The 56,628-nt window shown below is 61.4% G+C and carries 52 protein-coding genes and 4 pseudogenes (1 of these 56 only partly in view); 21 read left to right on the top strand and 35 right to left on the bottom strand.

Features of this window, described 5'->3' with window-relative positions:
- Nucleotides 1-19: 19 nt before the first annotated feature.
- Together HAV21_RS13560 and HAV21_RS13555 are read right to left on the bottom strand one after the other, a co-directional pair.
- Entirely contained in the window at nt 20-2,476 is a 2,457-nt protein-coding gene (locus HAV21_RS13560) for a phosphoketolase family protein (protein WP_166842074.1), read from the bottom strand.
- Between the two features lie 7 nt (nt 2,477-2,483).
- Nucleotides 2,484-3,638 carry an acetate/propionate family kinase gene (locus HAV21_RS13555; RefSeq protein ID WP_166842073.1) on the bottom strand — a complete coding sequence of 385 codons (1,155 nt, stop codon included), beginning with the start codon at nt 3,636-3,638 and terminating at the stop codon, nt 2,484-2,486.
- Between the two features lie 170 nt (nt 3,639-3,808).
- Here HAV21_RS13555 and HAV21_RS13550 point away from each other — a divergent pair, with 170 nt between their 5' ends.
- The 3 genes from HAV21_RS13550 (at nt 3,809) to HAV21_RS13540 (ending at nt 7,945) form a co-directional block, all read left to right on the top strand.
- Entirely contained in the window at nt 3,809-4,603 is a 795-nt protein-coding gene (locus tag HAV21_RS13550) for a universal stress protein (RefSeq protein ID WP_208096845.1), read from the top strand.
- 215 nt (nt 4,604-4,818) lie between these two features.
- Entirely contained in the window at nt 4,819-7,419 is a 2,601-nt protein-coding gene (locus HAV21_RS13545) for a cation-transporting P-type ATPase (protein ID WP_166842071.1), read from the top strand.
- Nucleotides 7,420-7,486: 67 nt separating this feature from the next.
- The gene (locus tag HAV21_RS13540; protein ID WP_142939382.1) at nt 7,487-7,945 is read left to right on the top strand and encodes a universal stress protein; all 459 of its coding nucleotides are present in this window, start codon (nt 7,487-7,489) and stop codon (nt 7,943-7,945) included.
- On the opposite strand, the gene pta is transcribed toward HAV21_RS13540, so the two are convergent.
- Nucleotides 7,942-10,017, bottom strand: coding sequence for a phosphate acetyltransferase (pta, locus tag HAV21_RS13535; RefSeq protein WP_166842130.1), 2,076 nt, complete (start codon nt 10,015-10,017; stop codon nt 7,942-7,944). The genes HAV21_RS13540 and pta overlap by 4 nt on opposite strands.
- 209 nt (nt 10,018-10,226) lie before the next feature.
- Between pta and HAV21_RS13530 the strand changes: the two genes are divergently transcribed.
- Nucleotides 10,227-10,649 (top strand): pyridoxamine 5'-phosphate oxidase family protein, encoded by a 423-nt coding sequence (locus tag HAV21_RS13530; protein WP_142939383.1) that lies wholly within the window; start codon nt 10,227-10,229, stop codon nt 10,647-10,649.
- Here the strand turns inward: HAV21_RS13530 and HAV21_RS13525 are convergent.
- Genes HAV21_RS13525 through HAV21_RS13515 form a run of 4 tightly spaced genes read right to left on the bottom strand, consistent with a single transcriptional unit; the run spans nt 10,588 to nt 14,212 of the window.
- A complete protein-coding gene (locus HAV21_RS13525; protein ID WP_166842070.1) occupies nt 10,588-12,522 on the bottom strand; it encodes a heavy metal translocating P-type ATPase in 1,935 nt (644 codons plus the stop codon). The genes HAV21_RS13530 and HAV21_RS13525 overlap by 62 nt on opposite strands.
- A 9-nt stretch (nt 12,523-12,531) precedes the next feature.
- The gene (locus HAV21_RS13520; RefSeq protein ID WP_166842069.1) at nt 12,532-13,599 is read right to left on the bottom strand and encodes a zinc-dependent alcohol dehydrogenase family protein; all 1,068 of its coding nucleotides are present in this window, start codon (nt 13,597-13,599) and stop codon (nt 12,532-12,534) included.
- Nucleotides 13,596-13,727, bottom strand: coding sequence for a hypothetical protein (locus tag HAV21_RS22490; RefSeq protein ID WP_279539016.1), 132 nt, complete (start codon nt 13,725-13,727; stop codon nt 13,596-13,598). The genes HAV21_RS13520 and HAV21_RS22490 overlap by 4 nt, the downstream gene beginning before the upstream one ends.
- 14 nt (nt 13,728-13,741) lie before the next feature.
- A complete protein-coding gene (locus HAV21_RS13515; protein ID WP_166842068.1) occupies nt 13,742-14,212 on the bottom strand; it encodes a pyridoxamine 5'-phosphate oxidase family protein in 471 nt (156 codons plus the stop codon).
- A gap of 148 nt (nt 14,213-14,360) precedes the next feature.
- Between HAV21_RS13515 and HAV21_RS13510 the strand changes: the two genes are divergently transcribed.
- Complete coding sequence (locus HAV21_RS13510; protein ID WP_166842067.1) at nt 14,361-16,076, top strand: GAF domain-containing sensor histidine kinase; 1,716 nt, start codon at nt 14,361-14,363, stop codon at nt 16,074-16,076.
- Between the two features lie 3 nt (nt 16,077-16,079).
- Here the strand turns inward: HAV21_RS13510 and HAV21_RS13505 are convergent, their stop codons facing one another.
- Complete coding sequence (locus tag HAV21_RS13505) at nt 16,080-16,775, bottom strand: response regulator transcription factor (RefSeq protein WP_166842066.1); 696 nt, start codon at nt 16,773-16,775, stop codon at nt 16,080-16,082.
- Between the two features lie 254 nt (nt 16,776-17,029).
- Here HAV21_RS13505 and HAV21_RS13500 point away from each other — a divergent pair, with 254 nt between their 5' ends.
- Together HAV21_RS13500 and HAV21_RS13495 are read left to right on the top strand one after the other, a co-directional pair.
- A complete protein-coding gene (locus HAV21_RS13500; RefSeq protein WP_166842065.1) occupies nt 17,030-18,415 on the top strand; it encodes an MBL fold metallo-hydrolase in 1,386 nt (461 codons plus the stop codon).
- 99 nt (nt 18,416-18,514) lie between these two features.
- On the top strand, nt 18,515-19,378 hold the full coding sequence (locus tag HAV21_RS13495) for a universal stress protein (protein WP_166842064.1): 864 nt from the start codon (nt 18,515-18,517) through the stop codon (nt 19,376-19,378).
- A 91-nt stretch (nt 19,379-19,469) separates the two neighbouring features.
- On the opposite strand, the gene HAV21_RS13490 is transcribed toward HAV21_RS13495, so the two are convergent.
- A complete protein-coding gene (locus HAV21_RS13490; RefSeq protein WP_166842063.1) occupies nt 19,470-19,913 on the bottom strand; it encodes a universal stress protein in 444 nt (147 codons plus the stop codon).
- Between the two features lie 125 nt (nt 19,914-20,038).
- Nucleotides 20,039-21,241 carry a GAF domain-containing protein gene (locus tag HAV21_RS13485; RefSeq protein WP_308196346.1) on the bottom strand — a complete coding sequence of 401 codons (1,203 nt, stop codon included), beginning with the start codon at nt 21,239-21,241 and terminating at the stop codon, nt 20,039-20,041.
- Between the two features lie 384 nt (nt 21,242-21,625).
- Between HAV21_RS13485 and HAV21_RS13480 the strand changes: the two genes are divergently transcribed.
- From HAV21_RS13480 to HAV21_RS13440, 9 genes are all read left to right on the top strand, one after another.
- Complete coding sequence (locus HAV21_RS13480; RefSeq protein WP_142939393.1) at nt 21,626-21,955, top strand: DUF3040 domain-containing protein; 330 nt, start codon at nt 21,626-21,628, stop codon at nt 21,953-21,955.
- The gene (locus tag HAV21_RS13475; RefSeq protein WP_142939394.1) at nt 21,952-22,419 is read left to right on the top strand and encodes a flavodoxin domain-containing protein; all 468 of its coding nucleotides are present in this window, start codon (nt 21,952-21,954) and stop codon (nt 22,417-22,419) included. The genes HAV21_RS13480 and HAV21_RS13475 overlap by 4 nt, the downstream gene beginning before the upstream one ends.
- A complete protein-coding gene (locus tag HAV21_RS13470; protein WP_142939395.1) occupies nt 22,419-22,865 on the top strand; it encodes a universal stress protein in 447 nt (148 codons plus the stop codon). The genes HAV21_RS13475 and HAV21_RS13470 overlap by 1 nt, the downstream gene beginning before the upstream one ends.
- Nucleotides 22,862-24,268 (top strand): DUF4389 domain-containing protein, encoded by a 1,407-nt coding sequence (locus HAV21_RS13465; protein ID WP_243753289.1) that lies wholly within the window; start codon nt 22,862-22,864, stop codon nt 24,266-24,268. The genes HAV21_RS13470 and HAV21_RS13465 overlap by 4 nt, the downstream gene beginning before the upstream one ends.
- 203 nt (nt 24,269-24,471) lie before the next feature.
- On the top strand, nt 24,472-24,942 hold the full coding sequence (locus HAV21_RS13460) for a pyridoxamine 5'-phosphate oxidase family protein (protein WP_166842061.1): 471 nt from the start codon (nt 24,472-24,474) through the stop codon (nt 24,940-24,942).
- Nucleotides 24,943-24,966: 24 nt separating this feature from the next.
- A complete protein-coding gene (locus HAV21_RS13455) occupies nt 24,967-25,923 on the top strand; it encodes an ABC transporter ATP-binding protein (RefSeq protein WP_166842060.1) in 957 nt (318 codons plus the stop codon).
- A gap of 20 nt (nt 25,924-25,943) precedes the next feature.
- Nucleotides 25,944-27,098, top strand: a complete 1,155-nt coding sequence (locus HAV21_RS13450; protein WP_166842059.1) for an ABC transporter permease — start codon at nt 25,944-25,946, stop codon at nt 27,096-27,098.
- Nucleotides 27,095-28,261 carry an ABC transporter permease gene (locus HAV21_RS13445; RefSeq protein WP_166842058.1) on the top strand — a complete coding sequence of 389 codons (1,167 nt, stop codon included), beginning with the start codon at nt 27,095-27,097 and terminating at the stop codon, nt 28,259-28,261. The genes HAV21_RS13450 and HAV21_RS13445 overlap by 4 nt, the downstream gene beginning before the upstream one ends.
- Nucleotides 28,258-28,626 (top strand): DUF5655 domain-containing protein, encoded by a 369-nt coding sequence (locus HAV21_RS13440; RefSeq protein ID WP_166842057.1) that lies wholly within the window; start codon nt 28,258-28,260, stop codon nt 28,624-28,626. The genes HAV21_RS13445 and HAV21_RS13440 overlap by 4 nt, the downstream gene beginning before the upstream one ends.
- A 14-nt stretch (nt 28,627-28,640) precedes the next feature.
- Here the strand turns inward: HAV21_RS13440 and HAV21_RS13435 are convergent, their stop codons facing one another.
- The 10 genes from HAV21_RS13435 to HAV21_RS13390 all read right to left on the bottom strand — a co-directional run bounded on the left by HAV21_RS13435 (nt 28,641) and on the right by HAV21_RS13390 (nt 41,034).
- Nucleotides 28,641-29,489, bottom strand: a complete 849-nt coding sequence (locus HAV21_RS13435; protein ID WP_166842056.1) for a pyruvate, water dikinase regulatory protein — start codon at nt 29,487-29,489, stop codon at nt 28,641-28,643.
- Nucleotides 29,490-31,892: a phosphoenolpyruvate synthase gene (gene ppsA / locus HAV21_RS13430; protein WP_166842055.1), complete on the bottom strand. Its 2,403-nt coding sequence runs from the start codon at nt 31,890-31,892 to the stop codon at nt 29,490-29,492.
- Nucleotides 31,893-32,288: 396 nt separating this feature from the next.
- The gene (locus tag HAV21_RS13425) at nt 32,289-33,323 is read right to left on the bottom strand and encodes a sugar phosphate isomerase/epimerase family protein (RefSeq protein ID WP_166842054.1); all 1,035 of its coding nucleotides are present in this window, start codon (nt 33,321-33,323) and stop codon (nt 32,289-32,291) included.
- Nucleotides 33,324-33,349: 26 nt separating this feature from the next.
- The gene (locus tag HAV21_RS13420; RefSeq protein WP_166842053.1) at nt 33,350-34,846 is read right to left on the bottom strand and encodes a sugar ABC transporter ATP-binding protein; all 1,497 of its coding nucleotides are present in this window, start codon (nt 34,844-34,846) and stop codon (nt 33,350-33,352) included.
- Entirely contained in the window at nt 34,843-35,697 is an 855-nt protein-coding gene (locus HAV21_RS13415; RefSeq protein ID WP_166842052.1) for a sugar phosphate isomerase/epimerase family protein, read from the bottom strand. The genes HAV21_RS13420 and HAV21_RS13415 overlap by 4 nt, the downstream gene beginning before the upstream one ends.
- Nucleotides 35,690-36,541 carry a sugar phosphate isomerase/epimerase family protein gene (locus tag HAV21_RS13410; RefSeq protein ID WP_011774583.1) on the bottom strand — a complete coding sequence of 284 codons (852 nt, stop codon included), beginning with the start codon at nt 36,539-36,541 and terminating at the stop codon, nt 35,690-35,692. Before HAV21_RS13410 ends, HAV21_RS13415 begins: the two co-directional genes overlap by 8 nt.
- Nucleotides 36,542-36,618: 77 nt before the next feature.
- Nucleotides 36,619-37,608, bottom strand: coding sequence for a sugar ABC transporter substrate-binding protein (locus HAV21_RS13405; RefSeq protein WP_166842051.1), 990 nt, complete (start codon nt 37,606-37,608; stop codon nt 36,619-36,621).
- 65 nt (nt 37,609-37,673) lie between these two features.
- A complete protein-coding gene (locus HAV21_RS13400; protein ID WP_166842050.1) occupies nt 37,674-38,813 on the bottom strand; it encodes an ABC transporter permease in 1,140 nt (379 codons plus the stop codon).
- Between the two features lie 44 nt (nt 38,814-38,857).
- Nucleotides 38,858-39,901 (bottom strand): Gfo/Idh/MocA family oxidoreductase, encoded by a 1,044-nt coding sequence (locus HAV21_RS13395; protein WP_166842049.1) that lies wholly within the window; start codon nt 39,899-39,901, stop codon nt 38,858-38,860.
- Complete coding sequence (locus HAV21_RS13390) at nt 39,898-41,034, bottom strand: Gfo/Idh/MocA family oxidoreductase (protein WP_166842048.1); 1,137 nt, start codon at nt 41,032-41,034, stop codon at nt 39,898-39,900. Before HAV21_RS13390 ends, HAV21_RS13395 begins: the two co-directional genes overlap by 4 nt.
- 250 nt (nt 41,035-41,284) lie before the next feature.
- Here HAV21_RS13390 and HAV21_RS13385 point away from each other — a divergent pair, with 250 nt between their 5' ends.
- Together HAV21_RS13385 and HAV21_RS13380 are read left to right on the top strand one after the other, a co-directional pair.
- Nucleotides 41,285-42,535 carry an ROK family protein gene (locus tag HAV21_RS13385; RefSeq protein ID WP_166842047.1) on the top strand — a complete coding sequence of 417 codons (1,251 nt, stop codon included), beginning with the start codon at nt 41,285-41,287 and terminating at the stop codon, nt 42,533-42,535.
- Nucleotides 42,536-42,724: 189 nt separating this feature from the next.
- Nucleotides 42,725-43,753 carry a helix-turn-helix domain-containing protein gene (locus tag HAV21_RS13380; protein WP_166842046.1) on the top strand — a complete coding sequence of 343 codons (1,029 nt, stop codon included), beginning with the start codon at nt 42,725-42,727 and terminating at the stop codon, nt 43,751-43,753.
- Between the two features lie 107 nt (nt 43,754-43,860).
- On the opposite strand, the pseudogene trxA reads toward HAV21_RS13380, so the two are convergent.
- From trxA to HAV21_RS13325, 11 genes and pseudogenes are all read right to left on the bottom strand, one after another.
- Nucleotides 43,861-44,288 (bottom strand): annotated as a pseudogene (trxA, locus tag HAV21_RS13375) (thioredoxin).
- Nucleotides 44,285-46,921 carry an ATP-dependent chaperone ClpB gene (clpB, locus tag HAV21_RS13370; protein ID WP_166842045.1) on the bottom strand — a complete coding sequence of 879 codons (2,637 nt, stop codon included), beginning with the start codon at nt 46,919-46,921 and terminating at the stop codon, nt 44,285-44,287. Before clpB ends, trxA begins: the two are co-directional and overlap by 4 nt.
- Nucleotides 46,918-47,235, bottom strand: coding sequence for a chaperone modulator CbpM (locus tag HAV21_RS13365; RefSeq protein ID WP_166842044.1), 318 nt, complete (start codon nt 47,233-47,235; stop codon nt 46,918-46,920). The genes clpB and HAV21_RS13365 overlap by 4 nt, the downstream gene beginning before the upstream one ends.
- Nucleotides 47,232-48,172 (bottom strand): annotated as a pseudogene (locus HAV21_RS13360) (J domain-containing protein). The gene HAV21_RS13365 and the pseudogene HAV21_RS13360 overlap by 4 nt, the downstream one beginning before the upstream one ends.
- Complete coding sequence (locus HAV21_RS13355; protein ID WP_166842043.1) at nt 48,165-48,707, bottom strand: nucleotide exchange factor GrpE; 543 nt, start codon at nt 48,705-48,707, stop codon at nt 48,165-48,167. The pseudogene HAV21_RS13360 and the gene HAV21_RS13355 overlap by 8 nt, the downstream one beginning before the upstream one ends.
- An 8-nt stretch (nt 48,708-48,715) precedes the next feature.
- Nucleotides 48,716-49,813, bottom strand: a pseudogene (locus HAV21_RS13350) (Hsp70 family protein); the annotation flags it as partial.
- On the bottom strand, nt 49,719-50,234 hold the full coding sequence (locus HAV21_RS13345) for a TMEM175 family protein (protein WP_347877654.1): 516 nt from the start codon (nt 50,232-50,234) through the stop codon (nt 49,719-49,721). The gene HAV21_RS13345 and the pseudogene HAV21_RS13350, both read right to left, overlap by 95 nt.
- Nucleotides 50,235-50,298: 64 nt before the next feature.
- Nucleotides 50,299-50,610: an antibiotic biosynthesis monooxygenase gene (locus HAV21_RS13340; RefSeq protein WP_166842042.1), complete on the bottom strand. Its 312-nt coding sequence runs from the start codon at nt 50,608-50,610 to the stop codon at nt 50,299-50,301.
- Between the two features lie 261 nt (nt 50,611-50,871).
- Nucleotides 50,872-51,666: an aldo/keto reductase gene (locus HAV21_RS13335; RefSeq protein ID WP_347877653.1), complete on the bottom strand. Its 795-nt coding sequence runs from the start codon at nt 51,664-51,666 to the stop codon at nt 50,872-50,874.
- A gap of 266 nt (nt 51,667-51,932) precedes the next feature.
- Nucleotides 51,933-52,196, bottom strand: coding sequence for a hypothetical protein (locus tag HAV21_RS13330; protein WP_166842040.1), 264 nt, complete (start codon nt 52,194-52,196; stop codon nt 51,933-51,935).
- 226 nt (nt 52,197-52,422) lie between these two features.
- Nucleotides 52,423-52,626 (bottom strand): annotated as a pseudogene (locus tag HAV21_RS13325) (GMC oxidoreductase); the annotation flags it as partial.
- A gap of 113 nt (nt 52,627-52,739) precedes the next feature.
- On the opposite strand from HAV21_RS13325, the gene HAV21_RS13320 reads away from it, so the two are divergent.
- Entirely contained in the window at nt 52,740-52,946 is a 207-nt protein-coding gene (locus tag HAV21_RS13320; RefSeq protein WP_166842039.1) for a hypothetical protein, read from the top strand.
- A gap of 49 nt (nt 52,947-52,995) precedes the next feature.
- Here HAV21_RS13320 and HAV21_RS22595 read toward each other — a convergent pair whose 3' ends face one another.
- The 4 genes from HAV21_RS22595 to HAV21_RS13310 form a co-directional block, all read right to left on the bottom strand.
- Nucleotides 52,996-53,235, bottom strand: a complete 240-nt coding sequence (locus tag HAV21_RS22595; RefSeq protein WP_347877652.1) for an ANTAR domain-containing protein — start codon at nt 53,233-53,235, stop codon at nt 52,996-52,998.
- The gene (locus HAV21_RS22590; protein ID WP_347877651.1) at nt 53,196-53,456 is read right to left on the bottom strand and encodes a GAF domain-containing protein; all 261 of its coding nucleotides are present in this window, start codon (nt 53,454-53,456) and stop codon (nt 53,196-53,198) included. The genes HAV21_RS22595 and HAV21_RS22590 overlap by 40 nt, the downstream gene beginning before the upstream one ends.
- Before the next feature lie 81 nt (nt 53,457-53,537).
- On the bottom strand, nt 53,538-53,771 hold the full coding sequence (locus HAV21_RS22585; RefSeq protein WP_347877650.1) for a hypothetical protein: 234 nt from the start codon (nt 53,769-53,771) through the stop codon (nt 53,538-53,540).
- Between the two features lie 214 nt (nt 53,772-53,985).
- The gene (locus tag HAV21_RS13310; protein WP_166842038.1) at nt 53,986-54,927 is read right to left on the bottom strand and encodes a LysR family transcriptional regulator; all 942 of its coding nucleotides are present in this window, start codon (nt 54,925-54,927) and stop codon (nt 53,986-53,988) included.
- 119 nt (nt 54,928-55,046) lie between these two features.
- Between HAV21_RS13310 and HAV21_RS13305 the strand changes: the two genes are divergently transcribed.
- Complete coding sequence (locus HAV21_RS13305) at nt 55,047-56,039, top strand: DUF1852 domain-containing protein (protein ID WP_166842037.1); 993 nt, start codon at nt 55,047-55,049, stop codon at nt 56,037-56,039.
- Nucleotides 56,040-56,059: 20 nt separating this feature from the next.
- Nucleotides 56,060-56,628: the 5' portion of a methionine synthase gene (locus HAV21_RS13300; protein ID WP_166842036.1), read on the top strand. It continues 478 nt past the right edge of the window; 569 of the gene's 1,047 nt are visible here — the first part of the coding sequence; its start codon is at nt 56,060-56,062; its stop codon lies off the right edge, out of view.

Below are 56,628 nucleotides of genomic sequence, written 5' to 3'. Positions count from 1 at the left end.
TCCAGCCGGATGCTGAGCGCTATTCCAGGGTTTGTGATGGATGCATTCCCAATGCCTGGTGGTGATGACTCCGCTGCTGCGTCCACACCCAGTCCCTGATTTCAGGGAGGTCCTCAAAGTGCTCGCGGATATACCTGGCGTGGTCCTCCAACTGCGTCCGGCAATGCTGCAGCAGTTGGTCTGCCCCTGCAAACTGCCCATGTGCCCGGCGTAGTGCTTCCATCACCAAGTGGTACCGGCTGACCTTGTTAAGGACCACCATGTCGAACGGAGTGGTGGTGGTGCCTTGCTCGTTGTAACCACGAACATGGAACCGCTCGGGGTGCGGGCGGCCGTGCAGGAGTTGATGCAGGGCCCTCGCGTAACCATGCCACGCCATCACAACGTCCACGTCGGCGGTGAAGAGTTCCTCGAACTTTTCCCCTGCCAGCCCATGCGGATGCGTGTCCGGAGGTGGCAGGACCATGGCATCCATGACGTTGACTACCCGGACGGACATGTCAGGGACATACTTCCTCAGCAACCATGACGCCGCCAATGTTTCCTGTGTGGGAACATCACCGGCACATGCGAGGACAATGTCCGGTCTCTGGGCGGCCGGAGTTCCAGAAGCCTCATTTCCAGCCCAATCCCAGGTGGATGCACCCACGGCTGCGTGCTTCCGTGCCTCCTCGAGGGTCAGGTACTGAAGATGTTCCTGTTTATCGATGACCACCAGATTCACGTAGTCCTTGCTGTTCAGCATGTGTTCCGCGGTGACCAGCAGAGTGTTCGCATCGGGAGGGAAATAGACGCGGATGACTGTACTGGACAGGGACAGGACGGTGTCGATGAGACCCGGGCCTTGATGACTGAAGCCGTTGTGATCGTTCCGCCAGCAAGTGGAGGTCAGCAGGATGTTCAGACTCGGAACGGGCTTCCGCCACTCCAGTTCCCGTGCATGTTGGAGCCATTTGGCGTGCTGGATGGTCATGGAAGCACTTACCATCGCAAACGCCTCGTAGCTGGCAAACAGTCCGTGGCGTCCGGTCAGCACATATCCTTCCAGCCACCCTTGGCAAAGGTGTTCGGAGAGGACTTCCATCACGCGTCCGCTGGCGGATACATGATCGTTTGCGAGCGCCGCAGCCGGTTCCAGGAGGCACCTGTCGGTGGCTTCGAATACTGCGCCGAGCCTGTTGCTGTTGGTTTCGTCGGGGCAGAAGAGGCGGAACCTTGGGTCCTCGGCGGTACCGGTGTAGATATCCCGGAGCATTTCCCCCAACGGTTTGGTGCTCTCATGCATCACGGCACCGCGGGGAACGGCCTCTATGGCGTACTGATCGAGCCCTGGAATCATCAGATCAGGGCCTCCATCGCCACGGCTGGCCGGCAACGCACCCATGCGCAGATCGCCTTCAGGGGCGAGTTGCGCGAGTTCGGGAATCAGCCGGCCGTCGGCCTCGAACAGTTCTTCCGGCCGGTACGAACGCATCCACGCCTCAAGTTGCTTGAGGTGATCGGGGTTTTTGCTGACGCCCGCCAGGGGGACTTGGTGGGAGCGGTGTGTTCCTTCTACGGGCTTTTCGTCCACTGTCACCGGCCCTGTCCACCCTTTGGGGGTGCGTAGGATGATGGCCGGCCATCGTGCGGGACCGGCGACTCCTTCTGTGCGGGCGCGGGACTGGATTGTCCGGATCGATGCGTAGGCTGCGTCCAGCGCTGAGGCGAGGGCGGGGTGGACGCGGTATGGGTCTTCGCCGGAGACGATGACGGGATCCCAGCCGTGGGCCTCCAGCAGTGATGCTACCTCCAGGTTTGAGCGGCGGCCCAGCACGGTGGGACCGGAGATCTTGTACCCGTTGAGGTGAAGTATTGGAAGCACTGCACCATCCCTGCATGGGTTGATGAACGAGGGCGCCTTCCACGAGCCCTCCAGAGGACCGGTTTCGGCCTCCCCGTCACCCACTACGCAGGCAATGATCAGGTCCGGATTGTCCATGGCCGCTCCGGTGGCATGCATCAGGGAGTAGCCCAACTCGCCGCCTTCATGAATGGAACCGGGGGTGGCGGGTCCGACGTGGCTGGCGATGCCTCCCGGGGTCGAGAACTGCCGGACCAGCCTCCGCAACCCTTCGATGTCTTTGCCAACGGCGGGATAAACCTCCGAGTAGCTGCCCTCCAGATAGGTATTGGCGACGACGGCGGGTCCCCCGTGGCCGGGACCGGCCACGAACAGAACTTCCGCATTTGTGCGACGGATAAGGCGGTTGAGGTGCGCGTAGATCAGAGACAATCCGGGACTTGTTCCCCAGTGACCCAGAAGTCTGGGTTTGATGTGCTTCACTTGCAGCGGTTCCCGGAGCAGGGGGTTTTCCTGCAGGTAGATCTGGGCAACGGTCAGATAGTTGGCCGCAGACCAATACCGGTGCAGGAGGTCAAAGTTCTCTTCCTTCGACTCAGCATGGGTAGCGGTGGCGTTCTCTTCCAGGCTCATGGTGCAATCAACTTTCCTTCGGGGGCATGGCGAGCAAAGCCGCCGTCGATTCTGCTATGGCGCGTTCTTCATCGCTGGGCACTACCAGCACAGGAAATGCGGAGTCCGTGGCGCTGATTTTGCGGATGCCGTCCTTACTGGCCGAATTCGTTTCCTCATCAAGCCAAAGCCCCAGTGGTCCCAACCATGCCACCACCTTGTCCCTGAAGAGTGCAGAGTTCTCACCCACGCCTCCGGTGAACACCAGAGCGTTGGGCCGGCCAACCACCATGGAATAGGAGGCAATGTATTTGGCCAGACGGTAGGCAGCCATATCCAAGGCGAGAATCGCATCAGGTACTCCGTGAAGGGCAGCGACGCCAATTTCACGCATGTCAGCGGTTCCCGCCACCGCAAATAAGCCTGATCGGTGGTTCAGAATATGGTCAACCTCTTCGGCAGTTGCACCGCCGCGCTGGATCAACAAGACAATTGAGGGATCCAGGTCTCCCGAGCGCGTACCCATGACCAGGCCCTCCAGTGGGGTCATTCCCATGGAGGTGTCCACGCTGAGCCCCTGTCTTAGGGCGGTGACGGACGCGCCATTGCCAACATGCGCCACGATCCCATTCAAAGACGCAATCGGAATCCCGAGAAACTCTGCAGTGTCGCGGCAGGCCATCTCCACCGAGATCCCGTGGAACCCGTAGCGCCTCACAGGATGCGCCAAGTAGGCGTCCTCCGGTATGGCGTAGCGCGCAGCGAAGTCCGGAATGGAGCGATGGAAAGCCGTGTCGAAGACGGCCACCTGTGGGAGGTCGGGCCAACGTTTACCGGCGGCGTCCATGCAGGCAATACTGGCCGGGTTGTGCAGTGGCGCCAAGGGACTGAGGTCTTCAATGGCGGTTATTACGTCCGCTGTGACACGTACCGGGCTGCTGAACCGTAGGCCGCCGTGGACTACGCGGTGACCAATCGCCTCCGGGCTCGCGGATCCGAGGCTCTTTACGGTGGCATCGAGTTCTTCAAAGGCCGTGCTCAGACCGTCCTGGGTGGAACGCTCATCAGGTGGCCAGTCCACCTGTCCGGACGCCAGGATGCGCGTTCCAGGGTGGGAAGCTGAGGTATCCCGCACATGGTATTTCAGCGATGAGGAGCCGGGGTTCAGCACAAGGACGCGCATGTTCTCCTTTCACGTCCGCCGGGAAGGGGAAGGTGGATGCCTCTCCTCTGGACCCTAGTGCACTGAACTGTTCAGCGGGAGGGCCTTCCGGCCCTTGCGACGATTGACCGACCGGCCGATAGTGGAGAGCACCACCCTTGGCCATCCGAAGGGAACATCGGTTCGTGAAGATGCAGATTCTGGTTGCCCTCGGCGGCTCACGGGCGGGCGCTCCTGTGGCTGACTGGGCTGCGGCCCGCGCAGAGTCCCTTGACCTTGGCTTGGCCCTGGTCCATGTAATCCCCGATCGGTGGGCTTACCCCCGGGAGAGCGACCGTCAACTGGCGCTAAGCCGCTCTGAGGATCTGCTCACCGCGGAAGCGGAACGGCTGGCGGCAGCCTTTCCCCTTCTGGCCATCACGACTCACCGGTTGCCAGGCGAACCTGCCGCAACGATCGCTTCCATGTCACCGGCCTACTCGATGGTGGTGGTGGGCACAGACCGCGGACCCGGCACGGAGGGGCAGGGATACGGTTCGGTCAGTTTCCAAGTTGCTGTTACCAGCAAGTGCGACGTCGCCGTTGTTCCCGACCTTGCCCGTCAAGAGCGTTCCGGCGTAGTGGTTGGCGTCGACGGCTCCCCTGAGTCGGTGGATGCCCTGGATCAGGGGGCCAAGGAGGCCCAACGTGTGGATGCTGAATTGACCATTGTCCACGCATCGGGTCCCGGGGTTGACCCTGCCGATGGCAGGAACGTTCTTGACGCGGCTGTCCGGCGGGTCAAGAACGAGTTCCCGTCCGTCGTGGTGAAGGAAGTCCTGGATACCAGCCGTGGCCCCGGAGAAGCGCTGATAGCTGCTGCAGCAAAAGCACAGCTGCTGGTCATGGGTTGCAAAGGGCGAGGCGGTTTGAGCGTACTGGTGGGCTCCGTTGCCCAGCATGTGCTCCTGCAGGTGCAGTGTCCCACTATCCTGACCCGAAGCTAGCCTGAGATGCCGGGGGGCTACCTCTGAGGGACAACTCCAGGCGGCTCTCCCGTAACGGTTGAACCCATCGGCTTCCACGGCAATCAACCCCTCCCCGAAGAACGTCGAGCTTGATTCATGGTCCGGCCCCTCCCGACCATGCCTTTCGACCCTAGACGCGGGCAGTTCCCCGATGGAGTCTTTCATCGAACAGGCATTCCTGCATTGGAGAGAAGATGTCCCTTGGGAACACACCTTCGGCCTCACTGTCCGAGACCCCGGGCGCCGAGGGCCTGAGCTCGCAGGCGGCCGGCGATCTGTTGCGACGAACCGGACCAAACGTTCTACCCACCGCCGAAAAGGTCCCCCCATGGCGGAAGCTGCTCGGGGAACTGACCCACTTCTTCGCCCTGATGCTATGGGTTGCAGCTGGGCTCGCTTACGTGGCAGGCATGCCACAACTGGGCATCGCAATCATCATCGTGGTGATCGTCAACGGCGTTTTCGCCCACATCCAGCAGGAACGGGCCCAACACGCAGCCGAACGATTGCAAGGACTGCTCCCGGCCGACGTCACTGTCCGGCGGGATGGGCGGCTTCAGAGGGTGCATGCGAATGCCTTGGTACCGGGAGATGTGGTGGTTCTGGCCGCAGGCGACAGGTTGCCGGCAGACGTGCAGTTCATTTCGGCGTCAGCATGCAGCGTCGATGAATCGATGCTCACCGGTGAGAGCGAGTCCGTACCCAAATCCGCGACGGACACTGCATGGGGCGGCACGTTCCTGGTCAACGGCGAAGCGGAAGGGTTGGTCACGGCCACCGGAGCCAACACCAAGCTAGCCGCCATCGCAGCGCTGACCAGCGGCACCAAGTCTCCGCCCACTCCGCTGACCATGGAGCTGCGCAGAATAGTCCGCTTGGTTGCCATGGTGGCCCTCACCGTCGCCGGGCTGTTCTTCGTGGTCTCACTTCTGGTCGGAATTGTGTGGCGTGATTCCTTCCTGTTTGCCATTGGAGTTGCGGTTGCGCTGATCCCCGAGGGCTTGCTGCCAACGGTTACCCTGTCCTTGGCCATGGGCGCACAGCGTATGGCGTCGAGAAACGCACTCGTCCGCAATCTTGAAGCCGTGGAGACCCTTGGCTCCACCACCTTCATTTGCACCGACAAAACCGGAACGCTGACGCAAAACCGGATGAACGCCGTCGAGGTCTTCACGCTGGAAGGGCCGCTACATATCAGCGGTGACGGCTATACGCCTGAGGCCCGGGTTGATGGGCCAGGCCGTCCCTCTGCCCTCCGGGTGGCCAGTGCGGCCCGCGCCGCGTCGCAGGGCCGCGCCGTGCTCCACGGCGAGGAATGGGTGGCCAGCGGAGATCCAATGGAAGCGGCGATCGATGTTTTGGCCCGACGCCTTGTGGGGAATGCACCTGAGGAACTTCAGCCAGAGGTACGGTTCGCCTTCGACGCCGATCGTCGGAGGGAATCGGTCATTGTGGGCAACACACTATATGTGAAAGGAGCTCCGGAATCCGTCCTTCCCCTCTGCGGAGTCGAAGCCACTCAACTGTCCCGGGAAGTAGAAACCATGGCCGCCAAAGGCCTCCGCGTCATTGCTGTCGCCACGAGGGAACTGCCTGGAGCAGCCGGCAGTTGGCGTGAGCGGGCCGCAGAAGAGGCTGAGCTGAACCTCGAAGGAATAGGCCTCATTGGCCTCCATGACCCACCCCGTCCGGACGTGGCAGATGTCATCAAAACCGCCCGGGGTGCAGGAATCCGTATTGCGATGATCACCGGCGACCACCCCTCCACCGCAGCGGCAATTGCACGGGAAATCGGCCTCCTGGGGCAACCGGACATGGTCCTTCAAGGCGCTGAACTCCCCCATGACGAACAAGTCCTCGGGGCACTGCTGGACCGTGATGGAGTGGTGGTGAGCCGGGTTTCTCCCGAACAGAAACTGAGGGTGGCCAAAGCCCTGCAGAGCCGCGGGCACGTTGTTGCCATGACCGGCGACGGCGTCAACGACGGTCCCGCTTTACGTCAAGCCGATATCGGCGTGGCCATGGGACTCAGTGGCACCGATGTGGCCCGCGAGGCAGCAGACCTAGTGCTCCTGGATGACCACTTCGCCACCATCGTTGCCGCCATAGAACAGGGCCGGGCCACGTACTCAAATATTCATCGGTTCCTCACTTACCACTTGACTGACAACGTCGCTGAACTCACGCCCTTCGTGATCTGGGCACTTTCCGGTGGTCAATTCCCCTTGGCCCTCGGCGTTCTCCAGATCCTGGCCTTGGACATCGGAACCGATCTGCTTCCCGCATTGGCCCTCGGGGCGGAACCACCAGGCAAGCGGGTGTTGAGCAGGCCTCCCGAAAAACGGCATCTCCTGGATCGGCAACTCATGCTCAGGGTGTTTGCTGTCATGGGTCCCACGGAGGCGTTGTTCGCCATGGGGGCTTTCTCCGTGGTTCTCTTTGGCAGCGGTTGGGGCCGTGGGGACCCGCTGGACCCCGTTGTGCTGATGGGCGCATCAGGGGCCGCGTTCGCAGCGGTGGTCCTTGGCCAGTTGGCAACTGCCTTCGCTTGCCGCAGTGCTACCGTTCCCGCGTGGAAGCAGGGATGGTTTACCAATACGTTGCTGCTGTGGGCTGTAGGGGTGGAACTGGCGGCGTTAGCACTGTTCCTCTATGTACCACCCGTAGCCGGCATCCTGGGCCAGGCTCCTCCTCCCCTCCCTGGCTTCGCCGTTGCCCTCCTCGCGATTCCCGGCGTTCTGGGGGCGGATTGGCTCTACAAACGGCTGCGTCACGGAGGGACCCACACCCATTAGGGCAGTCTGCCGGATCCGTGCCCTTCGACCCTAGTGGCGCGGACCGGTGGAAGAGCAGGCTGGTCCCATGAATACACACTCGCGCTCAGATCGGATCGTTGTCGGCGTCGACGGATCCGAATATTCCTCCAATACCCTGCAGATGGCCGGCCGCATGGCAGCTGCGTTGGGAGGCCCCTTGGAGGTAATCACCTGTATTGGAATGTCCGACTACTACTTGGCCTCGCGTTTCGAGCCCGAGTTGACACGCTTCACCACGGAATTGGAAGACACTGCCAAGCGGCTGGTCGAGGAGGCCTTGGAGCGAGCCTTCGGCGCAGACCGCCCCAAGGATCTAACAGTGACGGTCAAATTCGGTGAACCAGCCAAAGTCCTTGTCGAAGAAAGCCACGGGGCGCAACTGCTCGTGGTGGGGAGGCGGGGCTCCGGTGGCTTCTTCAATCAGCCAATGGGATCCGTCAGCAGGGCTTGCTCGGCCCACGCGCAGTGCCCCGTCCTGGTGGTCACTCAGGATGAAAAGGCCTAGCTGGGCGACTGCGCCTGGACAGCGGTAATGGCGACAGTGTTGATGATGTCTTCGATCGTCGATCCCCTGGACAGGTCATTGATGGGTTTGCGAAGCCCCTGAAGGATGGGCCCGACGGCGACAGCACCGGAAGACTGCTCCACGGCCTTATAGGTGTTGTTGCCTGTGTTCAGGTCAGGGAAGACGAAGACTGTGGCCCTGCCCGCCACAGCAGATGACGGCAACTTTGAACTCGCGATAGCTGCATCCACCGCGGCGTCGTACTGTATGGGGCCGTCCACCGCGAGGTCCGGCCGGGCAGCGGCGACCATATCCGTAGCTCGCTTGACCTTGTCCACGGCCGTTCCGCCGCCGGATACGCCTGTGGAGTATGACAACATTGCAACCCTCGGTTCAACGCCGAACTGCGCCGCCGTCGTCGCCGATGCGAGCGCGATGTCCGCCAGTTGCCGGTCCGTTGGATCCGGCACTACGGCGCAATCTCCGTACACGAGTACGCGGTCCGGAAACAGCATGAAGAACACCGAGGACACCAGTCCGTTGCCATGCTGGCTTTTCATGAACTCCAGCGCCGGGCGAATCGTGTTGGCCGTGGTGTGCGCCGCTCCGGAGACCATCCCGTCGGCCTCCCCCAGGTGGACCATCATGGTGCCAAAGTAGGCGCCATCGAGCATGACTTCCCTGGCACGTTCCAGGATCACGCCTTTGTGGGCGCGCAAGCGCTGATATTCCAGGGCGAATCGCTCTCGTAATGGCGAATGGGCGGGGTCCACGATGGTGATGCCACCCAACTCGATGCCCTCGGCTTCGGCAAGCTCGCGGACCGCAGACGGATTCCCTAGAAGCGTCACGTGGCACACATCCCGGCGACGCAGAATCTCTGCCGCACGCAAGACCCGGCTATCTTTGCCCTCAGCCAGAACGATGCGTTTCTTCTGCTGGCGGGCGCGTTCTACGAGGTCATTGAGGAATCGCAACGGCGTCATGGTCGCCGGACGCGGCAGCGCCAGACGTTCCAGCAACTCCTTTTCGTCGATGGAGCGAGCCCAGATGCCCAATGCTGCTGCCACCCTGCGGCTTTCTCCGGTGTGGATCTCGCTGCGGACGTGCGAAACACGTTGAGCCGTAGTGGAGGCATCCGCGGATTCTGCGAATACAGGAAATGGCGCATGTGCCATCAATGGCAGCACGTAGCTGGCAGGGACCAGGCCATCAGTCAGGATGACTCCGGACGGCGTGGGCAGCTCCGGTGACAACGCCGAGGCCATGCAAGCCATGACGATGTCAGTGCGATCCCCGGGAACAATCACCAGGTTCCCGGGCTCAAGTATCCGCAGGAAGTTCTCCGCGTTCATAGCGGCCACTTGCACGCCGCCCACGTCCCGGTCCAGCTCTGATCTGCCCGAGAACCATTCAAGAGACAATGTCATCGCCACATCGGCCACGGTGGGCGCCGATATCTCAGGAACCTCGGGAATCACGTAGCTTGGAAGGCCTCCCGTGGCCGCCCTAACAGCTCCCCGAACTGTGTCGATGTCTGCTGGCCGGACGCGGTTGACCACAACGGATAACACCGGGCATCTGGCTGCCTCCAGCTGCTGTGACGCGTCGGCCACCGCCTGGGTGGTCTCCTCCGGGCCCAATCCCTGGGCCCCGATGACCGCAAGGACCGACAGCCCCAGATTGTTGGCCAGTTGGGCGTTCAGGTCGAACTCCCTCCCAGCGTCCGGGCCTGAGAGGTCCGATCCGTCCACAACAACAACGTCACATTCTTCGGCGATGCGTCCGTACTCCTCCAGTGCCTGGGAAGAAACCTCGTCCTCGCGGCCTGCCGCCAGCGCTGCCCGGGCATCAGCCAACGTCATTCCTGCCCTGCAGCGGACTGACTCCACCTTGTATCGCCTGCGAAGCATCCGAAGCAGTGGGTCGTCGGCCGGATCTGTTCCGTTCACAATTGGCCGGTAGATTCCCATTCGGCCCGTTCTGCGGTGCAGCGCGTCAGCCAGCCCCAAGACCACCAGTGACTTCCCGGCTTCGGGTGCGCCGGACACAACATATACGCCGTGGACCATGGTGTTTCCCTCCGGGCCGATCATCCGATGCTTCACAGTTGCACCCCGCAGGGCCTCACCGCCAGAGTCGAAGGTCATGATGGCTGCTCCCGCCCCCGGGACCTTGGACTCTACTGGGGACGAGAAGCCAGCCATAGGCTCGGGAGCATCGAATCACCGGCGACGTGGCGATCCGCCAGCAGCCACCACCCACCCAGGAGACCGAGATCATGGAAACCGATGAACGCCCCGGAACGGTCCTATCCGAAGCCGACTCATGGAAGGTCCTGGAACGTAACCAGCATGGTCGCTTGGCTGTCAGCGTCCTGGGTGAACCGGACATCTACCCACTGAACTTCATCGCCCACAACCAGCGGCTGCTGCTGCGGACAAACCCCGGAACTAAGCTCGCCGAGCTGACAGTGAATGAGAAGGTCGCCTTTGAAGTGGAGGAGATCGCCGACGCCGAAGCATGGAGTGTTGTCCTTAAGGGCACTGCCAGGGTGATCGAGTCGCAGTCGGAGATCGACGAAGCGGACAAGCTGCCCCTGAAGCCGTGGATTCCGACGCGTAAATACACCTACGTGGAGATCACTCCCACCCGGGTCCATGGCCGCCACTTTGAACTCGGTGATGAGCCGGAGCGGTATTGACCCCACGGGCATCCGCTGACGGCACCGACGCAACAGACCGTCCAGGGCCCAGGGCCCTGAGGGCATTGAGAATGGTGGCAAGATCCACCAGCTCCTGCAGCAGCGCCCCGGCGACGGCTGGAATCATGCCCAGCGAGGCCATCACCATCAGGCCGAGGCTCAGCAGTATCCCGGTCCAAATGCTGGTCCGGGCGATTCGAAGGGTACGCTGCCCGATGCCAACCGCCAGCGCGGCCTTGGACAGGTCATCGACCATAATCACCACGTCCGCCGACTCGCTGGCCGCAGTGGCGCCTTTGGCACCCATGGCGATGCCGACGTCGGCCGCTGCCAGTACCGGAGCGTCGTTGACGCCGTCGCCCACCATCATCACGGGCCTGTGCGGAAGCGCGGCTACGGCGGCAACTTTGTCAGCAGGCAGGCATTCGGCCAGGACGTTGCTGATGCCCGCATCCCTGGCGATGTGTTCGGCTGTGGTTGCAGCGTCTCCGGTGAGGAGCATCGTTTCCCCGACCCCGAGACTCCGAAGTTCCGTCAGGGTGTCCTTTGCGTTTGGGCGCAATGGATCGCTCATGATCAGAGTGCCGGCAAACCGACCATCCACGCCGACGTAAATCCCCAGATGGCCTGCGGGCAGTGTGGTCATATCGAAGCCGCTCACCAAGGAACCGACGTAAGCGGGTTTACCTACCACGACGTGGTGGCTTCCGCAGTCGGCCGTGACACCGTTGGTTGCCTGTTCGCTCGCGCCCGTTGCCGGTACCAGCGCCAAGCCGCGCGCTCGGGCTTCTGCCATGACTGACGCCGCCAGGACGTGGGTGGAATACTGCTCGGCGGAGGCGGCCAATTGCAGGAGGGCGTCTTCGGACAGATCTGAGGCGGGGGCCACCCGGATTTCAGCCAAAGAAGGGTTGCCTTGAGTGAGGGTCCCCGTCTTGTCGAAGACGGCGGTCTTGACTCTACTGAGTTGCTCGAGCGTGCCGGCGTTTTTGATGATGATGCCGGCATGTGCGGCCCTGCTGGTCCCCGCGAGGAACGCGACAGGTGCAGCTATCAGCAAAGGGCACGGGGTGGCTACCACCAGCACCTCAGCGAACCGACCCGGGTCCTGGCTGAAGAACCACGCAGCGCCGGCCAGCACCAAGGCGACCAGCGTGAACGGCACCGCATATTTGTCGGCAAGCCGTACCGTCGGAGCGCGGCTTGCCGCGGCTTCCTGAACCAAGGCAACTATTTGGCTGTACTGCGAATCCGCTGCGGTGGCTGTGGCCTCCATACGCACGGCATCGGCCCCGTTGACAGTGCCGCTGAGCAGCAGGTCGCCCTGGGTTCGCTCAGCAGGCAGGCTTTCGCCTGTCAGCGCTGACTCATCAAAGATTCCGACGTCGGAGAGCAAGGTACCGTCCACCGGAACCAACTCTGCGGGCCTGACCAGCAGTACGTCTCCGGGGACCACGGCATCCACCAGGATTTCCTCCACTGGCATTCCGGGCCGTTCGCGGTGCGCGTTCCGCGGGGACCGGTCCAGAAGCGCACGGAGCTCTCTGGTGGCGCGGCCTTGGGCAAATTGTTCCAGCGCTTCGCCGCCTGTCAGCATCAGAACCACGATCAGGGATGCCAAATATTCCCCCACCGCAACTGTTGAGCAAATGGCCATCACGGCCAGGAGGTCTATGCCCCAGCGTCCGCGCAGGAGCCCTTTGATCATGGTGCCGGCCCGGTAGAGGGCAACGCTGAGGGCAAAGATGCTTGCGAGCCCCTGGGCCGCAGGTATTTGTCCGCTGACGGCGAGGATCAGGACGGCGACGAGCACCACCAAGGTTGCTGTCACTAACGGAAAGCGCAGGGCCGAGTTCAGCAGCCGTTGTCTCATGTTCGCGGATCAGTCATGAGGTTTTCGGCTCAGAACCACTTTCAGGGCCCCTGTTTCCGCGGCACGCGAGAACGTGTCATAGGCATCCATGATCTGTTCCAGGCCGAAGTGGTGGGTGGCAAACCTATCAGCGGGGAGCTTATGCTGGGCCACCAGGCGAAGCAGCATCGGGGTGGTGTTGGTGTTGACCAATCCCATGCTGAAGTTGATGTTCTGGATCCACAGGTCCTGGAGCGGAAGTTGGACGGGTTTCCCGTGGACCCCAATATTGGCCACGTGCCCGCCGGGGCGGACCAGGCGCAAGGCCATGTCAAAGGTCTCCGGTATTCCCACGGCTTCCATGGACACGTCCACACCAGCCCCGTCGGTGAGGGCGAGAACGTCCGCAATCCACTCGGGCTTGGTGGGGTTGACCGTGTGCGTGGCTCCGAAGTCACGGGACTTGGCCAGCCGGCTCTCGTCGGGATCTATGGCCACTACCGTGGCTGCACCGTGGAGCCCGGCCGTGGCCATGGCCGCAAGGCCGATGGGTCCAGCCCCTACAATGGCCACGACGTCTCCCGGGGCCACGTGTCCGGCTTGGACTCCGATTTCGAAGGCCGTGGGCAGTATGTCGGAAAGCATCACGGCTTCGTCGTCGGTGACGCCGTGGGGCAGTTTGTGCAGCGAATTTTCTGCGTAAGGAACCCGGACGAATTCGGCCTGCGTCCCGTCGATGAGGTGGCCGAAGATCCAGCCGGTTCCGGCTTGTCCTTCGTCACCGAGGCAGTGGGAGAACAGGCCCTTCCTGCAATTGCCGCAGTGTCCGCAGGACTTGATGCAGGAGATGATCACCCTGTCTCCTGGGCGGAGCGCACTGATTGAACTCCCCACATCGGTGACACTCCCCACCCCTTCGTGCCCCAGGATGCGTCCCGGCTGGACCGCAGGGACGTCCCCTTTGAGGATGTGCAGATCGGTACCGCAAATGGTAGTGGTGTCTATACGCACGATTGCGTCTGTGGGATGCAGGATGACAGGATCCGGCACGTCCGCCCAGGAATTTTCTCCGGGGCCACCGTAAACGAGTGCCTTCATGGTGTTGTTCCGTCCTTGTGATGTCCGTCCACCAGGATGGCCGGACGGGCACCGTTGCTCTGCTCCAGCACTTTCCGGCATTCGTCCGGGGCGTGACGTGCGACGGCGGCGCTTGGCTGTGTTTTCATTCCAAACCCGGTTTTCATTCCAAACCCGCCCTGGTGGCGTCGTCGAGCGGACTCCACCACGTCAGCGGCGGGGTCACCTTGAAGCTGCGTCCGGTCAACGAGGTGGGAACGATTCGGACAAAATGGTCTTTTCGCCCGGCCTGCCATGGGAAAAGCAACAGACCGACAGTGTCCAGCACTTCCTGGGTCAGCTTGATGCTCTCTGCTTTTCCCTTGACCACGACGCTCCAGGCGACGCCCGTATTCGGGTCGACTCCGTCCGCTTCCAGTGCTACAGGCGTGGCGCTGAGGGCGGCGTGGAGCTTACTCCCCTCGCCAGTGCGGAAGACCAGCGTGCCGTGGTCTGCTTTGTAATTGATGGGAAAGATGTCGGGGTGATCGTGCGCCCAAACTGCGAGGCGGCCCACTGAGACGCTGCGCAGCAGCTCCCAACACTGCTTGTTGTCCAGGATCACAGCTTCCGGAACCGTGGGTTTGTTCGTCATGGTTAGACCGTAGGTCTGGTGGCGCCGGGACAACAGGGCACAAAGGCCCACATGCGCCGTAGCCGCTTCAGAGGCGCCAGAGTAGTCTGGCATCAAAGGAGCCCTGCGGCCCCGAGACAGGATCTCGTACGTTCGTCGAAAGGTACTGGTGAACCCATCCGAAACTCCTGAGCCCCGCAAGCCGAAGCTTAAATCGCGGATTCCGATTGAAGACCTTTTGAAGGACTTCGTTGGGCGCGCCGGGGAGCTTCTACAGGCACAGGAAAGAACGCGGGGTCTGCTCGAAGCAGTTGTGGCCGTCGCGGAGGACTTAAGCCTCGAGGCCGTGCTCGACCGTGTGGTGACCTCCGCCTGCCACTTGCTTCACGCCCGCTATGGCGCCTTGGGCGTCATTGGTGAGGACAACGCGCTCAGCCATTTCATCACCGTCGGGATAGACAGCGAGCAGGCCACCCGGATCGGCCCCCTCCCCACCGGACACGGTGTGCTCGGCCTACTCATCACCGAGCCTGTGCCGCTTCGCCTCCACGATCTGCGCCAACACCCGAAGGCCTACGGATTTCCCCAACACCACCCGCCCATGAAGTCATTCCTCGGAGTTCCTGTACGGGTGAGAGACGTGGTGTTCGGCAACCTCTATCTGACGGAGAAGGACGGTGGCGGGGACTTCACGCCGGAGGACGAGGACCTTGCCGTGGCGTTGGCAGCGGCGGCCGGTGTGGCAATCGAGAACGCCCGGCTGTATGAAGACGCCCGACGGCGGACGTCCTGGCTCGAAGCATGCATGGACGTCACAGGGAGAATGCTCGGTGGTGACCAGGTGGACCGGGCCGAGAATTCAGCGCTGAACTTGATCGCTGCCAGGGCTTTGCAGGAATCGGCATCCCATCTGGCCTTGATACTGGTCCCGTCCTCTCCGGGAGGCCCGTATGAAGTCGCGGGCACGGCAGGGGAACGCGGAGATGATTTCGCTGGCAAATCACTGCCAATGGATGCCGCCGGAGTCCATGAAGTGGGACGAGAAGGGAAGCCGCTCTGCCTCGATGACTCCACGGAACTCCTTGGTATTGCCGGGCATGCAGGGCCAGCCAAACTCCTCATCATCGACCTCACCGCCCAAGGAGCCCATCATGGGCTTTTGATCCTGGCACGTGATCCTGGTACAGGAAATTTTTCCAAGATGGATGTGGAGATGGGTGCGGTCTTCGGTTCGCATGTGGCACTCGCGCTGGCACTCGAACGGATTCACAGGCTCCGGGAACAAGTAGTGGTGTTCTCGGACCGCGACAGGATCGCCCGGGACCTCCATGACCTGGTGATCCAAAGGCTTTTCGCCGCGGGGTTGAGTATTCAGAGCCTTCGGCGTTTTACCACTGGCGAGTCTGCTCTGAACAGGATCGACTCCGTCACCGAAGAGCTGGACACCAGCATCCGCGATCTCCGCAACACCATTTATTCGCTTCAGGCCAGTACCCACGAGCGCGAGCCGTTGAGCGGCCGCATCCTTCAGTCGATTCAAGCCGGTGCCAAATCCTTGCCCTACGCGCCGCATCTGACCTTGGCCGGCCCCGTTGACTCCCTCACCGACGAAACCACCATAAAACACCTGCTGGCCGTTCTCACAGAGAGCCTCAGCAATGCGGCGCGTCATTCAGGAGCCACGTCCGTCAATATTTCCGTGGCGGTCCACGAAGGCCGGCTGACACTTGAAGTGGCGGACGATGGATGCGGTTTTAAGGATCCGGCGCCGGGGAACGGCCTAACGAACCAGGCGCGCAGGGCAGCGGAAATGAATGGCACTTATAGCGTCACCAGCGCACCAGGCAAGGGGACGTCGCTAACATGGTCGGTCCCGCTGTCCTGATCCTCAGTGCCGGTTCCCGGCATCCTCTTCGGAAGAATGAGCCATGAAAACCGCCGCCTGGGTTCGGCGTTCGAACCCGAGTTTGGCCAAGAGGGATGAGACGTAGTTCTTGACCGTCTTCTCTGCCAGGAGCATTTCCTCTCCGATCTGGCGGTTGGTCATACCTTGCCCAACGAACTCGAGGACCCGGCGCTCCTGTGGTGTGAGGGACGAGACTCGGGGATCCTGTTTCTTCGGCGCCGTGAGGCCCTGAATGATCCTCGTCTTGACGGCCTCATCGAACAGCGACTCGCCCCTGGCAGCCTTGCGCAGGGCGCCAAGCAAATCCATTCCACCGATTTCTTTCAGGACGTACCCGGCGGCACCGGCAAGGACGGCGCCGCGGAGGGCTTGTTCGTCGTCGTAGCTGGTGAGTATGAGACAGTTCAGCGAAGGGTCAACTGAACGCACGTCACGGCATACCTCAATTCCCGTCCCGTCGGGCAACCGTGCGTCCAGCACAGCGACGTCCGGGTGCAACGCAGGAATCCGGCGCGTCGCTTCCTCGGCGGACCCGGACATGCCGACCACCACGAAGCCTTCACCTTCCAAGAGTTCTTGGAGCCCCCGACGAACCAATTCGTGGTCGTCGAGTATGAACACGCGGATTGGTTCTCCTGGGGAATCGGTCCTGTGGCCGGATGTTTCTCGGCGATCCATGACTCTCCTGTCCGACGGTCGGTGACCGCATACTCCGGGGCCTGTGCGGGCGGCTCTGCCAAATTCTTGCTGACGGGCGCCTTGGCCACAAGGGTCCAAGGACCCTTCATCAGCACGTGACTTTTGGCCCTGTCCAGAACGGTCCAATGTGCCGACGCTGGAAGAACAAGCCCGCAGAAGCACTCGGCTAAAAGTGCAACGTCGGACATCAAGAAGGAGCCAGCCGTGCCCTGCCTTAAGGATGAAGCATCGTCATGAGCACCAAAAACCCCTCTACGCTCCGCTTTCTTGGCGCAACGGACACCGTTACCGGCTCGCGCTACCTTGTGGACTTCCACGGAACTCGAATCCTTGTGGACTGCGGGCTCTTCCAGGGCTACAAACGGCTGCGCCTGCGGAACCGGCAGCCCTTCCCAGTATCCCCTGCCTCCATTGATGCCGTCCTGCTGACGCACGCCCATCTGGACCATACGGGCTATGTTCCCAAGCTGGTGAAGGATGGTTTCAGAGGTCCTGTCTACGCCACTCACGGGACGAATGAACTGTGCAAACTCCTGTTGCCCGACAGCGGACACCTGCAGGAAGAAGAGTCCAGGTACGCCGATCACCGTGGGTCCTCTATCCACACCCCTGCTTTGCCCCTCTATACAGCGGCCGATGCCGTGAAGTCGCTCAACAGCTTCCACCCCGTTGCGTTCGATGAGCCCCTCGACCTCGGCGGCGGCGTCGAGGCCACGTTCGTACCCGCCGGCCACATTTTGGGAGCAGCCCAGCTTCAGATCCGGGTGGGCGGCAACTCCCTTCATTTCACCGGCGATCTGGGCCGCGACGATGACCCCCTCATGTATCCTCCCCGGCAGCTGGAGGCAGCCGACGTGTTGGTGACGGAGTCCACGTACGGCAACAGGACGCATCCAGCCAGCAGCCCGGAAGCTGAAATCGGCGAGGTGGTTTCCCGGGTGGCCAAGCGGGGAGGAGTGATTCTGGTAGCGGCATTCGCCGTTGGCCGGGCCGAAACGCTCATGCTTCAGTTGGCAAGGCTTCGCAGAAAAGGTGCCATACCGGACATTCCCGTCTATCTGAACAGTCCCATGGCCATAGACGCTTCCTATATGTACCAGAAGCATCCGGACGAACACCGCCTGCGCCCGGATGAATTCAAGGATATGTACGGGGTGGCCGTCATGACCCGGACGGCGGACGATTCCAAGCTCCTGAACCTCAGGGGTGGCCCCATGATCATCATCTCCGCAAGCGGGATGTTGACGGGTGGACGGATTCTGCATCACATCGAGGCGTACGGCAATGACCCCAACAATGCGATTGTCCTGAGCGGTTACCAGGCCGCCGGCACCAGGGGTGCAGCGCTGGCGGCAGGTTCGCGTGAACTGAGGGTCTATGGGCAGGACGTCAAGATCAGGGCCGAGGTGGTCCAATTGGAAGGTTTCAGCGCACACGCCGATTCCGATGCCATCCTCCGATGGATGCATTCAGCAGCGCAAGCCCCACGAATGACGTACATCACCCATGGAGAGCCGGATGCATCTGAAGCCCTTCGCCTCCGCATCAAATACGAATTGGGGTGGAAGGCCCGTGTCCCGGAATATCAGGAGACCGTCTCCATCGCCACACCGGAATAAGGACTTCCGGCCCTAACCGGTCCTATGAACCCGGTACAAACTGGCAACAAGGCCCCGGCAAAGGTCCGGGGAACTCGTCAACGAAGAACGGGCCCAGCCATGAACGAAGCAATTGTCGTAGGTGTCAACGATTCACCCAGCAGCGAGGCTGCCATGGGATGGGCCATGCATCGAGCAGCCACCTTGAAGCTGCCGGTTCAGCTTGTCCACGCCGTGGATGACCGCTGGGCGTACGATTCTGTGGGGTACAACGAATGGATCCGGGAATCCGGGATCAACTTTCTTGCAGCCGCCAAGGACCGGGCCGCCAAGATGGAACCCACCGTCAAGGTCACCACCGACCTCGTCTCGGGTGGTGCCGGTTACGCTTTGGGCAAGAGATCCAAAAAGGCCGCCATGGTGGTCATTGGTTCAGGCCATGGCTGGGCTGGCGGTTCCCTGACCGACCGCGCCTTGCAGGTTGCTGCCGTGGCGCGCTGTCCCGTTGCAGTCATCGGTGAGCACGACATGACAAACCGCAAAGGAATTGTGGTCGGAGTGGACGGTTCTGAAGAGTCCACCCAGGCCGTCGCGTTCGCTGCGGCGGAGGCCGACCGTCAGGGCCAGGAGCTGACTGTTCTCCATGCCTTCCTCACGCCGGAACCGTGGGTTACCCGCGGTGTACCCCGCACCAACTACTTTGAGGTCATCACGGAAGAGGAGCGCGTTGTACTGGCCGAAACCGTCGCCGGATTGGCAGACAAGTACCCGGATTTGGTGGTGCACCAGGTCCTCGACACCCACACACGGCCCGCGGAAGCACTGCTCGCGGCCGGGGCCACTGCACAATTGCTGGTGGTTGGCAGCCGCGGACGGGGCGCCTTCAAACGCCTCTTGTTGGGTTCGACGGCGCATGCGGTTCTCACCAAATTGCCGTGTCCCACGATTATCGCGCGCATCAGCCCCGTCAAGCACTCCGACTGAAAGAACCATCACACCCCGAACCCGGGGCACTGAAAGTGCGGACTTGCCAGCCCTCGGGCAAGCCCGCACTTTCGTGTTAAGCACTCATTCATCATTCCTTTTCGGGGGTGTGCACCACAAGAACCGGGCATTGTGCGTGTGCGACGCAGGCCGAACTGACCGATCCCATCAGTAGACCGCCGAAGCCGCCATGGCCGCGCCTGCCGACGACTACCAACTCTGCTCCGCGGCTTGCTTTGATCAGTCCTTGCCGTGGATGGCCCTGTTCCAGATGCGAAATGACGTTGTCAGGCACGTCAATGCCGAATGCCTTTTCGACTGACTCGTTCAGGACTTGTCCGGCCGCTTCCTCAAAACCGGTGATCCCCATGGCAACGTAGCCTTCGAAAACCGGCGGGAAATCCCAATACGCAACGGCCTCAACGGTCGCCCCCAGCGGGACGGCAAGGCGCTGAGCCTCGCGGAGCGCCTCAATGGATGCCTCCGATCCATCCACACCTACAACTACCCTGCCTGGCGATGTGTTCCCTACCATGATGTCCTCCGGCACTCTCTGGTGTTACCGCGCTCTGGCGTTCCTGAACTTATGACGTGCAGTCTTGCCAGAATGGCGTGAACGGCTACCGGGGAACAGGGCCGAAGGTCACAGTGGCGCGGACCTCAGCCAGCCTTATCTGCGGATCGGAGTTGTTCGATGGTCGACCTCAGCGTGCGGATCGTCTCGTCCAGTTCTTCGGTCAGGGCCGCCATCCGCTCCAACGCCGCCGGATCATCCATGAATCGCCTGAGGTTCTGAATGCCCAAACCCGCAGCAAACAAGCGTTGAATCACCAAGTCGTGCAAATCGCGCGCAATGCGTTCCCGGTCCGAGAGCACCACGCTTTGTTGCCGAAGGGCGCTCGCACGGACAAGATCCAAGGCCAACCCTATTCTGCTGCCGAAAAGCGCGCTGGAATCAACATCCGAACGGGTGTATGCGGGAGCCCCGGTACCGCGGGCCAACAGGAGGGCTCCATTGTCCGTTCCACGATGACCCAAAGCCGACACAAGCACAGGGCCCAGCTTCTCCGTCAAGTCAACGCCCAGAACGTGATGAGGGTCCTTCACCACAAGGGATTCGCCGGTTTCGATAACGGATAACACGATCTGCGAACCGGTGAGCTCCTGCCCGGCGTAGAGGCCCTGTACCCCGATCGCCGACCGGCACAGCACTCTTCCGTCTGACGCTGGGACCGCAACGACAGCAAGAATGGATTCCGACGCCCGAAGGGCCGCTTCGGCCACGAGATCAAGGTGACTGGCGCCGTCGTCGAACTCGTTTGTGATCAGCAGGCTACCTAACTCCACACCGGCCTCGAGCCACCGTTGCCTGCGGTGGCTCTCGTCGAACAGCCGGGCGTTCTGGATGGCAACCCCGGCGGCCGCCGCCAAGGCTACAGCCAACTCTTCATCGGCAGCGGTGAAATCCAGCCCGTCCTTCTTTTCCGTCAAATACAGGTTGCCAAAGACGACGTCGCGGACCCGGATGGGTACGCCGAGGAAACTTTTCATGGGGGGATGGTTCCTGGGGAATCCACTCGCCATCGGATGCTGGCCAAGGTCGTGGAGCCGTAAGGGCAGCGGTTCCCGGATCAAGTGGCCCAACACGCCGTGACCAGTTGGCAGATCACCAATTGACCTGATGCCTTCGTCGTCAATCCCCACAGTGACGAAGTGACTAAGTTGCTGATCCTCACCGATGACACCCAAGGCACCATATCTCGCATCCACCAGGGTGCAGGCTGACGTGACCACCCGGTCCAAAACGGCTTCCAAGCTCAGTTTGTCCGCCATGGACATGACCGCATCAAGCAAAGTGTTCATTTGCTCCTGGGCATGAAGCAATTCGTCGGCCCGCTCCACGAATTCGCTAAGGAGCGTATTTACACGCCCCTTCAGTGGGGACCTCCACGGTTGGTCTGCGCCCACAGGTCATGCCTCCCTTGTGCCAAGCGAGAGTACTTCTTTGCCGAGTCTAAGGGACTCCTGTGGATACAAGAACATCTCCCTGCCGGACTCCAGTAAAGGTTTAAACACTCGGTATTTGTCCGGGCTGGTGGTGCCCTGAACAATGGTCTCGCCCAGTCGCCGATAATTCGGACCGATACTCCCGGGCAAAGTCTTAGGTCCCGAAATCCGGAGTGACTTTCGGCCCTGTTTCCTGATTCCGGCACCACACATGCTGGGAGGGAAAGCAGGAGGCACACCATGGCACTTTCGGAGTTCGAGCGGCTCGAACTACAGAAAATATCGCAGGCCCTTCAGGAGGAGGACCCCAGGCTGGCAGCACTGATGAGCGTGGATGATCTGAACCGACGCCGATGGAAGGGCATAAAGCGAGGCTTCCTCGCTGCGCTTGCCGGGCTCGGACTGCTGCTGGTGAGTTACCCAGTGGGCAGTCTGGCACTGGGAGTGCTGGGCTTCCTTGTCATGGGTGCAGGAACGTACTGGGCGACCGTTTTCATAGGTGACCGCCCCCTTCGCGGGAAGCCCCGCCCCCGAACACACACCCACGAGAAGAACAAGGAACAGTCATGAAAGCACTGGTCGTTTACGATTCCGGCTTTGGCAACACCAAGGCGATTGCTGAGGCCATTGCAGCAGGCCTCAGCTCACTCAACGCGAAAGTGTTGCCCGTCGGACAGCTTCGACCCGAAGATATCTCATCAGAGGACCTTTTGGTGGTGGGAAGCCCCATCAACGGGTGGCGCCCAACCCAGAAGACCACCGAGGCTCTATCCCGTCTTGGTAAACATGGACTCTCAGGGGTGGTTGCTGTCGGCTTTGATACGAGGGTCAAGTTGTTCATCCATGGGGATGCGGCCAAGAAGATCACCAAAACCCTGCATGACGCCGGAGCCAGCATTATTGCCAAACCAATGGCCTTCTACGTCAAGGGAACCGAAGGGCCCCTGCTTGATGGAGAGACGTCCCGGGCAACGGCGTGGGGTAAAGAACTCCTGGCAGTTGCCAAAGCCCATGGAAGCCAGAGGAGCGCGTGATGGCAAGCTGGCTTGACCCGAGCAAGATCATTGTAGGCGTAGACGGATCCCAAGCCTCGGTGGAAGCGCTACGCCAAGGACAGCGCATTGCCCTGGCTCTTGACGCACCGCTTGAAGCGTGGGGTTGCTGGGAGATGCCGCTGGGATACGAAGGATATCTTGCGCTGGGAATTGATGGATTCGCCCATGATGCGGAGGATCGACTCAACAAGGCAGTGTTGGAGGCGTTTGGTGCTGAAAAGCCCCGGAACGTCAGTTCCCGACTTGTTCAAAGTTCACCCCGTGCCGGGCTGGTTGAAGGCAGCAAGCATGCGTCGCTTCTTGTAGTAGGCAGGCGCGGTCACGGTGGTTTTGGGGGACTTCTCCTGGGCTCGGTCAGTTCGGCTTGCGTTGCGCACGCGCACTGCCCTGTTCTGGTGGTTCACTCCCCCGAAAAGGGCTCTTGAGTGACTATTGGGCAGATGTCCATCCCGGCAGCTCCAGGCGACCGGCAGCATGGCTCGCTTCTGCCCAAGACGACGGAGCCTTCTTCACCTCCCCAACAGAGCGGTACACGGTTTCGTCACGAGCATTGGTCTCCCCCCAACTCGATGCCGTGGGCGAGGGTACGCCCCAAAGGCTTCCCTTTGACGTCGGAACCCTCAGGCTCCGGGCCACCGCGACGGAGGCAAGCCGTGAAGTGTTCATCGGAATTGCACCCCAAACCGAGGTGGACGCGTACCTTGCAGGGGTACACCACACCGAATTGCGTGACGTGAAATTCCAGCCCTTCCGGCCTGTTTACAGGGATGTACCAGGATCATCCACTCCCGCAGTACCCGGCGCCCAGCAGTTCTGGGCAGCATCAGCTTCCGGCCCGGGTGAGCAAGAGCTCACGTGGAACATAGCCCCCGGAAATTGGACGGTGGTGGTGATGAACGCTGATGCCAGCGCCGGGGTCGCCGCGGACCTGCAAGCCGGCTTCCGCTCCGAGCTCATCAAACCCGCAGCAATGGGCCTGCTCTTCGCTGGAGTCCTGGCCATCTTGATCGGCGTGCCGCTGTTGGTGTTGGGCGCAGTTGGGCTGGGCCGTGGCGGCGGATCGCCGGGCCAGCCCCCCTCGAGATCTGCGGCAGCACCAGACTCTGCACCGGCGAGCGCCATGAACTCACCGCTTCATTTCACCGGCCAGTTGGACCCCGCACTGTCGCCATGGATGTGGCTGGTGAAATGGTTCCTCGCCATCCCCCATTTCTTTGTGCTGTTTTTCCTTTGGTTCGCGTTCGCTGTCACCAGCATCATTGCCTGGTTCGCCATCCTCTTCACGGGCCGCTACCCGCTATCCCTCTTTAACTTCAACGTCGGCGTCCTCCGATGGAACTGGCGTGTGGCCTTCTATGCCTACGGCGTAGGTGGAACCGATCGCTATCCCCCGTTCAGCCTCTCCAGGACGAACTACCCGGCGAATTTGGAGGTGGATTATCCGGCGCGCCTCTCCCGGGGCCTGGTACTTGTCAAGTCCTGGTTGCTGCTCATACCGCACCTACTGATCGTGGGGGCGTTCACGGGAACGGGGACGTGGGCTTGGAGGACCGAGGACGGCCCCGCCGGCGTGATCAATGATCGCGGCGGAGGACTGTCCTTGCTGAGTCTGCTGGTGCTCATCGCCTTGGTAATCCTGCTGTTCACCGGCAGCTATCCGCGCCCCCTGTTCGGGTTCATCATGGGTATTAACAGATGGGTCTACCGTGCGCTCATCTACGGAGCCCTCCTGCGCGACGAGTATCCGCCCTTCCGCCTGGACCAAGGTGCCTACGATCCCGAGCCAATGCAGCCCCCTAATGCTGACGGAAGGGCCGACCTGCCGTGATTGGCGGCCGCATCGCCGCGGTAGCACCGGCGTCGCGAGGAAACGCACGACGGCGAGTGGTCGCCGTCGCGGTTTTGCAGCCAAGGCGGTGTCCGCTGTGCGGCTTTCGCTAATAGCCGCCGCGAGGACGGCCGCAGACGTTCCGGGATCATTTGGGCCTTTGGGCCCTGTTGGGGACCGGAAAGCGACCGTAGGATCTCGACATGACCGACAAGAACATAGTGCCTGAGGCAGAAGTACTTGAACCTGACGATTGCTGGAGGCTGCTGGGCGAGACCACCATCGGACGGCTCTCCGTTATCGTCAACAGGCACCCTGATATTTTTCCCGTAAATTTCGCGGTGGACAACAAAACGATAGTTTTCAGGACCGGACCGGGAACCAAACAGTGGGCCATGGAGGATGACGCCGTGGTAGCCATCGAGTGCGACTCCGTCAGTGCCGAATTCGGAATTGCGTGGAGTGTGGTTGTGAAAGGCACAGTTGAGGACGCAGGGTCCGAAGGCCCTCGACTTGATGAGATCAGGCGCGCCCTTTTCCCGTGGCAGGGAGTGGGTCAGGACTACCTCTTCAGAATTGTTCCGGCCTCGGTAACCGGGAGACGATTCGACCTTTCAGCGCCGATGTCGCTTCAAACTCCACTCAACGACGCAACACGGGCCGGCTTGGAATAGCGCGGTGCGCCCTTGAAGAATCAGGTGGCACCGCCTCGCACCGGAACAGTCTTGTCAGCAGACCGGCTCGTCAAGAAATTCGGTGACCTGACCGCCGTCGACGACGTCTCCTTCGCCATCGGCCCCGGTGAGACTTACGGCCTCCTTGGCCCGAACGGTGCCGGGAAGACCACCATCATCAACATGGTTGCCGGTCTGATACCTGCCGATTCCGGATCAGTTGATGTGGCCGGTATCGGGATGGACCCAGGGAGTGTCGCCGCGAAACGCAACCTGGGGCTGGTCCCCCAAGAGCTCGCTATCTATCCGGATCTGACGGCACGCGAGAACCTGAATTTCTTCGGCCGGCTCCAGGGTCTTGGCCGTAAGGAGTTGTCCTCCAGAGTGGACACGGTTTTGGATCTCCTTGGCCTGACTGAGCGTGCCGGCGAACAAACCAAAAAGTACTCCGGTGGCATGAAGCGTCGTCTGAATATTGGTATCGGTTTGCTCCACCGCCCCGGTCTGCTGATCCTTGACGAACCGACGGTGGGAGTTGACCCACAGTCACGCAACTCAATTCTTGAAGCGGTGGGAAACCTCTCAACGGAGGGCACCGCGGTCCTCTACACCACCCATTACATGGAAGAAGCAGAGCGCCTATGTGACAGGATTGCCATCTTGGACCAAGGCCAGGTCCAGGCTGAAGGAACCAGGGACGAGCTCATCACGCTCACCGGCGGAGTGGACCGGATTACTCTCATGGGGACCGGCCGGACCACGGCAGCAGCTCAAGCGCTGAGGTCGCTCGACGGTGTTCACCGCGTCACTGATTCCGGAGGAACCGAACTGATACTCACCGTCACGGACGGTGCAGCTCTCCTCGCAGGCATAGTAACTACCGCAGCCCGATCAGGAATGACCCTGGCATCGGTATCCGTGACACGTCCGGACCTCGAATCGGTTTTCCTGCATTTGACCGGCAAAGCGCTCAGGGACTGACCGTGCGAGCACTATGGACCATGGTCGGCAATGATCTACGTCAACGGCTGAGGGACAAGTCGGTGCTCATCTTTTCGCTGATCGTCCCCTTGGCATTGATGGGCGTGCTGAGCTTGGCTTTCGGTCGACTGGGTACCGGCAGCGTCGACCTGCAACCAGCCACTGTCATAGCAAGCGTCGAAGACTCCGGCCCACTCGGTGCTGCGTTGCTCGAATCGCTGGCTTCAGTCGAATCCATGAAGGTCACCGTACGTCAGGTGTCATCGGAGGCCGTGGGCCCGGAAACCCGCACTACCGGTGCCGCCTTGGGCATCGTCATCCCGGCCGGCTTCAGTTCAGCCTTGGCTACCGGGCAACCGTCCGCCCTGCAACTTATCGAAGGCAGCGGGTCCGTCCTCGAGACGAGTGTTTTGATCTCAATCGTGACCGGAATCGTGGACCAGTTCACCGCTGCGTCGGTAACGGAGGCAGCGGCGAGACTGGGTGGAGTCCCCCCTGATGCTGCGGCAGGCATTGGACGAATCGCGGTGACCGGCGACCCGATCCTCCATGTCACGGAAGGAATCGCGCCAGCCGGGCAGTTGTCGCTTCGGGCCGGCTTGGTGGCCGGTCAAACGGGCTTGTTTCTATTGTTCACGGTGGGGTTCGGGGTCCTAGGACTACTGGCGGAGAAGGAACAGGGAACACTCGCCAGGATCAGATCCACCGCCGCACCGCAGTGGACCGTCGTCGCCGCCAAAGCTCTTGTCGGTTTCTCGTTGGGAGTCGTCGCAAGTGGCGTGCTGCTTGCCAGCGGCACGCTCCTCTTCGGCGTTAACTTCGGCTCCCCGGCCGTTGTGGGCTTGTTAGTCCTCGGGGCAGCGGCGGCGGCCACCAGCCTAACCTTTGTCGTGGCCAAAATGGTTCGGACAGCAGAACAGGCCAATGTGGCGCAATCCATTGTTGCCATGGTGCTGGGTATCGCGGGAGGCGCCTTCTTCCCCATCCAAGCGTCAGGTTTCATGGCGGTCCTGATGGATTTGAACCCGGTGGGTGCATTCATCCGGGGCCTCGGAATCTCTGCCGGTGGCGGCGGCGTCGCAGAAATCGCCGTGCCTTTGGTGACGATGTGGGGATTCGCGGTTATTTGCGTCATGGTCTCCCGCTTCCTGCCCGACCGCGGAGCCAAGGCATGAAAGCGATCCTGGCCATCGCCGGCGTGGAGGTGCGGCGCTTCCTGCGGGACCGCTCCAACATCTTTTTCGTCTTTACCTTCCCGCTCCTGCTGATTCTGTTATTGGGCACCCAGTTCGGTTCGAGCCGCGCGGAAACCCGGGTTAGCCTCACTGGTGGATCCGGGACGGCGCTTGAGTCCGTTGTGACGGAACAATTGGAAGCCGACGGCCTGCAGGTGGAATCTGTCACCGCCCAAGTGATGCACGAACAGCTGGCGCGCGGAAGGGCCGACGTCGGGCTCGTCATCCGCGACGAAGCCGCCGCCGCGTTCGACGACGGACGCCGTGCGGAGCTGCAGATTCTCACTGCGTCGCAAGCATCAGCCCAAGCAGCACTACAGGAAGTCAGGGGTTCCCTGGGCGCCATCAGCATGCGGCACAGCCAGCTCGCAGCTTTGGAGCAGGCCGGCCTGCCGGCCGAGGCAGCGGAGACTGCCGTGGCGCAGGCGCAGGAAGCTTTCCAGCCACCCCGCGTAGAGATCCTCGACACCGACAACACCGCGCAGGAGTTCCGTGGGCTGGGGGTTTTCGAACTCGGAGCGGTGCAGCAGCTGCTGCTGTTCATCTTCCTCAGTTCCCTGACCGGTGCCGCCACGCTGATCCAGGCCCGCCGTTACGGCGTCATCCCGCGTACCATGTCAGCACCCGTATCCAGCGGCCAAACGATTGCCGGGCAGGCAGTGGGAAGATTCGGGATTGCATCAGTCCAAGGTGCGTACATCCTGGTAGGTACGGCCCTGCTCTTCGGCGTTGATTGGGGCAACCTCTGGCTCACGGCAATGGTCTTGATAGCCTTCAGCGCCGTCGCCGCAGCAGCCGCCATGATCATCGGCTCACTGTTGGATCACGACGGCGCCGCAACAGGCATCGGAATAGGCGCAGGTCTCGTGCTGGCTGGCCTGGGAGGCTGCATGGTGCCACCCGAGTTCTTCGCCGAACCCCTTCAGAGCATCTCGCGGCTGACTCCACATCGGTGGGCCTACGACGCCTTGGCCGCCATCCAACGGCAGGACGCTTCCTTCACGGACATACTTCCCGCTCTCGGCGTCCTGGCAGCGATGGCCGCTATTCTCCTTATGTGTGGCGCGTGGCTCCTACGACGCAGCCTCCAAAGGGCGCTATGAGACCAGTTTTGCCCACGGACGCAGAGTCGTTTTTTGATGGATCTCCTCAAGGCCTCGCCATCTGCCGGGCCTTCCTTGCCGTTGTGGGTGGACTCGGTGATTTTCGGGTCAACTTATCCAAGAGCCAGATCGCCCTTCGGCGGCATCGTGGGTTCGCCTACTTGTGGCGGCCTGACAAGTACGTCCATTCGAGGGTACCGGCGGTGTTGTCGTTGGCTTTGCCCTACGAGCTCGGCTCCCCACGGTTCAAAGAAGTCGTTCATCCCGCTCCTTCCGTGTGGATGCATCACTTGGAACTCCACGATCCAAGCATGGTTGATGCCGAGGTGAGGCAGTGGATCAGGGAGGCCTTTGAGGCGGCATAGCGCAGTAACGCCACTCAGTGATGCAACTGCATGCGCTGAAGGACGGTGGCTGATATCTCTTCCACGGACATGGAGGCCGAGTTTACGTACGGAACGTTGTTGGCCCGGTACATCTCTTCCGCGTTGCGAAGCTCGTAGGTGCACTGGGTCAAGGACGCATAGTTGCTGTTGGGTCGTCGTTCTTGTCGGATCTGGCTGAGCCTGACGGGCTGGGAGATGAGGCCGAAGCACTTGCGTGCGAACGGCAAAAGGGGCTTAGGCAGGGCCATGGTGTCGAAGTCTTCCTCGACGAGGGGGAAGTTGGCAGCGAGAATTCCATGCTGCAGCGCAAGGTACATGGTCGTTGGGGTTTTGCCGCAGCGTGAAGGGGCAATGAGTATTAGTTCGGCGCGTTCCAGCGCCCGGAGCGACTGACCGTCGTCGTGCTCTATTGCGTACTCAACAGCTGCCATGCGGGACTGGTACCGCACCGCGTCACCGAGCCCATGGGCCTGTCCGGGCTGTCCGCTCGCGGACGCGCCCAGTGCCGTCTCGAGTTGGCCGATGTGTGTGCCGAACAGATCGAAGAAGAGGCCCCGGCTTTGGGCCAGCACGGCACGGATGTCATGGCCAACCGCCGTTGAAAAGATGATAGGCCGAGGCCCCGAGCCGGCCATCCTGTCGATCGTTGCCACCACCTCGCGCGCCTGCTCGACCGTGGTGATGAACGGGATGGTTTTTCGCTCCAGCCGCTGGCCCGGGAACTGGCTCAATAGCGTGTTTCCCAGTGTTTCGGCGGTGATGCCGGTGCTGTCCGAGAGGAAGAACACCGTGGGGTTGGACGCGTGGTCCTCCCCCACGGTGTTTCTTTGCAGATCCTCCATTTAGACGGAGGTCTCGCTGCTGGTTCGTGCCAGGCGAAGCCAGGTTTCGGTAACGGCGTCGGGGTTCAGCGAAATGGAGCTAATACCCTGATCCAGCAGCCACTCGGCGAAGTCCGGGTGGTCGCTGGGGCCCTGCCCGCAGATGCCAACGTATTTGCCCCGGGCGCGGCAGGCAGTGATGGCCATTTCCAGAAGCTTGGTGACTGCGGGGTTGCGCTCATCAAAGCCTTCAGCGACCAGCGCGGAGTCCCGGTCCAGCCCGAGTGTGAGCTGGGTCAGGTCGTTGGAACCGATCGAGAAACCGTCGAAGTACTCCAGGAATTCATCAGCCAGAAGGGCATTGGCCGGAAGTTCGCACATCATCACGATCTCCAGCCCGTTCTCGCCCCGGCTGAGCCCGTTGCCAGCGAGGAGCTCGGACACACCTCGGGCTTCGTCCAAAGTACGCACAAACGGGACCATGAGCTTGATGTTGGTCAGGCCCATGTCGTTGCGGACGTATTTCAGGGCTTCGCACTCGAGTTCGAAAGCCTGCCGGAAGGACTCGGACAGGTACCGGGATGCACCCCGGTACCCGATCATCGGGTTCTCCTCTTCGGGTTCGAACGCCGGCCCGCCCAAAAGGTTGGCGTACTCGTTGGACTTGAAGTCGGAAAGCCGGATGATGACCGGTTCCGGAGCAAAGGCAGCCGCGATGGTGGAGATGCCTTCGGCAAGGCGCTGCACATAGTAGTCTCGGGGCCCGGCATATGCGACCGTCTTTTCCTGGATCTGGCGCACCGTGAAGTCATCGAGTGTTGCCGGGCGCTCGATTTCTCCGGCAACAGCCAATAGCGCGTTCGGGTGGATCCCGATCTGGCGGTTGATGATGAATTCGAGCCGGGCCAATCCAACCCCGTGGTGAGGGAGGCGGGCGAAGCTGAAGGCCTGCTCCGGTGTGCCGACGTTCATCATGATCTTCACCGGCGCTTCGGGCATGGTGTCCAGGCTGGTTTCATGCAGGGTGTAGTCCAGCAGGCCTTCGTACACCAAGCCGGCTTCGCCTTCGGCGCAGGATACCGTCACCGGGGTTCCGTCCTTCAGGATCTGGGATGCGTAACCGGTCCCCACGACGGCGGGGATGCCAAGTTCACGGGCGATGATGGCAGCATGGCAGGTCCGCCCGCCACGATCAGTGACAATCGCGGCAGCCTTCTTCATGATTGGTTCCCAATCAGGGTCAGTCATGTTCGCCACCAGGACATCGCCCTCCTGGAAAGACGCCATCTGATCAATCGAGCTCAGTACCCGGACTTGGCCGGCACCAATCCGCTGACCAATGGCCCGGCCCTCCACCAGAACCGTCGAGCGTTCGGCGAGGGTGTACCGGGACGTCGTCCCGGCAGCCTTGCGGGACTCCACCGTTTCCGGGCGGGCCTGAAGGATATAGAGTTCCCCGTCGGCTCCGTCCTTGCCCCACTCGATGTCCATGGGACGCCCATAATGCGCTTCAATGGCCAGTGCGTGGCTCGCCAACAGTTCCACCTCGGCATCCGTCAGGCTGAAGCGGCTCCGCAGATCCCGCGGCACAGGTACAAAGTCCACAGTCTTTCCGACCTCCCCCGAGTCGGTGTAGACCATCTGCACAGCCTTCTCCCCCAGGCCCCGCTTCAGCACAGCCGGCCGACCCGCCGCAAGGGCCGGCTTGTACACATAGAACTCATCAGGATTCACCGCGCCCTGGACAACCGCTTCGCCAAGCCCGTACGAGGAAGTGATGAAGACGGCGTCGTTGAACCCAGTCTCAGTATCCATCGTGAACATCACCCCCGAGGCGCCAATGTCCGAGCGGACCATGCGCTGGATTCCGGCCGAGAGTGCCACCTCCGAGTGGGTGAACCCGTGGTGGACGCGGTACGCAATGGCCCGGTCGTTGTACAGCGACGCGAAAACGTCCTTAATGGCGACCAGGATATTCTCCACGCCACGGATATTGAGGAAGGTCTCCTGCTGGCCGGCAAACGATGCATCCGGCAAGTCCTCGGCTGTGGCACTTGAGCGCACCGCCCACGAAACATCCCCACCGTGCTCGTGCGTTAGGCGCTCATAAGCGGTCCGGATGTCTCCTTCGAATCCGGCCGGGAATGGTGTTTCACGAATGAGGGCGCGAATTTCCTGGCCGACGTTGGCCAAAGCAGTGACGTCGCTGCTGTCCAGGCCTTCCAGGATGCCTTCGATCCGGGCATCCAACCCGCACTCCGCCAGAAAACGCCGGTAAGCGTCCGCCGTCGTCGCAAATCCGCCCGGAACTTTCACCCCGGCAGAGGCGAGATTCCGGACCATTTCGCCGAGAGATGCATTTTTGCCCCCAACCTGGTCGAGGTCGGACAAGCCAAGCTCAGAAAACCAAAGAACGTTAGTCATAAATTGTGTCCTCCATTGGGCACGCTCTGACAAGCGCTAAAAAACTAGGTCATGCAAGGATCAATGCACCAGCTCAGTGGAAGCAAATAGATGTGACTCGCGCAACATATGCGCGAAGTAAAGAAAGTTCATCAAGCTCGTGGGGGGCGGATCGAACGTGACTCAAGAAGCTCACGCTCAGAGGCAGAGAGGCAGGGAGGCAGCACAGGTGATTCGATGGTGTCCACCATTCGGAGTGTTGGCGAGCAACTACCTCAAAGCCCGCCGTTCCCAAAAAGAGTGGCGCTGTAGTCAGCGGATTGGACCTCCGCCCTGCAACTTTCGGGGAGCGGAGGCCCAATCCAAGGGCATCACCGGATTGGCCTAACTGTAAGACACCCCGGACCTCCGGGAGTCTTAGGCGTCATGGTCTTTGGTTTGGTCTTTGCTGCTGAAGGCGGCGTCGAAGCTGGTTTGGGAGGCGGGGAAGTCGAACTTCTTGAGGGCGGCGAGGGCTTCGGGGGCGCCGTGGTGGCGGTCCATGCCGGCGTCTTCCCATTCTACGGAGATCGGTCCGTTGTAGCCGATTGCGGTGAGGGCGCGGAAGGAGGATTCCCAGGGCACGTCGCCGCGTCCGGCGGAGACGAAGTCCCAGCCGCGGCGGGGGTCGCCCCAGGGCAGGTGGGAGCCCATGACGGTGTTCCGGCCGGTGGGGCGGAGCTTGGTGTCTTTGCAGTCCACGTGGTAGATCCGGTCCTTGAAGTCCCAGATGAAGGACACGGGATCGATGCCCTGCCACATGAAGTGGGACGGGTCCCAGTTCAGGCCGAACGCTTCGCGGTGGCCGATCGCTTCGAGGGTCCGGACGGTGGTCCAGTAGTCGTAGGCGATTTCGGAGGGGTGGACTTCGTGGGCGAAGCGGACCCCGCATTCGTCGAAGACGTCCAGGATGGGGTTCCAACGGTCGGCGAAGTCCTGATAGCCGGCGTCGATGACCTTCTCCGGGACGGGAGGGAACATGGCGACGTACTGCCAGATGGAGGAGCCGGTGAACCCGACGACGGTGTCAACGCCCAGGGCGCGGGCGAGGCGGGCGGTGTGTTTCATTTCTTCGGCGGCGCGTTGGCGGACGCCTTCGGGTTCCCCGTCGCCCCAGACGCGGGATCCGACGATCGCTTCGTGGCGGAAGTCGATGGGGTCATCGCATACTGCCTGGCCCTTGAGGTGGTTGGAGATGGCCCAGACCTTGAGGTTGTACTTTTCCAGGACAGCGAGTTTGGATTCGACGTAGCCGGGTTCGTCCCAGCGCCAGGCGTCCAGGTGGTCTCCGGAGACGGCGATTTCCAGGCCGTCGTAGCCCCAGCCCGAGGCTAGGCGCGCGACTTCCTCGAAGGGGAGGTCGGCCCACTGGCCGGTGAACAGGGTGAACGGGCGGGTCTGTTGATCGGGCATGATTCTATCCGTTCTGGTCGGATCGCTTACGCCGCGGCATAAGCGATGACGTTTTCTTTTGTTGCTTGTGCCTTATCCAGTTCGGCCACTACCCTGCCGGACCGCATGACCATCACTCTGTCGGAAAGCTCCAGCAGTTCGGGGAGTTCGCTGGAAATGACGAGTACGGCTACACCACTGCGGGCCAGCTGCTCGATCAGACGATGAATCTCGGCCTTCGCGCCGATGTCGATGCCCTTTGTTGGCTCGTCCAGGATGAGGACCTTGGGATTGCTGGCCAGACAGCGTGCGATGATGACCTTTTGCTGGTTGCCGCCGGACAGGGACTGTATCGGCGTTTCCGCAGAAGGGGTCCTGACATCAAGTTCTTTGATGTAGTCGCCCACCATCTTCTTTTCGTGGCCCCTCTGCAGCACGCCCCACTTGCTGATCTGTTTCAGGAGAGTCAGGGTGGTGTTTTCGCGGATGGACAGCATGGGGATGATGGCCTGCAGCTTTCGCTCCTCCGGGACGAGGGCAATGCCGGCGGCGATGCCGTCAGACGCACCATGGAGACGTATTTTCCGGCCGTTGACCTCTACGGTTCCTGCGTCTGTTTTGTCTGCCCCGTAGATGCACCGGGCGACCTCTGTGCGGCCTGCGCCGACGAGTCCAGCCAGTCCAACGATTTCCCCTGCATGCAGTCGAACATTCACGTCCTCAAACGCTCCGGCACGGCTTAGACCCCGTGCCTCAAGAACCAGTTCACCGCGTTCGCGGGGAATATGCGCGTAAAGGTCCACGTCCCGGCCCACCATTAACTGCACCACGGATCGGGCATCGAGCTCACCCGCGGGGACGGATGAGGCCACAGTCCTGCCTTCGCGAATGACGGTTATCCGGTCGGCCAGGGTGAAGACTTCCTCCAGTTTGTGCGAAACATACATGATCGCCAGGCCCTTGCCCCGAAGCTCGTTGACCAGCTTGTACAGCTTCTCAACGTCCTGCTCGGTCAGGGCGGTGGTTGGCTCATCCATGATGATCACTCTTGCGTCCTGGGCTATGGCGCGCGCGATTTCCACCATTTGGCCGTCCACCGTTGAGAGCGCCATCGCAGGAGTGTCGAGGTTGAGGTGCGGTGCAACCTGGTCCAGTGCCTTCCTTGCCCGCTTGCGGATCTCGCGGCGGGAGAGGATGCCGTTGCGTCCGCCCCAGTTTCCCAGCAGTACATTTTCGGCTACGGACAGGTCCGGGACCAGGTTGTGCTCCTGGTAGATGGTTGCAATCCCGGCGGCTTTGGAGGCCGCTGTACTGGAGGGCATGAGTTCGCCGTCCACGTACACGCCTCCTTCGTCGGGAGTGTAAAACCCGCTGAGCGTCTTAATCAGCGTCGATTTACCGGCTCCGTTCTCACCACAGACGCAGTGCACCTCTCCGGCATGAAGTTCGAAGTTCATGCCGGAGAGGGCGACGACGCCCGGAAACAGTTTTACGAGATTACGTGCTTCAACGATTGCTGGAGCACGTCCGGGCGTCTTAGTCACGGCAGTTCCCTCCTCAGGAAGGTGAGTCCATCTCTGGCCAGTGCGTCCATGGACGGTGCCACCGGCCGCCAGAGCGAAACAGCCTTGGCGATTTCCTCCACCGTAGGGAGAAACGATTCGACCACAATGGAACCTTGGTAATCGATCGTTTTCAACGCGTCAAAGGTCTCGGACCAAGGAACGTGTCCGCTGCCGGGCGTCCCGCGATCGTTTTCTGACACTTGGAAATGGAAGACCTTGTCGCCGGCAGAGGTGATGGCCGCACCGATGTTCTTCTCTTCGATGTTCATGTGGAACGTGTCCAGCATCAGGCCTACGTTGTCCCTGCCGATCAATTCACAGAGTTCCAGTCCCTGCTCGACCGTGTTGACCAGATCCGTTTCGAAGCGGTTGAGCGGTTCAATGGCCAGAGTGACGCCTCGTTCGGAGGCGTAGTCGGCCACTTCACGCAGACTGTCGGCTGCCCACTGGCGCTGCTGCCGACGTTCCTCGGGGGGAAGGAGCCGTGCTTTGCCGGTGGCGGAATACATCGGGCCGGCCACGTGGGGAGATCCGACGGCTTGGGCGATGTCGACGCAGAGCTTCAGGTAGTCAATGCCCTGCCGGCGCTTCTGCGGGTCTTCGTGTGAGACGTCGCGATCGGGTCCGAACGCACCGCAGATGGACACGGGCAGTCCGGTCCGTTCCGAGGCCTTCTTCAGTACTTCCGCACTGACTACGGCAGGATCTTCAATGCAGACCTCGATCAGGTCGTAGCCCATCTCCTTGGCGACGTCGAACTGATCAACGTCCTGGTCGGTGAACGGGGAGACCAGGATGAAGGTGCTGACTCCGAATTCGTATTTACTCATTGGGCCACAGCTCCTGTTCCAGCTTCTTCATTTCGTTGATGGCCTTTTCGGTGTAAGGGTCCAGGAATTCCAGGTGGCCGCCACGCGCCATCATGGCGAAGGGATTCGACGCAGCCGGCAGAAGTTCGAAGGTCAGGTAGCCGTCGAAGTTGATGTCCTTTAGCGTCTGCAGTGTCGGACGGAAGTCGATGTGTCCCACGCCGGGGGCTGCCCGGTTCGAGTCGGCGAGGTGGACGTGGTTAACCTTGCTGCCAGCTCGGGCGAACGCTCCGTGGATGCTGTCTTCTTCGATGTTCATGTGGAAGAGGTCGCCGTGCACGCCGGCGTTCTTCAGACCGGTAGCGTCCAGAAGTTCAACGGCCCGGTCGAGCCGGTTCAGGAAATGAGTCTCGTAGCGGTTCCACGGTTCGAGGGTGATGTTGATGCCGACGCTGGCAGCGTATTCGCCAAGTGTGCGGACATTCTCGACAGCCCATTCCCATTCCTGTTCATCGCTCGCCAGGGCTTCGGTCTTGCCCACCGGGGACGGCCCCACGATGATGGTCGGAGCTCCGACGGCGGCGGCGAAGTCGGCTACTGACTTGCCGTAGTCCAAGGCCTTCTGCCGATTGGCGGCGCTGGGGTTGATCAGGTCGCGTTCCTCTCCAAACCAGATGCTGCAGATGGAACTGACGTCGATACCGGCGTCGCTGGTCAGTTTGTTGATCTCATCGACGTTGTGTGTTGCCGGTTCTCCGACCAGTTCAATGGCGTCGTAGCCATAACGGGCAACGCGATCGATGCCTTTAGCAATGTCTTCCTGGTAGTAGACGATGGCGTTGTAGGAATACTTGAAGCGGGACATGTTTCTCCTTGAGGGAATTGGTGTTGCTGCCTGGCCAAGCGGCGGGGCGTGGCCAGGCAGCCGAGGGGTTAGCTGCGCTAGTCCTTGAAGATGTTGCCCCAGAGAGCGGGGTCATCGACGTTCTCTTTGGTAATGAGCTTGGTGTCAGTCAGCTGCATCTTGGGGACCTGCTTGCCGTCAAGCAGGTCAACTTGGGCTTGAAGGGCCAGTGCGCCCATCTCGAACGGGTTCTGGTCCATCGTGGCGTCCTGGACACCATTGCGGATCCGGTCCAGGGCAAGGGGTGTGCCGTCTACTCCGACGAGCGGGATGTGGTTTGCGGCGCCGACAGGAGCGTCCTTGTTGATCTGTGAGAGGCCCGAAACGATTCCCCGCACCATTTCGTCGTTGTGGCTGAAAAGCCCATTGATACTGGAGTCTGCGGTGAAGTTATCGACGGTCAGGGACAGAGCGTTGTCTGCAGTCCACTGTGCGTCACGGCCGATCACCTTGATGCCGGGGAACTGCTTGATGCCATCGTTGAACCCCTTGCCGCGCAGAATCGCGTGGTAAGCACCCTTGGCTCCTTGGTATTCAAGGACGGTTCCCTTGTCACCCATCAGTTTGGCCAAGGCTTCAGCGCCAAGCTTGCCTGCCTTTTCGTTGTCGAAAGCGACGGCAGCGTCGGCGATGTCACCCGGGATGACCGAGTCCACGGTGGTGACCGTCTTTCCGGCGTCGTGGATCATCTGGACTCCAGGAACCAGTTCAGCGGAGTTATTCGGGCTGAGGACAATGCCGTCCACACCCTGGGCGAGTTGGTCCTGGATCTGGCTGATCTGCGTGCTGGAATCGCCCTTGGCATCAAGGACTGTGACCTCCACGCCGAGTTCCTTCGCCTTATCCTTGACTCCCTGCCCGAGGGCAACCATGAATTCAAAACTCTGGCTGTAGAGCAGGACGGCGATCTTCTTAGTCTTCGTTCCGTCGTTTGCTTTCTGGGCGGCGCTGGGTGCTCCGCAGCCGGTGAGGGCTATGGCCGCGGCGGAGACTGCCGCGAGGACCACCAGTTTGGGTGAGGTCTTCATTGACTTAATCTTTCTGTTGGGTGCTAAGACATGTCGGCTGAGCCGGTTTGTATGCGGTTGAGCTGCTAAGCCGAAGTTCCGGTGGTGTGCGCTGTGGCCGGCCCGGTAACCGGGCTGCCCGCCGTCGTCGGGTCTTTCGCCGGCGGCGGTCCGATCCTGCGTTTCCTTGACAGGTTCTTTTGGACGTACTTGTAGCGGTACACGTCCAAGGCGGCCGCAGCGAAGATGACGACGCCCTGGACAATGCGGTCGTAGGACGAAGGGATTCCGAGCAGGTTTACGGCATTGGAGACCATCGCGATCAACAGCACGCCGAGCAGTGTGCCCTTGATGTTTCCTTGGCCGCCAAAGAGGCTTGTTCCGCCGATGACCACGGCGGCAATGACGGTCAGTTCAATGCCGTCGCCGGCACGCGGGCTTCCGGAGGCCAGACGGCCGGTGAGCAGGAGTCCCGCCATTCCCGCAGAGAGACCGGCGATGATGTAAGCGTTCATCGTGACACGATCGACGCGGATGCCTGCAAGCAGGGCTGCTTCCTTGTTGCCGCCGACGGCGTAGATGGAACGTCCGTAGGTAGTACGGGTCAGGACCAAGTGGGCCAGGAAAGCCAGCACCAGAACGGCTGGTATCAGCAAAGGAATTCCGGCGACCTTCGCGCTGACCATATCGGTGAGCACCTTCGGCACAGGCGTGATGTTTCCGCCGTCGGAGTAGGCGAAGGCGATTCCCGACCCGGCGGAGAGTGTTGCCAGGGTCGCGATCAGCGGGGATATACCCAGCTTCGTGACCATCAGCCCGTTGACGGCTCCGACTCCGGCGCCAACCACGAGGCCGGTCAGGAGCCCGATTGCTGGCGGCATATCCATGTTGACGATCACGCCCATGGACAGCACGGACGACAGGGCAGCTGTCGACCCCACCGAGACATCGATGCCGCCGGTAAGGATCACGAAGGTCATGCCGATGGCGAACACACCGAGGATCGTGCACTGGTAAAGCAGGTTTACCAGGTTGACTGTGGTCAGGAATACCGGGCTCAGGCACGTCAGCAGTACACCGAAGAGCAAGACGACGACCAGCAGGCCCTGCGCACCGATAAAGTCGCCGACCCCGGAGAGCCGTGAACGGGACTCGTCGTTAGATTTTCCGGGGCCAGCCCTCCCGGAAACCGGACCGGCGGAGCCGGTGGCTGTTTGTGGCTGCATGTTTGTATCTCCAGTCAATTCGACACTTCCTCGGGTCGGAAGTGCTAGTGGCTGCCGAAGAGTTCGGCGTTGGTCTTCAAGGTGATGGGCGCGCCATCTTGGCGGGCGGAGTCGGCGGTGGCCATGACGAGTTGCAAGCTCTGAATGTTGTCGGTGACATCTGTCTCAGCCTTGTGTCCGGTTTCGATGGCGTCGCGGAACGCTTCGAGGGTCCCCAGGCGTTCCTCGACAGGCAACGGGTCCAGATCGACGTGCATGACGCCGGAGTGTTCCACCGCTCCGGCAAGGAAGACGGTGTCAAACAGTGAGGCGAAGTTGATGGTGACCTCGTTGTTCTTCCAGGTGATGGCGCCCTTGCTGCCTTGGATTTCCCAGTCGCCGTCCCAGCTGGTCTGCGGACCGTAGGAACTCCATGAACCGGTGTAGACGACGCGGGCGCCGTTGTCGCAGTCGAACTGCACCACGGCGGAGGCGTTGCCCTTGAATCTGGAGGTGCCAGTGTTCCAAGAGCGCGCACGCACGGCGGTAGGTTCGACACCAACGATGCCGCGGAGCTGGTCAAGGTGATGGATCATGGCATCCACGATCAGGGGCTCATCCATTTCGAGCCGGAACCCTTCGAACGGCGGGTTCTTCTTGTAGTCGATAAAGACGTGCTCAAGGTCGCCGATGACTCCGTCCCGAATGAGGCGCTGAACAGTGCGGGCGGCTCGCTTGAAACGGTAATTCTGCGACACCATGGCCTGTTTGCCGGACTTCTCTGCCGCTGTAATGATGCGGATGCCGTCTTCAAGGCTGTGTGCGAGGGGCTTCTCAATGAGTGTGTGGACCCCTGCTTCCAGTGCCGGGGTGGCCACGGCTGCGTGGTACTCGGGTGGAACGATGACCAAGGCGGCGTCGAACGTATCTTTGTGCTCCAGCGCGTCCTCAATGGTGGCGTACGCGGGGATTCCGTACTGTTCAGCAGCGGCCCGTGCGGCGTCGGAGTTGACGTCGACAACACCCGCCAGCTCCCAGCTTTTGCTGTGGTGAATCACGTTCAGCCATGAGGCACCCCAGGCACCGAGGCCTACTTGAATGATCTTCATTGCTTCACTCCTTCTAGTTCTTTTGTGCTCGGGACGTCGACCCACTCGCCGCCCTTGCTGGATTTGATGATGCTTTCGGTGAGGACGGCCGACCTGAGGCCGTCCTGGAACGTAGGCAGGCCTTCGCGGATGTCCCCGTGGATGGCGGCATAGGTATCAGCCACGAATGCACTGAACGCGTCCTGGTAACCCTGCGGATGACCAGCTGGAAGAACACTGAGCCGGGCCGCATCAGGGCTAAGCGCCTGCGGGTCGCGAACGAGCAACTGCGACCCTGTCCGCTTACCCAGCCACAACGCCTCCGGGGCTTCCTGGTCGAACTGCAGAGTGCTCTCCGAACCCGCTATCTCGATCATCAGGCGGTTCTTTCGTCCAGGGGCAACTTGGCTGATCAGGAGATTTCCCACGGTGCCGGATTCAGTGGCAAAAACAGCGGCAACGAGGTCCTCGGTCTGGATGTCCTTATTGTTTGACCGGCCAGAGAAGAGAGTCCGGCTCAGGGCGCTTACTTTGGCTATCTGTTCCCCGCTCACGAATTCGACAAGATCGCACAAGTGGGAGCCGATATCGGCGAACGCCCGGGAGGGCCCACCCAGAGCGGCGTCCACCCGCCAGTTGTCGTCGTCCCGGGAGAGCAGCCAATCCTGAAGGTAGGAGCCCTGGATGGTGGAGATCCGTCCCGTTTGGCCCGATGCAATGCGTTCCCGTGCTTCCCGGATCATCGGATGGAAGCGATAGACGAAGGGAACGGTCGCAACGGTCCCGGCCCGGGCAGCGAGCTCCACAAGTTCGGTTGCGTCCTGGACGTTGGTGGCCAGGGGCTTCTCGCAGACCACGTGTTTGCCCGCTTTCAGCGCGGCTTCGGCCAGTGCGTAATGGGTACTGTTTGGCGAACAGATGTGGATGACGTCGATAGCGTCGTCCTCGAAAAGGTCCTGGGCGGAATCGTAAGCCCGCTGCACACCCAGGCGGTCTTTGGCGCGGTCGGCGCTGGCACGGCTCGAAGACGCAATGGCGGCGATATCCGCCCCTGCAGCGCGGGCGGCCCGGCTGTGCACCTCGGCCATGAACCCGGCGCCGACGAACCCGGCCCGTAGCCGGGAGGGGGCTGTCGTGGTTCTGTCGTTGTCCATGTCGAAACAGTGACACGCAGCACGTGGCTTTGGTCAGGGGCCCAACAAAAGTCTGCACCTTTTGACGCTGATGGCAGTCGAATGCACGCCCAAGTTGCACTTTTTGATGCTAAGCACTTCGCCGGGTGGACGGGAACGAGTGAGCCGCTTGACACTGAGTGGAGATGAGGGCCCTCAGGGTCCGGTGAGCCCGAGGCGTCAAGAATTCAGGCTCACGAACAACCTCTTTTGAGCCCCGAATTGGAGTGTCATGGACAACGGCGGACCCGGCGAACTACTGCAAATCCTGCGGGACGGACAACCACGAACCAGAGCAGACTTGGCTGGAACAACAGGGTTGGGCCGAGCCGCCGTCAGTTCCCGCCTTGAGCCGCTCCTGAAATTGGAACTGGTGGTTCCCGTATCAGGGGCACCTTCTACTGGAGGTCGTCCATCGGCGCGGCTAGCTTTCAACCCAGGCGCAAAGTTGGTGGCGGCCGCAGACGTCGGCGCGACGCACGCCACAGTGGCCCTCACTGACCTGTCAGGAACGGTACTCGTGGAAACCACTGAGCGGCTGGAGATTTCATGCGGACCCGAAGCGGTCCTGGACTGGCTTTTGACGATGGTGAAGGGACACTTGCAAGTGTTGGCGCGCCCGACTGCGGACGTCATCGCCGTCGGCATCGGACTACCTGGCCCGGTAGAGCACTCCACCGGGAAGCCGACGAGCCCGCCGATCATGCCAGGGTGGGACGGATTCGATGTTCCCGCTTACATTCAGCAAACCTTGGGCGTACCCGTACTCGTCGATAACGATGTCAACCTCATGGCCCTCGGCGAGCGGGCGACCCGTTGGCCCAGCGAGGAGAACATGATTTTCCTCAAAGTCGCCACTGGCATCGGATCTGGAGTGGTTAGCGGAGGGGAACTGCAGCGTGGCGCGGCAGGTGTCGCCGGAGACGTCGGCCATATTGCTGTTTCCCGGGGGGCAGGAATTCTCTGCCGCTGTGGCAAGAGTGCCTGTCTGGAAGCCATTGCAGGCGCGCCGGCCATCGCCGCGCAACTCCGCGACAGCGGGCTTGAGGCAACCACTGGAAGCGACGTCGTTTCGCTGGTTCGTTCCGGGAATCCGGCTGCTATCCAAGCGGTCCGCCAAGCGGGCCGCGACATCGGAGAAATGCTCAACATGTGCGTGAGCTTCATCAACCCCTCCCTGATTGTTGTGGGCGGATCGCTTGCCCAATCCGGAGAACACCTCATGGCAGGGATACGCGAAACGGTGTACGCACGATCAACGCCTTTAGCGACCCAGCACCTGACAATCACCCAGTCCGAAACCGGGCCGGAAGCTGGAGTGGTTGGCGCCAGCATCCTGGCCGTCGAGTATGTCCTCTCCCCCCACCGAGTAAATCAACTGGCAACCAGACCGCTTTCCGACGGAAACGAAATTATCAACCGGCAGGAAAAGGAGCCCGCTTTCCCCACACACTGGCCGCTCCTTGAGGCGCTGGCCAAATAATTGCAAGACGCACCTATGTGAAAAACATAAACACATTAACGCGCCGACCAAAGGTGCATCCAGAGGTAAAATTGACCTACCAGCGGACCTCATTTTGGGTCGGTCTGACGAGTCACCGCAAGCGCTTCCTTATGCCGCCGCGCCAGCTCCCAAGACTGCCATGATGCTCGGCTGGTGAAGGAGGACGGCATGCCTCAATCTGGTGACGGGAAAAGCGCCCGTGTGCGACGATACGCAGTGCCGGAAGGGCTCACTCCAGAACAAAGGTTCGAGCATTGGCGGGTCTGGTACGGCAGCGCCGTCGAAACACCAATGAGGCTGGAGCGGTCAGAAGGAGATAGCCCTGCGTCCGTCACTCCCTCAGCTATTAATCTTGCCGGACCGGGCTTCAGCCTCATAGAGATGCACAACACCCCCGCGCTGGGCTTTTGGGCGCCGAATCCCGACTCCACTGACTTGCGCCTGGCCTACTTCCGCAAGGCGTCGGGTCTGACCCTGGATCTCAATGGCACCCCCGAGCCGGTTCCAACGGGTTCGGTGAGATTCATCGACACCTCGCTTGGTGGCAGTTTCGATGCACCCGAAGGATTCCACGCACAGCAGCTCAACATGGACCGCGTCAGTCTCAATGTCAGCGAAGGCGGACTGCGCTCCCTTCTTCGCCTGCCTGACCTTGCAAGCCACCCCATTGTGGGCACCTTCGTGATCCCCGCATTGATGAGTTGGAAGCGGCCCGGCATCGACAGTGAGGCATCAGGAACCAGCGAGATCCTACGATCCGTCATGGCAACCCTGGTGGGCTCCCTGCTCGAATCGCCGGCCGACGATGAGACACAGAAACCGGCACTAAGCCGGGCGGTAAAGAAATACCTTGAGAGCAGTTACGACAACCCAAATCTGGACGTGGCAATGATCGCCGGAACGTTCAACCTCTCCCGTCGCTCCCTGTTCTACTTTTTTGAGACCGAAGAACTCCGTTTGGGTGAGCGAATCCGCGCCTTGAGAAGCCGGAAAGCATTGGAGCTCCTGCTTCAAGCCCATGCTCAAAGAATCACCTACTCAGAAATTGCGACACGGAGCGGATTCACCAACGTTCAAAGCATGCGCCGGGCAATCAAAGAGTTCACCGGGATGAATGTCAGGGAGATCCATAAATCCGAGCCCGTCGTTCATATGGCACTGCAGCAACTGCGGCAGCGGCTCAGTCCTGGAGCTTGACCGGATCGACGATGAAGCCTGGCGAGGCGCGGTTCGAACCTGGCCCTGGGAGGAGAAGGCACGACGGCGGGGCGCCGCCCCCGCCGTCGTCGTCCGCTGTTCGCGGACTACTTCGAGAGCGCCTCCTCCAACCAGGACCTCAACACCGGCGCGGGAGCCGCGCCGGCCTGCCTCGCCACGATTTTGCCGTCAACGATGACCATCAACGTCGGCACCGCCTGGATGGCGAACCTGGCAGAGAGCTGCGGCGAATGATCCACATCGACCTTCACGAGTTTGATGTGACCGGCGCGTTCGTGTGCCAGTTGGTCGAGCACTGGGCTCACCATCCGGCAGGGTCCGCACCACACAGCCCAAAAGTCCACCAATACCGGAACCCGGGCTGTTCCGCGATGGCACTAAAGTCGTCGTCGCTGGCTTCAACCACCCAAGGCAGATCCTTGTGGCAGTTCCCGCAGCGTGGCCGGCCGTCGGCGGCGGCCGGAACGCGGTTCGACTTGCCGCAGTGAGGACATTTGATGATGGCTTTATTCATGTGATTGAGGCCTCCGTGAGCTCCATAGTGCTGTATTCAACCACGAGTTCGCTTCCGGAGACGGTCACACTGACCACGCCGCCCTCGGCGATGCTGCCGCGCAGCAGGGCCCGACCCACCTGTGTTTCGACGACATGGGAAATGTAGCGGCGCAGCGGCCGGGCTCCGTAGACCGGATCGAAGCCCCGCTCAGCAATCAAAAGGCGTGCCTCTTCGGCCAGGTGCAGCTCAATTTGCTGCTCGGCCAGGCGCTGCCGCAGCTGCTGAAACAGCAAATCAACGATTCGTTCGATTTGTGGCAGTCCCAAGGGTGCAAACAAGACTGTGTCGTCGACGCGGTTAAGGAACTCGGGTCGGAAATGAGCCCTGAGTTCACCCATCACCATGCTGCGCGCCTCCTCGGTGATAGTCCCGCCTTCGGCCGAGCCTTCCAAAAGATACTGGGAGCCGATATTGGAGGTCATGATGATGACAGTGTTGCGGAAATCGACGGTCCGGCCCTGCGAGTCCGTAATTCGTCCGTCGTCGAGGACCTGCAGCAGCGTGTTGAAGATGTCCGGATGGGCCTTTTCCACTTCGTCGAACAGCACCACCGAATATGGCTTCCGGCGCACCGCTTCGGTGAGTTGCCCTCCTTCGTCGTAGCCAATGTAGCCGGGGGGCGCCCCCAGCAGGCGGCTCACTGTGTGGCGCTCCTGATACTCGCTCATGTCCAGCCGGATCATTGCGCTCTCGCTGTCGAATAGCGATGCAGCCAATGCCTTGGCAAGCTCGGTCTTTCCGACGCCCGTGGGGCCGAGAAAGATGAAGGACCCGATGGGCCGGCGGGGATCCCGGATACCGGAGCGGGCCAAGATGATGGCGTCCGACACCGCGTTGATCGCTTCTTCTTGCCCGACGACACGGGCACGCAGGATTTCGTCCAGGTGCAGGACCTTTTCACGTTCGCCTTGCTTCAGCCGGGCGACCGGAATCCCGGTCCAGGCCGCCACGATGTCTGCGATCTCATCCTCGGTCACCACCTCGCGGAGCAAGCGCTTTTCGCCCTGTTTCGCGGTCAGTCGTTCTTCTTCGGCAGCCAGCCGCCGTTCGAGGTCGGCAAGACGACCGTAGCGTAGCTCTGCTGCCAGGTTGAGGTCGTAGTTGCGCTCGGCCTCCTCAGCCTCCAGCCGCGCCCGCTCAAGGTCAGTACGAATTTCCTGCAGTTTGTGGATCGCTTGGCGCTCGGCTTCCCATTGGGCCCTCTTGGCGTCCGCTTCACCGCGCAGGTCCGCCAATTCACGCCTCAGTTCCGTGAGCCGCGTCTTGCTGGCCGGGTCGGTTTCCTTGGCAAGTGCCGCCTCTTCGATTTCGAGCCGCGTGACCTTTCGGGTGAGTTCATCCAGTTCCGCCGGCATCGAGTTAATTTCCGTCCTGAGCCTGGCGCACGCCTCATCCACGAGGTCAATGGCCTTGTCAGGAAGAAACCGGTCGGTGATGTACCGGTGGGAAAGGGCGGCCGCAGCCACCAGGGCACTGTCCTGGATCCGTACTCCGTGGAAAACCTCGAGCCGCTCCCGCAGACCTCGAAGGATGGAAATGGCGTCCTCGACGTCGGGCTCCTCAACCGTGACCGGCTGGAAGCGGCGCTCCAATGCGGCGTCAGACTCGATGTGTTTGCGGTATTCGTCGAGCGTGGTAGCGCCAATCATATGCAGCTCCCCGCGTGCCAGCATGGGCTTGAGCATGTTGCCGGCGTCCATCGATCCTTCGGAGGCGCCCGCACCGACGACGGTGTGCAGTTCGTCCACAAAAAGCAGGATCCTTCCTTCTGCCGCCAGCACCTCGGCCAGCACCGCTTTCAGCCGCTCCTCGAATTCGCCACGGTACTTGGCACCGGCCACGAGGGCGCTCAGGTCCAGCGAGAATATGGTCTTGTTCTTCAGGCCTTCGGGCACATCCTGCCGGACGATCCGCTGGGCCAGTCCCTCCACAATGGCGGTTTTGCCGACTCCAGGCTCGCCGATAAGCACCGGGTTATTTTTGGTCTTGCGTGAAAGTATCTGGACGACCCGCCTGATTTCCGCGTCGCGGCCGATGACGGGATCCAGCTTTCCAGTACGCCCATCCGTCACCAGATCGCGGCCGTACTTCTCCAGCGCTTCGTAAGTTTGTTCCGGCGTTGCCGAGGTAACGCGCTGGTTTCCCCTGACCTGGGTCAGGACCGACAAGAATGCCTCACGGGTGATGCCGTGTTCCGCCAGCACCCTGCCTGCCGCCGTGGACCGGCCTTCCTCCGCAAGCGCTACCAGCAGGTGTTCCACCGAGACATGCTCGTCTTTGAGCCGTTTGGCTTCACGTTCAGCGGCATCGAGGAGTGTGCCAAGCCTGCGGCTGACGTACACCTGTCCGGGTGCTGCGCCAGGCCCCGTGACTTTGGGCTTCTTTTGCAGCTCGGTCTCGACCGCCCTGTTCAGCTCCTCAACGTCAATCTGCATGCCTGTGAGCAGTCGCGGGACCAGTCCCCCCTCCTGTTCCAGCAGGGCCGCAAGCAGGTGCTCCCCGTCGGTCTCGGTATGACCGTGTTGCTGGGCGATCCGCTGTGCCCCTGCCAAGGCCTCCTGCGACTTCTGGGTAAAGCTCTCCATGTTCATGGCGAAGCAGTCCTTTCCACATACGCGATTTCAACCAAACGTCGTTCCAGCGTGTCCACCCTCGCCAGCAAATCCAGTACCAGCGGGATTGCCGCATAGTTGAGCGACAGCTCTGAATGCAGCCGCAGGACGCGCGCGATCATTTCCGGAGCCCGCGGACTGAACCAGGGCCCGCCCGGGCCGTCACCTCCCAGCGGTCGAACCAGATCCAGCTCCACGAATCTCATGACGACGTCGGGGTGGACACCGCTGCTGCGGGCCACCCCTTCGAGGCTCAGGCGCCACGGATAGGCGAGTGGATATTCCCGGCTCATAGCAGCCCCTCCCTCGGGTGAAAATCGGACACGGCTGCAAGCTGCTCATAGAGCTTGCGCACCTCACTACTCAACCGCGGGGGCACCATGACCCGGATTTCGGCGTAGAGGTTCCCCGGCTGGCCTTTCGGATCGGGCAAACCCTGCCCACGGAGCCGAAGTCTGCGTCCGGTGGAAGACCCTTCGGGAACGGTCGTGGTCACAGGCCCGGCGGGCGCGTTGACCTTGATCCTGGCCCCGAGCGCGGCCTCCGACGGCGTGACGGGAAGGTCGAAATGGATGTCCCGGCCTTTGAGGCGGTATCTCGCGTCCGGCTGAATGCTTACGGTCAGGAAGAGATCCCCCGGTCGGCCCCCATCGCGGCCACCGGCGCCCTCCCCGCGAGTCGGATACGCTGGCCGTCCACCACACCGGGCGGCACGTCGACGTCGTAATTCCGCGTCTCGCCACCTGGCTCGGCCAGGCGAACCGTTCGCCGTCCGCCGCGGATTGCTTCTTCGAGCGTCAGCCGAAGCTCGGCCTCGTGGTCTGAGCCCGGCGCCGGACCCGCCCCCTGCTGACGGAACCAGCCACCCAGCAGGTCCTCCCAATCGACGTCGCCTCCCATGTCGACACGGGCGCCGCCGTACGCGCCGCGTCCTGGGCGCGGGCCTGGGCGCGGACCACCGGAACCCCGCCCCGTGCCGCTGCCCTCCGAATCAGCACCGCGACCGGCATATTGCCGGTAGTCCGCGCCGAACCGGTCATAGCGCGCCCTGTTTTCGGGATCTGACAAAGTATCGTAGGCCTCGCCGATCTCCTTGAACTTGTCCGCAGCATCAGGCTCCCGGTTGACGTCCGGATGGTATTTTCTTGCCAGTTTGCGGTAAGCCCGCTGGATTGCGTCCGGCTTCGCCGTGCGAGGGACGCCGAGCACTGAGTAGTGATCCTTAGCCACGATCAGCGTTCACCGCCCGGCTCACGACGACGGCGGCGGGCCTGAGGACGGTATCCGTCCCGCCGTAGCCAGGGCGCAGAACGGTGATCACTGTCCCGGGAGGAACATCGTCCGTCTCCGATACGCTGACCACCTCGTGAATCCGGGGGTCGAAGGGGACATTCTCGCCGTCGATCCGCGGGTACCCAAGGCGGGCCAGGATATCGATGGCCTGGGAACGGATCGCGGCCAGGCCATCGACGAGGGGGTCCCCGGCAGAGGGGGCATGAGTGAGAGCGAGTTCCAGATTATCCAAGACAGGCAGCCACAGCAGCGAGACCGCTGCGCGTTCCTGTGCCCTTAGCTGTGAGGCCTCCCTGGCGGCGCGTTTTCGGATATTGTCTGCGTCAGCCAGCGCGCGGCGCCAAAGATCCTCCATTTTGGCCAGCGCTTCCGCCGATGCCTCAGGCTTGGTTTCCGTTACGCCGGCTGCAGCGGCCTCTGTTCCATCACTTCCCGGATCGGCGTGCCCAGCCGGCGCTGCGTGGTCGCTCATGGCCGTACCTAGCCACGATCGAATTCTGCATCGACAATGTCATCGTCGTCCACACTGTCAGAAGTCCCAGGCTGAGACACGGGTCCCGCGCCCGCCCCTGCACTGGCCCCTGACGCTGCCGAGGCACTCAAGGCCGACTGCAGCTGCTGGAGCTCGGAAATCAGTTCCCTCGCCGCGCCAACGTCCGCCTGGTTGCTGACGGCGTCCCGCGCCTGACCAACCAGTAGTTCAGCCCGGGCCTTGTCGTGCACCGGGACAGCATCACCAAGTTCATTGACGGCCCGCTCAACGCGATAAGCCACCGCGTCGAGTTCATTCAGGGTGTCAATGCGCTCACGATTCTGCACATCCTCGCTCCTGTGGGACTCGGCCTCGGCAATCATTCGCTCGACTTCCTTGGCATCGAGGTTGGATCCTTCACTGATCGTGATGCCTTGTTCCTTGCCTGTGTCTTTATCGCGGGCTGTGACGTTGAGAATGCCGTTTGCGTCGACGTCGAACGTGACCTCAACCTGCGGTTCGCCGCGAGGCGCCGGCCGGATATCGGTTAGCTGGAACCGGCCCAAAACCCGATTATCCGCAGCCAGCTCCCGCTCCCCCTGCAGGACGACTACATCCACGGCGGGCTGGTTATCATCGGCGGTGGAGAACACTTCGCTTCGCCGTGCGGGGATGGTCGTGTTGCGCTCGATGATCTTTGTCATGACACCGCCGCGGGTCTCGACCCCGAGGGAAAGCGGCACAACATCCAACAGCAAGACATCCGAGACTTCGCCTTTGAGAACTCCGGCCTGAATCGCCGCACCGATGGCCACGACTTCGTCCGGATTGACGCTCATGTTCGGATCTTTTCCGCCGGTCAGGCGGCGGACCACATTTTGTACCGCCGGAATACGGGTGGAGCCGCCCACCAAAATCACTTCATCGATGTCGTTGGCGGTGACCTTGGCATCCGTCATCGCCTGTTTGACCGGATCCATGGTCCGTTCCACCAGGTCATGAGTAATGTCTTCAAAAACAGAGCGCCGAACAGTGGTGGTCAGATGCTTGGGTCCCGCCGCGTCCGCAGTGACGAAGGGGAGGCTGACCTGCGTCTGGGTCACAGAGCCGTGCCAAGTGCGAGAAGAACACCAGCCATGACAGGCACAGCAGTGCCCCGACGATCGCGTACAGCGCGACGGCGACCCGCTCGTCGGCCAAATTGCCTGTCTTGGCTGTATCGACGATCACGGCTGTGGGCCAGGGCAAAAGAGCGAGCGTGGCGAGGATTCCCAGATTGGCCCACTGCAGGCCGATGTCCATCTGCCGGATACGGGAGAAGGCAGATTTGTGGTTGAGCCAGATCACGGCCAAATAGATGTAGGACGCCGCGTACGCCAGGTATGTGGGCCATTGACCGAGCAATCCGGCCAGCAGCTCCCCGGGTGCGGTTTCCGGCGGAGTGAGCTCAAGTACCAGTAGCGTGATGACGATCGCGATGACGGCATCGCCGAAAGCCTCGGCGCGACTGGTGTCCGAGCGTGTCACCGTCCGCACCTAAACCTGTGCATCAGGCGGCATCTCAGAGTGGTGACGGCTGAGCGGTAGCCCTCTATCCGCTTTCACCGGGCAGCTTGTACGCGAGCACGTCAATGTTCTGAATGTTCGGTTCCACGCTGAACAGCTCAGCTCCCTGAGCGGCCAGTGCTTGCCCGACACCCCCGGAAAGGTGGGTCTGACGGGCGTCGTCATCAGGGAAAACGTCGAATACTCCGAAAGTCGATTCGTCGAACTGGAGGGCGAACCAAGCGCGCGTACCCTGCTCCTGTTCAACGACCGAAAGTGCGGAGCGCAGGAAATCAGCGACATCCTTCTCTTTGCCGGGTTTGGCCTTCAGGATCACCGACAACGCAACCTCGATCATGCTCCATCACCCGGCCCGATCTGACTGATTCCATACTGCACGACAATTTTCATGGCGAGCCTCCTTGGAGCGGTACTACGGCGCGGATGGTGCGGACCGAACTGGCCTCGTGGCACCTCCTCAACCTGTGGAGGGAGCGGCGCGATGCACTGTCAGTCTCGCAGTGATCGCTGGTCACCACAAGAGAGATTGGTCCGCTTCCCGGTGGACTGGCATCGCAGCCTTGGCCCCGGCTGAGGGATGAGCTCCGCGAGGAGGCCGCTAGAGCATCTCAAGCACGCTTTTGTGGGTGGGAGGAGGATAGACGCGATCCAGGTCAGCCAGGTCGTGGGGCGAAAGTCGAACGTTGAGGGCCCGCTGGCATTCGTTGACATGGTGCGGGCTTGAAGCCTTGGGAATGGCCAGGACGAGCGGCTGTCTGAGCACCCAGGCGAGGGCGATCTGCGCGGGACTGACGCCGTGTTCGGTTGCGATGCGCACCAGCACAGGATCATTCAGCATCCGCCCTTGCTCCAGCGGCGAGTACGCGATCACCGGGATGCCCCTGTCGACGCAGCGGGGCAACAGATCGAATTCGATGCCCCGGCGGGTCAGGTTGTAGAGCACTTGGTTGGTCGCAACTTTCCGTCCGCTCGGCAAGCGCATAAGTTCTTCCATGTCCGCCACATCGAGGTTGCTGACGCCCCAGTGCCGGATCTTCCCGGCCTCCTGCAGGCGTTCGAAGGCTTCGAGCGTTTCGGCTAAGGGAACAGCGCCCCGCCAATGCAGCAAATAAAGGTCGATGCGGTCCGTTCCAAGACGACGCAGACTACCTTCGCAAGCATCGATGGTTCCGCGCAATGTGGCGTGATGCGGCAAGACTTTGGTAATCAGGAACGCTTCGTTCCGCCGTGCTGCCAGCGCCCTTCCGACGAGTTCCTCGGCCGCGCCGTTGCCATACATCTCAGCGGTATCCACCACGGACATTCCCAAGTCCAGGGCCGTACGGATCGCCGCGGTCTCTTGGGGGGCGTTGTCGGGCTGCTCGCCCATACCCCACGTTCCGATCCCGAGCACCGGGACAGTCTCACCGGAAGGAAAAGATATCTCGCGCAACGCAACTCCCCTCAGAAAGAGCCCGTTCACGTTATCGGCCGCACCGCGTCCAATGATTTTCGCCCGGACCACGGCGACACGCGCCGTGTTTCTTCAATCTACTCGACTGCCGGAGGACACGAAAGGAACCGAGGGCTCCCCAAAGGAGGCCGACGACGACACACAGTGTCGTCGTCGGCCTCCTTTCCTGCGCCGCATGGAGCCATCCTCCACGGACGCCCGGGGCTTTAGGCTGCCTTCGAAAGCGTTACATAGCTGCCGTCGGCAACAGCCGAGGCGCCGGCTACGGTGACATAGCTGCCATGGGTGACAGCAGGGATTTTTCGGCTACGGGTGACGGTGACGTAGGTTCCTTCACCACGGGCCGGGGCGCTGCCTGCGGAAAGGGTTACGTAGCTGCCGCCGCGCAGTGCGGTGCCGGCTACAGAGATACGGTTTGCAGCCTCAGTGGTGGGTTCGGTCGTTGCGGGGCGCTCGGCGAGCAAAGTCATGGGTTCTCCTTGGGGTTCAGGCAGGTTCAGGTTCTGTACCGCTCAAACGGAAGGGCTTTGCTGGTTGAGTCCTTTGCCCTCCCGGCCCGGGAATGTTCACCGGTGCGGTACTCGAGGGCTACTCTGGCCTATATTCAAGGTACGCCTTATTGCGAGCTACTCAAAATAACGTGTGGAGACTCACGCCCGCGGTTCACACGATCCCTTGGGCCCACACGGAAGCCCCTCAGACCGTTGTCCGCCCCAACTCGTCAGCTACTGCCGCTCCCGAAGAGGAGAGTTCCTCCACTACCCTCCGCGCCCCGCGAACCGCAATGGCCACACTCATCAGCGTCGGGTTCATGGCCGTAGCCGTGGGGATGAGCGCATTTCCGCCAACCACCAGGTTTTCGTATCCCCACACATGCGGCCACGAGTCCGCAACAGAGCTCCGGGTAATGGGCTATTCCTCGGCGGGGTCATCTGTATAGGGTTGATCGCTAAGCAGGCTGATCATTCGGGCCGGCGCGCAGGAGGCACCCGACGGGCAATGGGATATCGGACATGCACGATCCACGACAGAGCGCACGAAACCTACTGAATCGAGACACCATCTCCCTTGAGGACTTATGGATTAGATACTGGGGGGAAGGCGGAAACGCGAGCCCCCTGGAATTGGACGCCTACGTCCACGAGGCCTTGAGGCCGCAGCCATTCGAACTCGACCTCATCTCCTGGGCCATTGAAGAACTACCCGTGAACGGACCATAAGCCCAAGGACTATATTCCCCTTTCTACAGGTACTTCCGCGGAAGTGGTTTCAGTCTTGGAAGAAGGTCGTGGTAGCTGACCCGCGATTGGTGCCGGTGATGATGCCCTCGGCGACGGCGTGAAGTTTCTCGTTACGGTTCTGGGAGGCTTTCTGCAAGAAGGCGAAGGCTTCATCCTGGGTGCAGCGGCTTTGGGCCATGATCATGCCGCAGGCCAGGTCGATGGCTGTCCTGCGGGCCATGGCAGCTTTCAGGTCCTCGGCGAGGGTGTCAGCTGCGGCGATGCGCAATGCAATCCTTCGGCATCGGCTGCGATGTTGGCGAACACTACAGCTTCTTTAATGGCTTCGTCGGTGAAAAGGCCAGCTTCGGTTGCGAAGAAGTTCAAGGCCGCAGCAGAGTCCGCCCCCAGAGACAACGGAACGCCCAACACGCTTCTGACCCCTGCCAGCGAAAGGTCCTTGCAGTACTTCGGCCACCGTTGGTCAGTGCCGGCATCTGACAGGAGCACGGGAGACAACGTTTCGAGTGCGGCCTGCGCCGGGCCGTCACCGATAGCCTGCTCAATACCGTCCAGCAGGATGCGTCATCACTACTGCCGGCAATCGTCACAGCCCGCTTGCGCCGCCCACAAAGTCACGGCACATTCCACCCGTGCCCCCGTCGCGCGGCTCAGAGTCGCTGCCGCATATCGGGTCATACCGTCGAGGAAGGCCTTGACGTCATCAGCACCGGAAATGAGCTTGTAGAGACGCTGAAGGTCTTCGTTGTGTTCAGTTTCCATCTGGCCACCCAAAGGCGACTCGTTATAGGGATGCGGGCTCATAAGACCTCCAGGTGCAAGGCAACGAGCGCCGGGCTTCTTCAGCGCAAACTTCACAACTACTTGTCGGCCGATCCACGTCAGATTCGGTGAGGCAGCAGTTTGAGTCAGTAATCTAGCAAGGAACTCCAGCAATCGCTAAGAAATCCCTTGCCATCCTGTAACGCAGGCGGAATCCCGTAAGACCCACTGCACGCTGACACCCGCTCAACAGCGGTCAGTCGATCAGCGCGACGCCAAACTCAGCGACGACGGCCCGCAACTCCCTGAGGTAATGCTGCGCTTGGTCGGTGAGAGGAATCGCAGCGTGGCCGATCCAGCCGATCTCGATGCGTTCGTCAACATCCAGCGGGATGGCGACGATTTCCGGGTCGAGCTGCCCGCTGATGATGCCCGTCGAGATCGTGTAGCCGTGGAGCCCGATCATGAGGTTGAAGATCGTGGCACGGTCAGAGACCCGGATCTCCTGCTTGCTGGACAAGGTCGAGAGAATCTCCTCGGCGAAGTAGAAGGAGTTGTTCGCACCTTGGTCGAAGGTCAGCCGCGGCAAGCCGGCGAGATCATCGAGAGTCGCACGCTTCTTTGAGGCGAGCGGGTTTTTCCGTGAAATGAAGATATGCGGATCGGCAAGGAAGAGCGGTGTGAACGCGAGCCCGGATTCCCGGAGCAGCTTGTCGATGACCTTCCGGTTGAAATCGTTCCGGTAAAGGATGCCTATCTCGCTGCGGAGCGTCCGGACATCCTCAATAATGTCCCAGGTACGGGACTCACGCAGGGAAAACTCGTATTCAGCCACATCGGAGGCCTTGACCATCCGGACGAAGGCGTCCACCGCGAACGAGTAGTGCTGCGTCGACACCCCGAGCAGACGTCGCCGCGGTGGCCTACCAAGGTAGCGCTGCTCGAGGAGAGCGAACTGCTCGACGACCTGCCTCGCGTAGCCCAGGAACTCCACCCCGTCGGCGGTGAGCGTGACTCCGCGGGCGGAGCGGACCAGGAGCTCACGGCCCACCCGGGCCTCGAGGTCCTTCATCGCTGCTGACATGGTCGGCTGCGCTACATAAAGAAGATCTGCAGCCGCGGAGATCGAACCCTCGGCTGCAACTTCAATGAAATAGCGGAGTTGCTGCAGGGTCAGTCCGCTCGAGAGTTGGGGCATAGGAAAAGTCTATATGAACGCATAGTAACGCCTAGTTACCCGATACCCTCGGGATGATTGCACCATGGATACATCACCTTCTGAAAGGCCGTCTCCGGCCATCAACGGATTGGCAGCACATGGCAGACGACTTCACCTTCAGCATCACCACGACTCCCTTCGACGAGGACTACTCACCGTCCGAAGGCTCGCGGATTACGACGAATTTCGCCAACCTGGCACGGGGCGAGCACCGCCAGGAGAACCTCCGCAACGCCTTGACCATGATTCGGCGCCGCTTCAACGACCTCGCAAGCTGGGACAACCCGGACCGGGACCGTTACACGCTGGAGCTTGAGATCGTTTCCGTGCAAATAGAGTTCACGGCAGAAGGTACGGATCAGCAGTTCCCGCTGTTCGAGGTTCTCGACATCCAGATCGTCGACCAACTGAACGGGGTCCGCCACCAAGGGATCGTCGGGAACAACTTCTCCTCCTACGTCCGTGACTTCGACTTCAGCGTTGTACTGCCAGCGGCAGCAGCCGAGGCAGGCAAGCCCACCGTCCCCGGGGACTTCGGCGATCTTCACGGCAAACTCTTCCAGCAGTTCCTCGATTCCCCGGCATGCCAGGAACGCTTCCCGCAACCGCCAGTGGTGTGCATCAGCGTCTCCACCAGCAAGACGTACCGGCGAACCGAGAACCGTCACCCCGTCCTGGGCGTTGAGTACCAGCAGGACGAGTTCTCGCTGACGGACGCGTACTTCGCGAAGATGGGGCTGCAGGTTCGCTACTTCATGCCACGCGGCAGCGTTGCGCCGCTCGCCTTCTATTTCCGCGGCGACCTTCTCAACGACTACTCCAACCTGCAGCTCATCGGCACCATCAGCACCATGGAGACGTTCCAGAAGATCTACCGCCCGGAGATTTACAACGCGAACTCCGCCGCCGCCGTCGTCTATCAGCCCAGCCTTGGAGAGCAGGATTACTCGCGGACCCAGATCGCTTACGACCGCGTCGAGCGCAGTCAGCTCGCGATCACCCAGGCGAAGTACACGGAGGAACACTTCATCACGCCCCACAAGGATCTATTGGACCAGTGGACCGCAAAATACCCCGCCCTCGTCAACTGACCCACGGAGAATCGCCAATCATGAACACACTTTTGCCCACAACCCTTGTGGGAAGCCTGCCGAAACCATCATGGCTCGCACAGCCGGAGACTCTGTGGTCTCCGTGGAAGCTGGACGGAGATACGCTGCTCGAGGGCAAGCAGGATGCGCTGCGCATTGCCATCCACGAACAAACCCGACGCGGCATCGACATCGTCAGCGACGGCGAGCAAACCCGCCAGCACTTCGTCACCACCTTCATCGAACACCTCAGCGGGGTCGACTTTGAACAGCGCAAGACCGTGCGCATCCGTGACCGCTACGACGCGAGTGTGCCGACCGTCGTCGGACCCGTGCGCCGCGAGCGGCCGGTATTCGTCGACGACGCGAAGTTCCTCCGCGCAACCACCGACAAGCCGATCAAGTGGACCCTCCCCGGTCCAATGACCATGGTGGACACTCTTTTCGATGACCACTACAAGAGCCGCGAGAAGCTGGCCTGGGAGTTCGCCACGATCCTGAACCAGGAGGCGAAAGAACTGGAGGCGGCCGGGGTGGACATCATCCAGTTCGACGAACCCGCGTTCAACGTCTTCCTTGACGAGGTCAA

The organism is Paenarthrobacter sp. MSM-2-10-13 (assembly GCF_011605365.1).
Taxonomy (GTDB): Bacteria; Actinomycetota; Actinomycetes; order Actinomycetales; family Micrococcaceae; genus Arthrobacter.
Note: the sequence above shows the minus strand (reverse complement) of the source record. Positions and strands in the feature narration are given on the sequence as shown.

Bases quoted from the DNA above. Each gene is read 5' to 3' on its own strand.
- HAV21_RS13385 (WP_166842047.1), top strand. From the start codon at position 41,285: ATGGACAACGGCGGACCCGGCGAACTACTGCAAATCCTGCGGGACGGA.
- HAV21_RS13445 (WP_166842058.1), top strand. From the start codon at position 27,095: ATGAAAGCGATCCTGGCCATCGCCGGCGTGGAGGTGCGGCGCTTCCTG.
- HAV21_RS13550 (WP_208096845.1), top strand. From the start codon at position 3,809: ATGCAGATTCTGGTTGCCCTCGGCGGCTCACGGGCGGGCGCTCCTGTG.
- HAV21_RS13410 (WP_011774583.1), bottom strand. From the start codon at position 36,541: ATGTCCCGCTTCAAGTATTCCTACAACGCCATCGTCTACTACCAGGAA.
- HAV21_RS13460 (WP_166842061.1), top strand. From the start codon at position 24,472: ATGACCGACAAGAACATAGTGCCTGAGGCAGAAGTACTTGAACCTGAC.
- HAV21_RS13340 (WP_166842042.1), bottom strand. From the start codon at position 50,610: ATGATCGAGGTTGCGTTGTCGGTGATCCTGAAGGCCAAACCCGGCAAA.
- HAV21_RS13365 (WP_166842044.1), bottom strand. From the start codon at position 47,235: ATGAGCCGGGAATATCCACTCGCCTATCCGTGGCGCCTGAGCCTCGAA.
- HAV21_RS13545 (WP_166842071.1), top strand. From the start codon at position 4,819: ATGTCCCTTGGGAACACACCTTCGGCCTCACTGTCCGAGACCCCGGGC.
- HAV21_RS13405 (WP_166842051.1), bottom strand. From the start codon at position 37,608: ATGAAGACCTCACCCAAACTGGTGGTCCTCGCGGCAGTCTCCGCCGCG.
- HAV21_RS13380 (WP_166842046.1), top strand. From the start codon at position 42,725: ATGCCTCAATCTGGTGACGGGAAAAGCGCCCGTGTGCGACGATACGCA.
- HAV21_RS13440 (WP_166842057.1), top strand. From the start codon at position 28,258: ATGAGACCAGTTTTGCCCACGGACGCAGAGTCGTTTTTTGATGGATCT.
- HAV21_RS13515 (WP_166842068.1), bottom strand. From the start codon at position 14,212: ATGACGAACAAACCCACGGTTCCGGAAGCTGTGATCCTGGACAACAAG.
- HAV21_RS13400 (WP_166842050.1), bottom strand. From the start codon at position 38,813: ATGCAGCCACAAACAGCCACCGGCTCCGCCGGTCCGGTTTCCGGGAGG.
- HAV21_RS13330 (WP_166842040.1), bottom strand. From the start codon at position 52,196: ATGACTTTGCTCGCCGAGCGCCCCGCAACGACCGAACCCACCACTGAG.
- HAV21_RS13555 (WP_166842073.1), bottom strand. From the start codon at position 3,638: ATGCGCGTCCTTGTGCTGAACCCCGGCTCCTCATCGCTGAAATACCAT.
- HAV21_RS13320 (WP_166842039.1), top strand. From the start codon at position 52,740: ATGCACGATCCACGACAGAGCGCACGAAACCTACTGAATCGAGACACC.
- HAV21_RS13530 (WP_142939383.1), top strand. From the start codon at position 10,227: ATGGAAACCGATGAACGCCCCGGAACGGTCCTATCCGAAGCCGACTCA.
- pta (WP_166842130.1), bottom strand. From the start codon at position 10,017: ATGGTCCACGGCGTATATGTTGTGTCCGGCGCACCCGAAGCCGGGAAG.
- HAV21_RS13500 (WP_166842065.1), top strand. From the start codon at position 17,030: ATGAGCACCAAAAACCCCTCTACGCTCCGCTTTCTTGGCGCAACGGAC.
- HAV21_RS13480 (WP_142939393.1), top strand. From the start codon at position 21,626: ATGGCACTTTCGGAGTTCGAGCGGCTCGAACTACAGAAAATATCGCAG.
- HAV21_RS13475 (WP_142939394.1), top strand. From the start codon at position 21,952: ATGAAAGCACTGGTCGTTTACGATTCCGGCTTTGGCAACACCAAGGCG.
- HAV21_RS22490 (WP_279539016.1), bottom strand. From the start codon at position 13,727: ATGAAAACACAGCCAAGCGCCGCCGTCGCACGTCACGCCCCGGACGAA.
- HAV21_RS13470 (WP_142939395.1), top strand. From the start codon at position 22,419: ATGGCAAGCTGGCTTGACCCGAGCAAGATCATTGTAGGCGTAGACGGA.
- HAV21_RS13355 (WP_166842043.1), bottom strand. From the start codon at position 48,707: ATGAGCGACCACGCAGCGCCGGCTGGGCACGCCGATCCGGGAAGTGAT.
- HAV21_RS13305 (WP_166842037.1), top strand. From the start codon at position 55,047: ATGGCAGACGACTTCACCTTCAGCATCACCACGACTCCCTTCGACGAG.
- HAV21_RS13450 (WP_166842059.1), top strand. From the start codon at position 25,944: ATGGTCGGCAATGATCTACGTCAACGGCTGAGGGACAAGTCGGTGCTC.
- HAV21_RS13490 (WP_166842063.1), bottom strand. From the start codon at position 19,913: ATGGTAGGGAACACATCGCCAGGCAGGGTAGTTGTAGGTGTGGATGGA.
- HAV21_RS13425 (WP_166842054.1), bottom strand. From the start codon at position 33,323: ATGCCCGATCAACAGACCCGCCCGTTCACCCTGTTCACCGGCCAGTGG.
- HAV21_RS13495 (WP_166842064.1), top strand. From the start codon at position 18,515: ATGAACGAAGCAATTGTCGTAGGTGTCAACGATTCACCCAGCAGCGAG.
- HAV21_RS13505 (WP_166842066.1), bottom strand. From the start codon at position 16,775: ATGGATCGCCGAGAAACATCCGGCCACAGGACCGATTCCCCAGGAGAA.
- ppsA (WP_166842055.1), bottom strand. From the start codon at position 31,892: ATGACTAACGTTCTTTGGTTTTCTGAGCTTGGCTTGTCCGACCTCGAC.
- HAV21_RS13560 (WP_166842074.1), bottom strand. From the start codon at position 2,476: ATGAGCCTGGAAGAGAACGCCACCGCTACCCATGCTGAGTCGAAGGAA.
- HAV21_RS13310 (WP_166842038.1), bottom strand. From the start codon at position 54,927: ATGCCCCAACTCTCGAGCGGACTGACCCTGCAGCAACTCCGCTATTTC.
- HAV21_RS13415 (WP_166842052.1), bottom strand. From the start codon at position 35,697: ATGAGTAAATACGAATTCGGAGTCAGCACCTTCATCCTGGTCTCCCCG.
- HAV21_RS13390 (WP_166842048.1), bottom strand. From the start codon at position 41,034: ATGGACAACGACAGAACCACGACAGCCCCCTCCCGGCTACGGGCCGGG.
- HAV21_RS13540 (WP_142939382.1), top strand. From the start codon at position 7,487: ATGAATACACACTCGCGCTCAGATCGGATCGTTGTCGGCGTCGACGGA.
- HAV21_RS13395 (WP_166842049.1), bottom strand. From the start codon at position 39,901: ATGAAGATCATTCAAGTAGGCCTCGGTGCCTGGGGTGCCTCATGGCTG.
- HAV21_RS13435 (WP_166842056.1), bottom strand. From the start codon at position 29,489: ATGGAGGATCTGCAAAGAAACACCGTGGGGGAGGACCACGCGTCCAAC.
- clpB (WP_166842045.1), bottom strand. From the start codon at position 46,921: ATGAACATGGAGAGCTTTACCCAGAAGTCGCAGGAGGCCTTGGCAGGG.
- HAV21_RS13520 (WP_166842069.1), bottom strand. From the start codon at position 13,599: ATGAAGGCACTCGTTTACGGTGGCCCCGGAGAAAATTCCTGGGCGGAC.
- HAV21_RS13485 (WP_308196346.1), bottom strand. From the start codon at position 21,241: ATGAACACTTTGCTTGATGCGGTCATGTCCATGGCGGACAAACTGAGC.
- HAV21_RS22585 (WP_347877650.1), bottom strand. From the start codon at position 53,771: ATGAGCCCGCATCCCTATAACGAGTCGCCTTTGGGTGGCCAGATGGAA.
- HAV21_RS13525 (WP_166842070.1), bottom strand. From the start codon at position 12,522: ATGAGACAACGGCTGCTGAACTCGGCCCTGCGCTTTCCGTTAGTGACA.